41 protein-coding genes (1 of these 41 running past the window's edge) are annotated in these 57,671 nt (G+C 54.8%); 23 read left to right on the plus strand and 18 right to left on the minus strand.

Annotated features, from left to right (window positions below):
- The 11 genes from KUV22_RS16285 to KUV22_RS16335 all read left to right on the plus strand — a co-directional run.
- Nucleotides 1-739: hypothetical protein (locus tag KUV22_RS16285; RefSeq protein ID WP_222232844.1), on the plus strand; the 739-nt coding region annotated here is incomplete at its 5' end.
- Between the two features lie 82 nt (nt 740-821).
- Nucleotides 822-1,235: a hypothetical protein gene (locus KUV22_RS16290; protein WP_222232845.1), complete on the plus strand. Its 414-nt coding sequence runs from the start codon at nt 822-824 to the stop codon at nt 1,233-1,235.
- Nucleotides 1,236-1,273: 38 nt separating this feature from the next.
- Nucleotides 1,274-2,083: a DUF2971 domain-containing protein gene (locus tag KUV22_RS16295; RefSeq protein ID WP_222232846.1), complete on the plus strand. Its 810-nt coding sequence runs from the start codon at nt 1,274-1,276 to the stop codon at nt 2,081-2,083.
- Nucleotides 2,084-2,280: 197 nt separating this feature from the next.
- A complete protein-coding gene (locus KUV22_RS16300) occupies nt 2,281-3,402 on the plus strand; it encodes an SH3 domain-containing protein (RefSeq protein ID WP_222232847.1) in 1,122 nt (373 codons plus the stop codon).
- Nucleotides 3,335-4,024, plus strand: a complete 690-nt coding sequence (locus KUV22_RS16305; RefSeq protein ID WP_222232848.1) for a hypothetical protein — start codon at nt 3,335-3,337, stop codon at nt 4,022-4,024. The genes KUV22_RS16300 and KUV22_RS16305 overlap by 68 nt, the downstream gene beginning before the upstream one ends.
- Before the next feature lie 319 nt (nt 4,025-4,343).
- Nucleotides 4,344-4,661 carry a hypothetical protein gene (locus tag KUV22_RS16310; protein WP_222232849.1) on the plus strand — a complete coding sequence of 106 codons (318 nt, stop codon included), beginning with the start codon at nt 4,344-4,346 and terminating at the stop codon, nt 4,659-4,661.
- 117 nt (nt 4,662-4,778) lie between these two features.
- A complete protein-coding gene (locus KUV22_RS16315; RefSeq protein ID WP_222232850.1) occupies nt 4,779-5,054 on the plus strand; it encodes a YceK/YidQ family lipoprotein in 276 nt (91 codons plus the stop codon).
- 147 nt (nt 5,055-5,201) lie between these two features.
- Nucleotides 5,202-5,456 (plus strand): cupin domain-containing protein, encoded by a 255-nt coding sequence (locus KUV22_RS16320; protein ID WP_390625306.1) that lies wholly within the window; start codon nt 5,202-5,204, stop codon nt 5,454-5,456.
- A 66-nt stretch (nt 5,457-5,522) separates the two neighbouring features.
- On the plus strand, nt 5,523-5,981 hold the full coding sequence (locus KUV22_RS16325) for an FAD-binding oxidoreductase (RefSeq protein WP_261319647.1): 459 nt from the start codon (nt 5,523-5,525) through the stop codon (nt 5,979-5,981).
- A gap of 32 nt (nt 5,982-6,013) precedes the next feature.
- Entirely contained in the window at nt 6,014-6,463 is a 450-nt protein-coding gene (locus tag KUV22_RS16330; protein WP_222232852.1) for a hypothetical protein, read from the plus strand.
- A gap of 41 nt (nt 6,464-6,504) precedes the next feature.
- Entirely contained in the window at nt 6,505-6,903 is a 399-nt protein-coding gene (locus KUV22_RS16335) for a hypothetical protein (protein WP_222232853.1), read from the plus strand.
- 48 nt (nt 6,904-6,951) lie between these two features.
- Here the strand turns inward: KUV22_RS16335 and KUV22_RS16340 are convergent, their stop codons facing one another.
- Complete coding sequence (locus tag KUV22_RS16340; RefSeq protein WP_222232854.1) at nt 6,952-7,461, minus strand: MerR family transcriptional regulator; 510 nt, start codon at nt 7,459-7,461, stop codon at nt 6,952-6,954.
- Nucleotides 7,462-7,651: 190 nt separating this feature from the next.
- Here KUV22_RS16340 and KUV22_RS16345 point away from each other — a divergent pair, with 190 nt between their 5' ends.
- From KUV22_RS16345 to KUV22_RS16360, 4 genes are read left to right on the plus strand one after another with little or no spacing between them, the layout of a single operon-like run.
- Entirely contained in the window at nt 7,652-8,248 is a 597-nt protein-coding gene (locus tag KUV22_RS16345) for a glutathione S-transferase family protein (RefSeq protein ID WP_222232855.1), read from the plus strand.
- On the plus strand, nt 8,249-8,677 hold the full coding sequence (locus KUV22_RS16350) for a hypothetical protein (RefSeq protein ID WP_222232856.1): 429 nt from the start codon (nt 8,249-8,251) through the stop codon (nt 8,675-8,677).
- A gap of 29 nt (nt 8,678-8,706) precedes the next feature.
- Complete coding sequence (locus KUV22_RS16355; RefSeq protein ID WP_222232857.1) at nt 8,707-9,294, plus strand: DJ-1/PfpI family protein; 588 nt, start codon at nt 8,707-8,709, stop codon at nt 9,292-9,294.
- Nucleotides 9,295-9,344: 50 nt separating this feature from the next.
- On the plus strand, nt 9,345-9,995 hold the full coding sequence (locus tag KUV22_RS16360; RefSeq protein ID WP_222232858.1) for a hypothetical protein: 651 nt from the start codon (nt 9,345-9,347) through the stop codon (nt 9,993-9,995).
- Nucleotides 9,996-10,012: 17 nt separating this feature from the next.
- Here the strand turns inward: KUV22_RS16360 and KUV22_RS16365 are convergent, their stop codons facing one another.
- On the minus strand, nt 10,013-10,717 hold the full coding sequence (locus tag KUV22_RS16365; RefSeq protein WP_222232859.1) for a spermine/spermidine synthase domain-containing protein: 705 nt from the start codon (nt 10,715-10,717) through the stop codon (nt 10,013-10,015).
- Between the two features lie 192 nt (nt 10,718-10,909).
- Here KUV22_RS16365 and KUV22_RS16370 point away from each other — a divergent pair, with 192 nt between their 5' ends.
- A complete protein-coding gene (locus tag KUV22_RS16370; protein ID WP_222232860.1) occupies nt 10,910-11,065 on the plus strand; it encodes a DUF2986 domain-containing protein in 156 nt (51 codons plus the stop codon).
- Nucleotides 11,066-11,178: 113 nt separating this feature from the next.
- On the opposite strand, the gene KUV22_RS16375 is transcribed toward KUV22_RS16370, so the two are convergent.
- Nucleotides 11,179-14,121 carry an alpha-amylase family glycosyl hydrolase gene (locus tag KUV22_RS16375; protein WP_390625307.1) on the minus strand — a complete coding sequence of 981 codons (2,943 nt, stop codon included), beginning with the start codon at nt 14,119-14,121 and terminating at the stop codon, nt 11,179-11,181.
- Nucleotides 14,122-14,413: 292 nt separating this feature from the next.
- Here KUV22_RS16375 and KUV22_RS16385 point away from each other — a divergent pair, with 292 nt between their 5' ends.
- The 5 genes from KUV22_RS16385 to KUV22_RS16405 all read left to right on the plus strand — a co-directional run bounded on the left by KUV22_RS16385 (nt 14,414) and on the right by KUV22_RS16405 (nt 24,008).
- Complete coding sequence (locus tag KUV22_RS16385) at nt 14,414-16,354, plus strand: amidohydrolase (RefSeq protein ID WP_261319648.1); 1,941 nt, start codon at nt 14,414-14,416, stop codon at nt 16,352-16,354.
- A 220-nt stretch (nt 16,355-16,574) separates the two neighbouring features.
- Nucleotides 16,575-18,476 (plus strand): glycoside hydrolase family 13 protein, encoded by a 1,902-nt coding sequence (locus tag KUV22_RS16390; RefSeq protein WP_222232861.1) that lies wholly within the window; start codon nt 16,575-16,577, stop codon nt 18,474-18,476.
- A gap of 104 nt (nt 18,477-18,580) precedes the next feature.
- A complete protein-coding gene (locus KUV22_RS16395; protein ID WP_261319649.1) occupies nt 18,581-20,977 on the plus strand; it encodes a glycoside hydrolase family 31 protein in 2,397 nt (798 codons plus the stop codon).
- Between the two features lie 23 nt (nt 20,978-21,000).
- Nucleotides 21,001-22,917 carry an alpha-amylase family glycosyl hydrolase gene (locus KUV22_RS16400; RefSeq protein ID WP_222232863.1) on the plus strand — a complete coding sequence of 639 codons (1,917 nt, stop codon included), beginning with the start codon at nt 21,001-21,003 and terminating at the stop codon, nt 22,915-22,917.
- 254 nt (nt 22,918-23,171) lie between these two features.
- Nucleotides 23,172-24,008 (plus strand): DUF3014 domain-containing protein, encoded by an 837-nt coding sequence (locus tag KUV22_RS16405; RefSeq protein ID WP_222232864.1) that lies wholly within the window; start codon nt 23,172-23,174, stop codon nt 24,006-24,008.
- A gap of 79 nt (nt 24,009-24,087) precedes the next feature.
- On the opposite strand, the gene KUV22_RS16410 is transcribed toward KUV22_RS16405, so the two are convergent.
- The 3 genes from KUV22_RS16410 to KUV22_RS16420 form a co-directional block, all read right to left on the minus strand.
- Nucleotides 24,088-25,530, minus strand: coding sequence for a DUF1552 domain-containing protein (locus KUV22_RS16410; RefSeq protein ID WP_222232865.1), 1,443 nt, complete (start codon nt 25,528-25,530; stop codon nt 24,088-24,090).
- 18 nt (nt 25,531-25,548) lie between these two features.
- Complete coding sequence (locus KUV22_RS16415; RefSeq protein WP_222232866.1) at nt 25,549-31,206, minus strand: PQQ-dependent sugar dehydrogenase; 5,658 nt, start codon at nt 31,204-31,206, stop codon at nt 25,549-25,551.
- A gap of 344 nt (nt 31,207-31,550) precedes the next feature.
- Nucleotides 31,551-33,308 (minus strand): alpha-amylase family glycosyl hydrolase, encoded by a 1,758-nt coding sequence (locus KUV22_RS16420; protein WP_261319650.1) that lies wholly within the window; start codon nt 33,306-33,308, stop codon nt 31,551-31,553.
- Between the two features lie 257 nt (nt 33,309-33,565).
- On the opposite strand from KUV22_RS16420, the gene KUV22_RS16425 reads away from it, so the two are divergent.
- A complete protein-coding gene (locus KUV22_RS16425; protein ID WP_222232867.1) occupies nt 33,566-34,408 on the plus strand; it encodes a universal stress protein in 843 nt (280 codons plus the stop codon).
- Between the two features lie 49 nt (nt 34,409-34,457).
- Here the strand turns inward: KUV22_RS16425 and KUV22_RS16430 are convergent, their stop codons facing one another.
- From KUV22_RS16430 to glk, 3 genes are all read right to left on the minus strand, one after another.
- Nucleotides 34,458-35,966, minus strand: a complete 1,509-nt coding sequence (locus KUV22_RS16430) for a tryptophan halogenase family protein (protein WP_222232868.1) — start codon at nt 35,964-35,966, stop codon at nt 34,458-34,460.
- A 125-nt stretch (nt 35,967-36,091) separates the two neighbouring features.
- Nucleotides 36,092-38,947, minus strand: a complete 2,856-nt coding sequence (locus KUV22_RS16435) for a TonB-dependent receptor (protein ID WP_222232869.1) — start codon at nt 38,945-38,947, stop codon at nt 36,092-36,094.
- A gap of 217 nt (nt 38,948-39,164) precedes the next feature.
- Nucleotides 39,165-40,127, minus strand: a complete 963-nt coding sequence (gene glk, locus KUV22_RS16440; protein ID WP_222232870.1) for a glucokinase — start codon at nt 40,125-40,127, stop codon at nt 39,165-39,167.
- A gap of 891 nt (nt 40,128-41,018) precedes the next feature.
- On the opposite strand from glk, the gene KUV22_RS16445 reads away from it, so the two are divergent.
- Nucleotides 41,019-42,173 (plus strand): helix-turn-helix domain-containing protein, encoded by a 1,155-nt coding sequence (locus tag KUV22_RS16445; RefSeq protein WP_222232871.1) that lies wholly within the window; start codon nt 41,019-41,021, stop codon nt 42,171-42,173.
- An 80-nt stretch (nt 42,174-42,253) separates the two neighbouring features.
- Here the strand turns inward: KUV22_RS16445 and KUV22_RS16450 are convergent, their stop codons facing one another.
- The 9 genes from KUV22_RS16450 to KUV22_RS16490 all read right to left on the minus strand — a co-directional run.
- On the minus strand, nt 42,254-44,794 hold the full coding sequence (locus KUV22_RS16450; RefSeq protein ID WP_222232872.1) for a glycoside hydrolase family 3 protein: 2,541 nt from the start codon (nt 44,792-44,794) through the stop codon (nt 42,254-42,256).
- Between the two features lie 214 nt (nt 44,795-45,008).
- The gene (locus KUV22_RS16455) at nt 45,009-46,559 is read right to left on the minus strand and encodes a glycoside hydrolase family 16 protein (protein ID WP_222232873.1); all 1,551 of its coding nucleotides are present in this window, start codon (nt 46,557-46,559) and stop codon (nt 45,009-45,011) included.
- Between the two features lie 189 nt (nt 46,560-46,748).
- Nucleotides 46,749-48,227: a tryptophan halogenase family protein gene (locus KUV22_RS16460; RefSeq protein WP_261319651.1), complete on the minus strand. Its 1,479-nt coding sequence runs from the start codon at nt 48,225-48,227 to the stop codon at nt 46,749-46,751.
- Between the two features lie 57 nt (nt 48,228-48,284).
- On the minus strand, nt 48,285-49,322 hold the full coding sequence (locus KUV22_RS16465; protein WP_222232874.1) for a cupin-like domain-containing protein: 1,038 nt from the start codon (nt 49,320-49,322) through the stop codon (nt 48,285-48,287).
- Nucleotides 49,319-50,050: a SapC family protein gene (locus KUV22_RS16470; protein WP_222232875.1), complete on the minus strand. Its 732-nt coding sequence runs from the start codon at nt 50,048-50,050 to the stop codon at nt 49,319-49,321. The genes KUV22_RS16465 and KUV22_RS16470 overlap by 4 nt, the downstream gene beginning before the upstream one ends.
- Before the next feature lie 21 nt (nt 50,051-50,071).
- Nucleotides 50,072-51,652, minus strand: coding sequence for a tryptophan halogenase family protein (locus KUV22_RS16475; protein WP_222232876.1), 1,581 nt, complete (start codon nt 51,650-51,652; stop codon nt 50,072-50,074).
- 102 nt (nt 51,653-51,754) lie between these two features.
- Nucleotides 51,755-54,718: a TonB-dependent receptor gene (locus tag KUV22_RS16480; RefSeq protein ID WP_222232877.1), complete on the minus strand. Its 2,964-nt coding sequence runs from the start codon at nt 54,716-54,718 to the stop codon at nt 51,755-51,757.
- Between the two features lie 295 nt (nt 54,719-55,013).
- Nucleotides 55,014-55,934, minus strand: coding sequence for a sugar ABC transporter permease (locus KUV22_RS16485; protein ID WP_222232878.1), 921 nt, complete (start codon nt 55,932-55,934; stop codon nt 55,014-55,016).
- Nucleotides 55,931-57,671: the 3' portion of an extracellular solute-binding protein gene (locus tag KUV22_RS16490; protein ID WP_222232879.1), read on the minus strand. The gene runs 524 nt beyond the window's last position; 1,741 of the gene's 2,265 nt are visible here — the last part of the coding sequence; its start codon lies beyond the right edge, outside the window — the gene reads right to left on this strand; the stop codon is at nt 55,931-55,933. Before KUV22_RS16490 ends, KUV22_RS16485 begins: the two co-directional genes overlap by 4 nt.

Below are 57,671 nucleotides of genomic sequence, written 5' to 3' on the forward strand. Positions count from 1 at the left end.
CTTCGGGCCTGCGGCCCTTCGCGGGACAGCTTACCTTGTGCACCACTTGCGCAGGTCGCTTTGCTCCCAGTTTTGCGCAAGTGGTGCACAAGGTAAGCTGCCCCTGCTGGCGGCGTTAACTGTCTTTAAAAGGAATATTGAGGTTAATTTGAAATTCAAGAACGAATACGGGCTATCGGACATTGTCGCAATTTTTGCATTTCTAATGAGTGGGCTGGCTCTTTATCAAAGCTATAAAGCAAATGAAGGCTATATAGTGCAAGGCGGAGGACCGGTTGCAGTAGGTATCGTTGACAGAAATACTTGTGAAATGCTTGCGTCTATCCCAATAATCTTTCACAACTCTGGTAAGAGGGCGGTATCCCTAAGGCGGTACGTTCCAGCAGGTATTGACGAGGTTTTATTCGTTAAAGATGGAAAGATCATAAAGGACCGTAATCCGACATACGATTTCTACATCTCTGGAAAACAAGATGAATCAATGATCGAAACCTTGCAAAAAGCGAAAAAGTTTGGGGTTTATGATTTGGACTCGTATTCATTTATAGATACTTTAATAGAGCCCGGTGAAATTCATGAGGCGAGCATCATAATACTAATCCATTCAATGGATAATAAGCTACCTCTAATAGATAGAATGATGGTGGCTACTGATGTTGAATTTGGGAATGGTCAAACTTTAGAGATTCGCTCTGCATTCAATGCTCAAGTTAGCACCCCTGAACGATGCAGAAGCTAACAATTCAATCAACTGCGCGCCTAAGGCGCCGGATGTAGCAGATCAACGCCGGTTATTGAAGCGTTAGATTTTCGGTGAAACTATGAGCTTTGAAAAAATAATCGAATTTGCAAAAGATCCAGAAAATACGGTTCCAATGCTCGTGAATTTTTTCAAGACGGCAATTTTTGCAATCCGGGATGATAAGAAATCTCCAAAGAGATTCAAAATGGAGGCAGAGGAAGCTGTATCGGAAGCGTTTCATAAAACATGTAGATATTATACGGCACTAACAAATGGGCAGAATAAATGCGTGAATGAAGAGCATGATATTGCCGAAAGGTGGGATAGGGCTGCAATAAGGCTTAATGAAATCGATCCAGCTCTTTCTATGAAGCTGAGGCTAAAGTCTAAATTTTGGAGAGACGGCGCAGCCTGGACGGAAGAGGAGATCTCGCTGGCAAAAATTAGCTTTGATGATCTCCGAAATAACTGCGGTGTAGTCTTCCCGCTATAAATCTAGCAATGCGCTACAGCGGGACGTTAGAAATACATATGACTGAAGTTGAGCATATTTACCTTTATAAATACCTCCCATTCGATGAGGGTTCGCTATGTGTATTGACAGATGGAACACTAAAATACACATGCCCGTTGGATTTTAACGATCCTTTCGATTGTAGGCCGGCTTATGATGACCAATCTCTAAACGAAATTGATAAGAATAAGAAAGAGCTGATTCATGCAATAGGCAAAAAAAAGAAGCTTTCTCCAGCAAAACGAATTCAGTCAAAGAAAAAGATAGCTAACCAAATCAAAGCTTACTTAGATAGTGGTCAATCGCTTGACAACGTTTTATTGGAGGTCGGCGTGGTTTGTTTATCTACTGATCCTTCAAATATTTTGATGTGGTCTCACTACGCCGATTTCCATAAAGGATTTGTGGTTGAGCTCAAGATACCCCTATATGGCACATGTGAAGCCGTAACAGAGGGGGGTAAAAATCTAATACCACTAGAGGTTCATTATGGAAAGCAAAGACCAGAAGTAAAATATGGTGCCGAAGACCCACAGGCTACACTGCAAAAAATGATTTTTACTAAATCATCTGTATGGTCATATGAAAGCGAGCATAGGGTGTTAGATCACAAGCGTGGCCCAGGGATTCATGAGTACAATAGAAATAAGCTGTTGGTCTCAGTTATAGCTGGGATGAGAATGACCGATGGCAATTATGAACGGCTAAGTAAAATCTTATCTAGCTTGAGAGATATCGAAGAATTAAGGGATATAAAGCTATATCGTGCTGAGCCAACAAAAAAGGAATATAAGGTCGTTATACCTGGGCACCCTGAATGGGGCTAATTTTCTAACAAGGTGTTGTACTGGACTCCGAGAAATCGATAGCTTTTTTGCGAAAGCGCAAAAAGCCACCAATTTTACTTCGCCGGAAAACACGGCGTTAGGGCCAAGACTTACCCACGTTTAGTAGACACCCTGTATAGTTAGGTTTCGGCCTAACACGGAGGTGTATCATGGCGAAGCTTCATCAAGGGATATAAATGAGTAGATTCAAAGATCCATTAAAGGACATTCGTGCATCGCTAGCTCTAATGTCAGATCCCTTGAAAGAACATCACGAGATGATGGCTTCAATTTCTGATCCCATGAAGAATCTTCGAGCATCAATGGCCTTGATGTCAGATCCTCTGAAAGAACACCGCGAGATGATGGCTTCGATCGCTGATCCCATGAAGGATCTTCGAGCATCGATGGCCTTGATGTCAGATCCTCTGAAAGAAAACCGCGAGATGATGGCTTCGATCGCTGATCCCATGAAGGATCTTCGAGCATCGATCGCCTTGATGTCAGATCCTCTGAAAGAACATCGCGAGATGATGGCTTCGATCTCTGATCCTATGAAGGATCTTAGAGCGTCGATGGCCTTGATGTCCGATCCCATGAAAGAGCATCGTGACATGATGGCGTCTTTCACAAATCCAATGAAAGACCTACGAGCATCTCTAGCTCTAATATCTGATCCATTTACAGACATACGAAAGACTATCGCTGATAGCGTATCTCTTAAATCGATTAGGGATATTGCATATGAAGCCCAGCAAGAGATAGAAGTAGATAGTAAAGGTGTAGTTTCACTTGCTACTAAGCGTATTGCTGCAGCTGAACTTCAAGAATTATCAGATGAAATATTTCATAATTCATCACTAGAGGAATCAAGCTCTTTAGAAGAATCTATAAACAACTTAGTAAATGAAATAAGGTCACAGAAAGACCCATTAACTCAGAGAATATTGATCTGTTTCGTATATCCACTAATAATTTTAGTGATTGCATCATTTATTAATCCAATCGTAGATCACCATGTTAGATCATACTTAAACTCTGACAAGAGAGCGCTAGCAAAAGAGTTAAAAGCGAATGTAAACTCGGTAATAGAAAATAAAGATGTATTAAGCTCATTAAGGTACATATCAGCTGACACCTTGAATGTAAGAGCCTCTGGTTCGGTCAAATCGGAAACAATAGGATATTTACGATTCTCTTCTACTGTTTTGGTTATCGAAAAACAAAAAAATTGGACGTTGATTGAGTGGAATGATCCTGAAACTGACGCTCAAATCACTGGCTGGGTTTTTTCAAGATATCTTGCAAAATTCAGGTAAAGCCCTAACAAGGCGATGCTGTCGGACAAATTTTCCGCTGCGCCCCAAATTTGCCGCAGAGCGCGGCGTTAATCTGCAAAAAACCTTACACAAGGACGAGAAGATTAGAAATCCAGTGAATTTTAACCAAGACATTTGCACCTACTTCGTTTGGGTATCAAATCTTGGCGTAAATTACATGAAAAATTTTCATACACCCGAAGAAGCTTTTGAATTTATATCGAAGAATGAGAAACGATGTGTAGATATAACTCGGACGATTACTGAAAGTGAGATACTAGAATGGGTTTCTGAGCTTAAGGCTGAATTTGGAGGGACTGCTGTAAGTTATGAAATTGCAAAGCCTTTTACTATAGCGTTGATGGCACCAGTAGTAGTATATGTGATTGGTCTTCTAGTTTATTTATTCGCAGACTTTCTGAGCTTGCTCAGACTCGCAGACCTACAGCTAACAGCATCATTTGTAAAAGGACTTTTGTGGCTAGGACAGATGAGAAATTATTTTTCTGCATTCGCAGCTGCTGGATCAGCCTTCTATATCACCATTAAATTATGTGAAATAGCAATCTATAGAAAATATATCTTTAGATCATCTGAAACCAATGACACGAAGACAACCTGAAAAATGCGAGTTTTTTGCAGCGACCCTGTGTACCCCAGCGGGCCTCACAACAATATACGTGTTTTGCAGTCATCATAAGTAAGCTTTCATTTTCATGACGAGGATAGGATGTGGATCTATGTGGCGGGCCAAAGCTCACTATTCCCAAATCTGAACATCAGAGAGTACTTCGTAAGAACGAAATAGCTCATAACCAGGCAATGCTGCCGGCGGCTTACGCAACGCGCTTCGCCCACAGATTCTAGAGCCGCCACAGATGGCAACGTGATCACCACATGAGTAAAGAATATCTTTTTACAATTACATTTAGAGAAATTTAATGCACGAATATGAAGTAAAGCGACTTAGAACAAGATCTATATTTAAGATTATTTTTGTTGGCATGACCCTATCGATAGTGCCACTATTTGCAATATCAGGTGTACTCGCATCAATTGGTTTAGTAAAGCTCTATTGGGGTAGCGAGCCGTTAACTGGTGGTAGCGCGATAATTGGAGGCCCTCTCGTGGGTATATTTATAGCTGTAACGTTCAGCTTCTTTGCCTCAATTCTTACATCACTGGGCCTCATCCTTTACGGCAAGAAACGTACACTAACAATGTACTACTACCCTATCGAAAAGAATGAAGCCAGCTAACACAGCGCAAACATACATTCTTACTCCTCAAATCATTAACTTAGCCATTTAAGGAACGGCATGATTAACAAAATATCACTTCTTTCGATTTCTTTTCTCTTGGCAGCCTGCGGCTCCATGAAGACTGTCACGAAGTCGAACTTTGAAATTGGCTACGACCTGTACAAGAATGACACCAAGTGCACAAGTACTACCAGAATTTATAGCGGTGTAACCTACGACTTCTGTCGCTTTCACGCGGAAAACACTGGATCATCCAACAATGTACTCGTTTCAGCGTTTTACGTATTTGATATCGCGTTCTTCTCACCTATCGCAGACACAGCCCTACTTCCGCTGACTATTTATCAACAAGTTAGCTACGGAAATCCGGATGTCCATGTTCCTCGTTAGTAAGAAACGCTACATAACTCTTAACTAGCACATGTAAAGTTCGCACAGGCTGACAATCAAAAAATGATCTCATCAGAGACTGCTGAACACTATACATGGGGTAATGCCTGCGATGGCTGGCATCTGGTGAGATCGCCCAGCCTAAGTGTGATTCAAGAGCGCGTACCTCCCGGCTGTGGCGAGGTACGCCACTTCCATAACCACGCAGAGCAGTTCTTTTTTGTGCTGTCCGGTATTGCCACGATTGAGGTAGACGGTACGACGCTCTTATTGCATCCCCAGCAAGGTATCCATGTACCCGCGGGCACGCCGCACCAACTTCGCAATGCACATGGCGAGAACCTAATATTTACCGTTACCTCTACCCCTCCGAGCCACGGGGATCGTGTACTGGTTGATTAACGGTAAACTGTAGCAATGCCTATGTATTTCCTTTCCCCCACAAGACTCGCGTATTTGGTGCTGCTGATGTTAGCTGGCACTCAGTCTCTTGCCGTGGAGATCAAACCCTTCACCTCCGACGGCTGCAGTGCCTTCCCCGACGGCACCATCGAGCAGGAAGAGCTGTGGCTAGAGTGCTGTACCGCGCACGATTACGCCTATTGGAAGGGCGGCACCTTTGAGGAGCGCGAGGCAGCGGACGAGGCATTGCGAGCCTGTGTCGAGAAAACCGGTGAAGAAGAGATTGCTCTGCTAATGCTCGGCGGTGTGCGCATTGGTGGCACCCCCTACCTGCCTACGGACTTCCGCTGGGGGTATGGCTGGCCCATGTGGCGCGGGTACAAAGCACTTACTGAAGAGGAGCTGGCGGCGTTTGAACGCAGTGAAGCGGCCAGAAAAACGGATAGCGATAAAACAAATAACGACAATACCGATAGCGGCAATACCAACAACAAGACCGACAACCAACAAGACGAAAACCAATAACAAATAACAATCTCACAGGGATACTTACAACAATGACCGAAGCAGTAGGGTTGGGGAAACACACGGGTACCAAGCTGGACGATGACCTCTGGCTGGATGATCACCTTTTTGAAATCCGCGAGAAGATCGTGGTGCGCGCCAAGGAGTTGCTGGCGGATGCGAATAACGAGCTGACCAAGGCGGCAGCGCTATCGGAAGCGGCCAAGGAGTATGCGCCGGGTATGCGCTTCCCCGAGGCCCAGCAGTCCTTCTGGCGTGAGAACATTTTGAACCAGCTCTCTGCTGTGACGCTGATCTCTGCCCTGCTGGCGATCGTGTTCGGCGGTATTGCCTTTGGTATCTCGCTGGCGGCGGAGGAAGGTGAGCCGGTGCCGGATGTTGCCGGTTATATCGACCTGGTGAAGATCTTTGCCGGTGCGGTGGTGGGTTCTACCGGGGCAGCGGTGGTGGCCAACCATACCAAGCACCGCGGCCATCGTTGATGGGTTACTCGCATATTGTTAATCGTTTAAAGGGAAGTACGATGAAGAAGTTTGCTATCGCTATTGCGCTGTCACTAGTGAGTTCACTATCTGCGGCGAAAGAGCTGGTGGGGGTTTGGGAACTGGTATCTGGCAACTATGTGGACGGTAGCGGCACGCTGGTGGACTACAAGGATCTGGACATGCAGGCACTGAAGGTCATTTCCGATTCCCACTTCAGCTTTACCTCCATGAAGGGCGGTGACTTCTGGGCGTCTGGTACCGGCACTTATGAGCTGGCCGACGGTAAATATACCGAGACGTTGCGTTACAACTCGTTCGGGCAGGCGACCGGTGCGCAGTTTGCGTTTACCACCAGAATCGAAGATTCGCTGTGGTACAACGAGCGCTGGGAAGACGGCAAGCGCGTGGAGTATGAGGTATGGCAGCGGGTTGAGTGATGGCCGGCGGCAGATACCGCCAGCCATTCTGGTCGGGAAGATTACGCGTTAGAACTTGCGGATCTTCTCGATTTCTTCCTGATCAATCCCCAGAGACTCCAGGAATTTCTGGTGCTCTTCCGGTTCCATCTCTTCGAACTTCTGGTGCCATTTAATCATCGCATCGTCGTCAAAACCGGCGGCGCGCATAATTTCCACCCAGCGTTCTTTGGTTACCATGTTTTCCTCCATCATATTGGGTTCTTGCAGCAGGGCCACGACGGCTTTCTGCTGCGCTCGAAGTAGTTGAATCTCCTGCTCCAGCTCTTTGAAGTGGGCCTTCAGAATCTGGGCCTGGGATTCGCCTTTGCGATCTATCAGCGCGGCAATACTTGCTACGGGTATCCCATAGGAACGATAAGAGACGATCATTCGCAGGCGCTCGACCTCTTTGTCTCCGTACCACCTATATCCGTTCTCCGAGCGGTTGGCGGGCAACAGCAGGCCCTCCCGCTCGTAATACAGGATGGTGGCTCTGGAGATCCCGAAGGTTCGCGCCAGTTGGGTTACTGTAAGCATGTGGTTACCAAGTCACGGCTGAGGCTTTATACTCAACCCTGATCCCATAGACGGGTCAACACCCATTGTAGCCACCGGCTTTGCGCCAGCTACATCCCCTCACGGCCGGGCACCCGTGGCACCTTTGCCGCCACCGCGCCGTATCACTTCGCTCAACGCCGAGCGCACATCCAGAGTTCAGGAGAACACCATGAAAATCTACGGAGATATTCGGTCTGGGAACTGCTACAAGATCAAGCTGCTGGCTTCCATCCTCGACATCGACCACGAGTGGATCGAGGTAGACATTCTGGCCGGGGAAACCCAGACCAGTGATTTTCTGCAGAAGAACCCCAATGGCAAGATCCCCCTGCTGGAACTGGATGATGGCCGCTGTATTTCAGAATCCAATGCGATCCTGAATTATCTTGTGAGCGGCAGTGCGCTTGCCACGGAAGACGCCTTTGCCAACGCGAAGATTTTGCAATGGCAGTTCTTCGAGCAATACAGCCACGAGCCCTATATCGCGGTTGCGCGGTTTATTGCCAAGTACCTGGGTATGCCGGAGGAACGCAAGGCGGAATTCGAATCCAAACAGGCCGGTGGCCACAAGGCGCTGAAGGTGATGGAAGAGCAGTTGGCGGCTACGGATTATCTGGCCGGCGACGCGCTTTCCATCGCAGATATTTCCCTGTACGGCTATACCCATGTGGCGGACGAAGGCGGCTTCGACCTGAGTGGTTACCCGGCGATTTTGCGCTGGATCGACCGAATTCAAAGCCACCCGAATTATGTGGCGATGGTGTAAATGACAATAAAACGAATTCACTTAGTGAGCGGCATGGTGTTTCTGGCGATATTTGCCATTACCGGCCAGTACATGTTGCGCGGGCTTGCTCTGCCCGACCAGGCGATGGATGCGCAGCGCATGATGTACCGTGCATCGCACATGTACATTCTGTTTGCCGCCGCGCTCAATGCAGTGGTTGGCTGTTACTGGAGCGCACGGGCAGACAAGCTGAACTATTTACTGCAAGTGGCCGGTTCCTGGATGCTGATTTTGAGCCAGCCGGTTTTGCTCTACGCCTTTGCCACGGAGCCGCAGGTGCTTTCCCCGGGGCGGGAATTCACATTGCTTGGCTGTGTTCTGGTATTGGCGGGGGTGCTGCTGTCCGTTGGCGCCAGCGTGCGGATACGCCGTGCCAGTGTGGATACCGTATCTGAGAGCGCAGGATAAAAACGCGGCGATTCCGCAGGGAGTAGAGAATGAACGTAGGGATATTTATTTACGACAACGCCGAGGTGCTGGATTTCTCCGGGCCGTTTGAGGTGTTTTCCACCGCCAGCCGCTTATCCAACCCGCAAAATGCATTTAACGTATTTTTGGTGGCGGAACACAAACGGCCGGTGATGGCCCGTGGCGGTTATGGCATTAACCCGCACTTCACCTTCGACAACCACCCACCGATGGACCTGTTGATCGTGGTGGGCGGAGTGCATACGGAGGCGGTGAAAAACCCGAAGGTGATTGAGTGGGTGACTGAGGTTGCCCCTAAGACGCCCCATGTAGCTTCGGTGTGCACCGGCGCGTTTATCCTTGCCGAGGCCGGGCAGATCAATGGCCTGCGCGTGACCACCCACTGGGAAGACCTGGCGGACCTGCAGGAAAGCTATCCCGATCTCACGGTGTTGGCGGAACAGCGCTGGGTGGAGGACGGGAAATTTGTAACGTCCGCCGGGATTTCTGCTGGAATTGATATGAGCCTGTATCTGGTTTCCAAACTCGTCGATCTGGCACTGGCGGAAGCAACCGCCAAGCAGATGGAGTACGACTGGCAGAAGCGCGCGTTGTAGGCGATTTTCTGCCGGGCCGATGCAGGGGAAATTGGCCTACGGAGATCCGCATGCAACCCTCGCGCATCCTGCTGCTCAACATTCTCGCTGCCGGCGCTTTTTATGTCGCGGGCTTTGCCGTGCTGGGCAGTGGTTACCCCACCATCGAATCCAGTGGGCGCGAGGTTATCGAGTGGTTTTCTCACAACGGGGCTGACGCCCGTATTTACGCCTGGACAGCGGCCTTCTTCTCCCTTGGGTTGGCAATCTTTGCCGCGCAGGTTGCTGCGGTGATGCCGAAGCCCCAGCGCTATATCTTCTTTGCCGGCGTGCTCGGCTTTGCGATTACCGCGCAGGTGCAGGGCTGGTTTTGGGCCGGCCTGTCCTTCCACCCCCAGGGGCTGGATGCGGCGACCGCGCGCACCCTGTTCCAAATTCCCACCTACTGGGGGCCGCTGATAAACGGCTCCACCATGACCATGGCTGTGGCGTTTATCGCACTGGGCTTTGGGCGCAAGCCCATTATCCCGCGCTGGCTTACCGGCTTGAGCGTGTTGTTCTTTGTGGAGCAGGCCATCGAGACGGTGACCGTGTTTGGCCGCTCCGGGTTTATTGCGCCGGGCGGCCCGATGAATGTGTACCTGGGTGGGATCATCGGATTTCTTTGGGTGGCGGGTGTGGTGCGCTGGGCTATGCCGCGGGTGGATCAGCAGGCCCACTAATCGGCTAAATCCTTTTGTCAGCCGCGCTTGCGTCCGCGCTGGCCCGGCGGCTTCTTGGCCAGAAAGATCGCGTGGCGGGCGCCCTTGCCCGGGCGTTCGCGCACGGTTTTAACCTCGACCTGATAACCCGCTTTTTTCAGCCGGTTGGCGTACACCGCATCCGGCGAGGCCGACCACACCGCCAGCACGCCGCCGGGTACCAGGCTTTTGTAGATACTGCTGGTGCCCTCGATGGAATACAGCCAGTTGTTATCGGAATGGGTCAGACCCTCGGGGCCGTTGTCCACATCCAGCAGTACGGCGTCGTATTCGCCACTGCGGTTCACCAGCAACTCGCCGACATCGCCGATATGCTCGACGACGCGACTGTCATCCAGCGGGCGCCCGGCACATTCCCCCAGTGGCCCGCGGTTCCACTCAACCACTTCCGGGATCAGGTCGGCGACGATCACCTCCGAGGAATCGGTCACCGCGTCCAGCGCTGCCGCCAGGGTGTAACCCATACCCATGCCGCCCACCAGCACCCGGGCATTCTTTTTGTTGTTGAGGTGTGCACACCCCAGCACCGACAGCTGCTGCTCGCTGTTGAACCGGCGGCTGTTCATCAACTCGCCACGGGGGCCAGACAGGGAGATGGAGAACTCCTGGTCCCGCTGGCGCAGGGTAAGCACGCCACCGTTATTGGGGATCTGGGCGGTGCCGAGTTCAATCCAGGGTTTCATACTACGTGCTCGCTAAATGGGGTTGTGCGCTTAGGGTTGTGCGCTTAGTAGTGCCGTTGGACGGGGCGCGCACTGTAGCATACGTTGGTTCGCTGGGCTGGTGACGTTATGATGACCCATTGCGCCTTCTGTCCTGAGTGACGGGGCCACCCCCAGTCTAGCCCCGCTTAGCAGTACGAGCACCAGCGAACCATGAACCGAAGAAAGAAGGTAAACCAGATCCTGAAGAAGAAGGCCAAGAAGGCTAACGACAAGCTGAACCCGAAAAAGAAGCCGCGTTATATCTCCAAGGCGGAGCGGGCGAAGCTGGAGCAGGAAGGCGGGACTGATATCGACACCGAGAGTTAACCGCTTTTTCCGTAAAGATTTACTTTGGAATAGATACGTCGATCTTTTACTAAATAAAAAAAGCCCCGGGGTAAAACCCGGGGCTTTTTGCTTTTGTGGTGTCTTGCAGAAACTTAGTGCAGGACAATCACTTCGTTTGCGTCGAGGTTCAGTACTGCAGAACCGCCGCTCACGTTGACCACATCACTACTGGTGTGGCTGTTGTACTGGCCGTCGGCCAGGCTCAGGCTGCTCACGTTGATGGAGGTGCTGCCACCGCGGTTTACCGCAACCATCACGCTGTCGGAGCCAGAAACACGCTCGAATACGAGAATGTCGCCGTTCACCCAGCGCTCGTTGTAGCTACCGGAGGCCAGCGCCGGGCTCTGTGCACGCAGTTCTGCCAGTGCCTTGATCATCAGGAACGCATCACTGGTTTCGCTGAAGGACGGCATGGCTTCACGGTTGTACGGGTCGTGACCGATCTGGCCATCGCCATTGGCGTCGAACCAGGTGGAGTTCTGCTCACTTCCGTAGTAGATGGTGGGGATGCCCGGCAGGGTCATCACCAGCGCCATACCCAGGTTCTGACGGGCGTCCGCCAGTGCCTCGCCGAAGCCTTTACCGGTACGACCGTTATCCACAGGGCCGGAGGTCTGCAGGAATACGCTGGTACGGGTCGCATCGTGGTTGTCGAGGAAGATCGGCTGCCAGGTTTCACGGCCATTGCTACCCATCGCGCCAGGACGGGACTCAATGTGGGTATTGAGTTCGGTCATGGTGCTGTCACCGGCGATCGCCGCTTCGATTGCATCGCGCAGATTGAAGTCCAACAACTCGGATTTGCCATTGTCGGAATTCAGGAACTCCATGGAAACTACGTCGTTAGCGCCTGCGCCATACCACTCACCGAAGATATACACATCCTGATCCACTGCTTTCACAGCATCATGGAAGCGTTTGATAAAGCTCGGCTCAATGTGCTTGATGGCATCGATGCGGAAGGCATCTACACCGTGCTGCATCCATTTAACTGCGGCATCGATCAGGTACTGGTCGGCAACGCTGTTGCTGCTTACACCGTGGTTAAAGTCGGTGAGGTTGAACAGGGTTTTATTTTGGTACGACCAGGGGTCATTCCACTCATTGCCACAAGTAGTGGATGGGTCACTATCACCACAGTCGGCGATGGCGCCATTGCGGTGGTACCAGGTACCGTCATCCTGCAGGAAGTCGGTGATGAAGGTGCCTTCTTTGTACAATGCACCGAACTCGTATTGGTCGTCCTGGTTGGAGTGGTTCAGGGCGATATCCAGTACCAGCTTCATGCCACGGGCTTCCATCTCGGCGTCCAGCTGATCTACCAGCGCCCAGTCACCCATGTGCTCGTCCACTTCGTAGAAGTCGCGGCCCCAGTAACCGTGGTAAGCGCCATCGCTGCCGGTGTTGTCGATGTTGTCATTCAGCGGGGTTACCCAGATGGCGGTAATGCCGAGGTTCTGCAGGTAATCCAGCTTGTCGATCAGACCCTGGATGTCGCCACCCCAGTACTTTTTCCACTCGGACAGGCCACCGGCCTGTTTGCTGGCGGAAGTGCCGGCGGGGTTGTTACCACCGTCATTGCTGGTGTCGCCATTGTGGAAGCGGTCCACAAAAACGAAGTACATGCTGCGGTTACGGAAATCGCTCAGCGGCGGAGTTACCACTTCACAACCGTCGGCATCTACGGTGGCACCGGGCGGCGTGTTCGGGCACTGGTCAATGCTATCGGGCACACCGTCGCCGTCGCTATCGGGCTCGACTTCGCCACAGTTGGCACCGAGGTCGGTAGTGACGCTGACTACTGCGCTGCTGTTACCGTTTACGACAATTTGCGTCCAGCCACTGGCAGATACGTCTTCCGCGGGGAATTCGTCACCACCCCAGCCGCCGTCGGGATCGATCTTGAAGCGCGGGCCGCCGTTGCCGTCACCGGCAGCGAAGTTACGACAGGCTTCGTAGTTGTCGGTACCGGCAACGCGAGTCAGCAGGTCGCCCGCTACCCAGCCGTTGTGGGTGCCGCGCAGGTGCAGTTCGAGGCCTGGTACAACTTCACAGCCGTTGGCGTCTACGGTCGCGCCTGCAGGCGTGTTGGGGCACTGGTCGACGTCGTCGAGTACGCCGTCACCGTCGGAGTCCACTACGATTTCACAACCGTTGGCGTCCACTTCTGCACCGGCGGGAGTGTTGGGGCACTGGTCCGCGGAATCGGGTACGCCGTCGTTATCGGTGTCTGGAATAATTTCACAGCCGTTGGCATCCACTTCGGCGCCAGCCGGGGTGTTGGGGCACTGGTCCGTGGCGTCGGGCACACCGTCGCCGTCGGTATCAAGAACACCGGTGCCACAGTTGGCAGCCATGTCGGTCGTGATACTTGTGATGCTCAGGCTGTTGCCGTTAACCACAACTTCGGTCCAGCCGCTGGCGGATACGTCCGCTGCGGGGAACTCGTCACCGCCCCAGCCGCCGTTCGGATCAATCTTGAAACGCGGGCCGCCACCACCGTCGCCGGCAGTGAAGTTGCGACAGGCGCTGTACAGGCCACCGCCGATATCGCTCAGCAGGTCTCCGGGCACCCAGCCGTTGTGCGTACCGCGAATATGCAGCTGCAGGGTTACCACAACTTCACAACCATTGGCATCTACCTGGGCACCAGCAGGAGTGTTCGGGCACTGGTCCTGGCTGTCGGGTACGCCGTCGTTATCGGCATCGGGGGCTTCGGCAGGCTGAATGCTGTAATCCTTGGTATCGGTGTAGAACTCGATATCCCAGGTGCCGGCGGCAATAGTGATGTCAGGACCGTTTTGCTGCTGGTTGGCACCGTAGTTTTCACTCCAGTCGCCCCAGCGGTCGAATTTGAATTGACCGGCAGAGGTAAATACGACGTCTTCTGCCAGCATGGTGTTGCTGCCGACATCGGTCATCTGGTCTGCTTGCCAGTTGTTATGGGTACCACGCAAGAACCACTCGGCGTGGGCGGCGCTGCTGGCAAATAGCAGCAACCCGGCCACCGCCAGGGTTTTTCTGTTCATCTTCATCATCTCACCTGAGTTATTTTTATGCGGTTTTACGAGCCATAGAAGGACCCTGTCTGCATGGTGCGAATTCATCGCGGGGCTGACCTCCCCCCTGTTTGGGGCGTGGATGAAATGCGCGCCAGGCCATCAAGCACGAAGCATTTTTAAGGCGGGTAAACAGGCAGAAAAATGTGAAAGCACTCACACAAACCCCAAGTGTGGAACGCGTTCTAAACTTGAGCAGATATTTAACCGTGATTGAAAAAAATCGCGCTGCTACGCACTTTCTCAATAGGCGCCACAGGAAAATCGGATGAAAAGGATGCTAATGAACCTATTTCGGTTGGCCGCTACAGGCAGTTTTTTACTGCTGACAAAGTTCGCATTGGCTCAGAGCGTGAGTTTGCAGTCCATTGCGGAGGCCGCATCGCCCCCCGAGCCCGCCACGATTTTTGTGGCGAAAGAAATTGTCACGCTTTCGCCGAATAAACCGAATGTCACGGCAGTGGCAGTGATCGGGGATCGCGTTGTGGCGACCGGTTCACTGGCGGAGTTAAGGGCCGCTGCGGGCGATCAAAAATTTACCGTGGATCGTACTTTTGCCGACAAAGTATTGGTACCGGGATTAATTGCGCAGCACGATCATCCGATGCTGACGGCACTTACCATGTCGTCGGAAATTATTGCCATCGAAACCTGGCAGATGCCCTACGGCACTATTCCCGCGGCGAATACCGAACAGGAGTATCGCGCGCGCCTGAAGGAAGCCAACGCAAAGCTGAAAGACCCGAATGAGGTGTTATTTTCCTGGGGCTTTCACCAACTGTTTCACGGTGAATTATCCAAAGAGCTGCTGGATAAAGTGAGCACCACGCGGCCGATTGTGGTGATCCATCGCTCTTGGCACGAAACGTTTATGAATACCAAGGCGCTGGAAAAACTGGGTATCGACCAGGCATTTATTGATGCATTACCAGAGGCCGCACAGAAACAAACCGACCTGGCCAAGGGACACTTCTGGGAAAGCGGCATGTTTGCCTGGGCACCCCAATTGCTGTCTGCCATTACCACCCCGCAGAAATTCCACAAGGGATTGCAGCTGACCCAGCAATATATGCACACCAACGGTGTCACTCTCGCCTCGGAGCCCGGCGGCCTTTATTCGAAGGAACTGCAGGCGGCGGAAAATGCGGTGCTGTCGCCGCCGGATTCCCCGTTCCGCTATTACTTTATTCCCGATGGCCGCTCCATTTTCGAAGCCTCCCCGGACAACGCCGTCGCGGAGGTCAAAAAGACCCTGAGCTGGGGCGAAGGCATGACCAGTATCACCCCCAACCAGATCAAGCTGTTTGCCGACGGCGCGGTCTATTCCCAGTTGATGCAACTGCGCGAACCCTACCTGGATGGGCACCACGGCGAGTGGATCATGCAACCGGAGAACTTTTCCAAGGCATTCCGGACCTACTGGGACGCCGATTATCAGATCCACATCCACGTGAACGGCGACGCCGGTCTTGATCTGGTGCTGGATAACCTGGAAGAGAATATGCGGCGCAAGCCCCGGCATGACCACCGCACGGTGCTGGTCCACATTGCCGTGTCGGACAAGGACCAGGTCGACAGGGCGAAAAAGGTCGGTGCCATTTTCAGCGGCAACCCCTACTACCTGGTCATGCTCGGGGATAGGTATTCGAAGGTCGGCCTGGGGCCGCAGCGGGCGGATAACATGGTACGCATTGGCGATATCGAACGCGCCGGTATCTCCTACTCGTTCCACTCGGACATGCCCATGGCCCCGGCCCAACCCCTGTTCTTGATGCACAGTGCGGTGAACCGCAAGACCGTTTCCGGCCGGGTGGCAGGCCCGGACCAACGCGCCAGCCGCATGGGCGCACTCAAGGCGGTCACGCTGGACGCGGCCTACTCCCTGCGCCTCGAAGAGAGAGTTGGCAGCATCGTGCCGGGAAAACTCGCGAACTTCACCGTTCTTGCGGACAACCCGATGACAATCGCTCCGGAGAAGATCAAGGATATTGCCATCTGGGGCACCGTACACGAGGGGCGTAAACTGCCAATTCAGCACAACAACAGCGCGGCAAACGGGCTCGGGCCGGTACCCAATGAGGCCACCGCACGTCTGTTGGCCGAGGCAATTCACGCGGGGCATAGCCACTCAAGCCAGCAACCCGCGGGGCACGGGGATATCTGCATGGCCAACCGTGTCTTTGGCGAGGCGCTCGGGCAGATGAAATGACCATCTGAGGGGTGATTATCCGCCACAAATATGGGTTCTACAGGGGTTCTGTATCGGTTCTTTTAGGAGCACGAATTAATGTCTTTCTCCCCCTCACCAGAGGGGGATAACAAGGGTGCAGCCCTTGGGCACAATGGAGAAAATAACCGGAAAGTCTCAGCGAACTCTTTAACGGGAGGCGCCTTGAGACGGCCCGACTGGATTTCTACAGGTGCCCGCCATGTCCAAGCCCACTCGCCGCCTGGCCGCCAGCCTGATGTTTGCGCTGACATCCACTCTCGTATCGGTTCCGTCCACAGTCATTGCCGCCGCGAGCGACCTCTCATCAACACCGCAGCTGGAGCGTGCCGAACCGCCGTTCTGGTGGGCGAATATGGCCGAGCCGAGCCTGCAGCTGATGCTGCACGGCAGCGACATCGCCGGTGCCGAAGTCAGCCTCGACTACCCCGGCGTGACCGTGATCGGTACCGAGCGCGAACAGAATCCGAATTACCTGTTTATCAACCTGTCGGTAGCCGCCGATGCCAAGCCGGGCACCCTGCAGATTCAACTGCGCAAGGACGGCTGGCAGCAGGCACTGAGCTATGAGCTGAAGCAGCGCCGCGCCGGCTCCGCCGATCGCCAGGGCTTCGACTCCAGCGATACCATCTACCTGATTACCCCGGACCGCTTCGCCAACGGCGACCCCAGTAACGACAACACCGCGGATACCAAAGAAGAAGCCAACCGCGCCGACCCGAACGGCCGCCACGGTGGTGACATCGCCGGTATGCAGGCGCACCTCGACTACATCGCCGATATGGGCTTCACCCAGATCTGGCCGAACCCACTGATCGAGAATGACCAGCCGCAATACTCTTACCACGGATATTCGGCGACAGACCTCTATCGCATCGACTCCCGCTATGGCAGCAACGCCAGCTTCCGCGCGTTTGTGGCGGCAGCCAAGGACAAGGGTATTGGCGTTATCCAGGACATGGTGCCCAACCATATTGGCGACGGACACTGGTGGCTCGATGACCTGCCGGCGGACGATTGGCTGAACGGCAAGGGCGTCGCCAAAGGCGAATACGAATACACCAACCACGCCCGCACCGTGCACATGGACCCCTATGCCAGCCACAAGGACCACCAGCTGTTCACCGATGGCTGGTTTGTGGACACCATGCCGGACCCCAACCAGCGCAACCCGCGCATGGCCAACTACCTGATCCAGAACGCGATCTGGTGGGTGGAATATGCGGACCTGTCTGGCATTCGTGTAGACACCTATGCGTATTCCGACGCGGACTTTCTTGCCGACTGGTCCGCACGCCTGATGCGTGAGTACCCCAACCTCAACATCGTTGGTGAAGAGTGGACCCGACAGGCGGCCTTGGTAGCCTACTGGCAGGCGGGCAACAAAAACCGCAACGGTTATGTATCCCACGTGCCGAGCATGATGGATTTCCCCTTGCTCTATGGCCTGCGCGATGGGCTGGAAAAACCGGAAACCTGGAGCACCGGCCTCGTCACCCTGTACGAATCTCTGGCGAATGACGTGCTCTACCCCGACCCCAATAATCTGGTCATCCTTGCCGGCAACCACGACATGAGCCGCATGTATAGCCAGCTGGACGAAGACATGGGCAAGTTCCGCATGGCGGTGGCCTATATCGCCACCATGCGCGGCATCCCGCAGTTCTATTACGGCGATGAAATCCTCGCAAAAAGCCCCAAGCACCGCGACGACGGCGTGGTACGCAGTGACTTCCCCGGTGGCTGGGCGGGCGACAAGGTCAACGCGTTTACCGGTAAAAAGCTGAGCCGCAAACAGCGCGAAGCGCAGCAGTATGTGCGCACCCTGTTTAACTGGCGCAAGCAAAAAGACGTAATCCACAGCGGCAAGCTCAAGCACTTTGCCCCCATCGACGGGCTCTACGTGTACTTCCGCTACGACGAAAATGAGACGGTGATGGTAGCCATCAACAAGAGCGACCGCGCGCGCGAATTACCCGTTGCGCACATGGCGGAAGTTCTTGGCGATAAAGCCACTGCCACCGACATCACCAGCGGCGAATCACAATCGCTGCAGGAACTGGTACTCGCTCCGAGCGATGTACTGGTTGCCGAAATATTCTAAAAAACGACAGTACTGAATCAAAAATACAAGTGAACGCGACGATGAAAGTAGTGAAAAGTAAAAAGCCCACAAGGCTGTTCCAAAAACTCGGCCTGAAAACTGTTTTGACAACAGCACTGGCCGCCGCCCTGCAACCAGCATTTGCGGATACCGCGCGCAGCTATCAGGAACACAAGCTGTTCGATGACAAGCTGGTGATCGAAACCAGCGACAGCCAGGTAACCCTGACCCCGCTCAACTCTGGCGCACTGGAAGTGCACTACCAGCGTGAGGGTATGAAGCAGCTGCCCTCCTTCGCACGCGCACACCAGCAACTGCAGCAAGACGTGCAGGCGGAACTGAATGTTTCCACCGAAGCGCTGCGCTATTCCCTTGGCGACATCACCGCGGTGATTCACAAGTCGCCGTTTGCGATCGAATACCTGCACGACGGCAAGCCGCTGCTGAGTGAAGAGCACGGCTTCTTCGCCAACCAGACCATGCGCGGCTTCCGCTTTAACCTGACCGATGATGAGAAACTGATTGGTGGCGGCCAGCGCGTACTGGGCATGGACCGCCGCGGCCATCGCCTGCCGCTGTACAACAAGGCGCATTACGGCTACTCCACCGAATCCGAGCAGATGTACTTCTCCATGCCGGCGGTGATGAGCAGCAACAAATACGTACTGCTGTTCGACAACAGCGCCACCGGCACCATGGACCTCGGCGCCAGCGAAGAAAGCGTCATGCAGTTTGAAGCCGTGGGTGGGCGCAGCGCCTACATCGTAGTGGCGGGTGAAAACTATCCCAAGCTGATCGAAAACTACGTGGACGTTACCGGCCGCCAGCCAATGCCGCCACGCTGGGCGCTGGGTAACTTCGCCTCGCGCTTCGGTTACCGCTCAGAGCAGGAAGTGCGTGAAACGATTCAAGCCTTCCGCGACGAAGATTTTCCGGTAGACGCGCTGGTACTCGACCTGTACTGGTTTGGCCCGGACATCAAAGGCCACATGGGCAACCTGGCGTGGGACAAAGAAAACTTCCCGCAGCCGGTCGAGATGATGGCAGAGCTGAAAGAACAGGGCATTAAAACCATTCTGGTTACCGAGCCGTTTGTTCTCTCCACTTCTGAGCGCTGGGACGAAGCAGTAGCCAGCAACGCACTGGCGAAGAACCTCGCCGGCAAGCCCAAGCAGTTTGATTTTTACTTCGGTAACACCGGCCTGATCGACGTCTTCTCCGAAGACGGCCGCGACTGGTTCTGGAATATCTACCAAGACCTGAAAGCACAGGGCGTTTCTGGCTGGTGGGGCGATCTGGGCGAACCGGAAGTGCACCCGTCCGACACCGTGCACGCGATCGGCATGGCGGATGAAATCCACAACGCCTTCGGCCACCGCTGGGCGCAGATGCTGTTCGAAAACGAAAAAGCCAACAACCCGGACGAGCGCCCCTTCATTATGATGCGCGCCGGTTTCCCGGGCTCCCAGCGCTACGGCATGATCCCGTGGACCGGTGACGTGTCCCGCGGTTGGGGTGGCCTGCAGCCGCAGGTTGAGCTGTCCCTGCAAATGGGCCTGCTCGGTTTTGCCTACACCCATTCCGACCTGGGCGGCTTTGCCGATGGCGAGCGCTTTGAGCGCACCCCGTACATTCGCTGGCTGCAGTACGGCACCTTCCAGCCGGTTTACCGCCCACACGCGCAGGAAAAAATTGCGCCGGAGCCGGTATTCCACGACCGCAAAACCCGCCGGATTACCCGCGACTTTATCAAGCTGCGCTACCGCCTGTTGCCGTACAACTACACCCTGGCGTTTGAGAACAGCCAGACCGGTATGCCACTGATGCGTCCACTGTTCTTCGAGAACGAAAACAATCTCGAACTGATGGATAACAAAAGTGCCTACCTGTGGGGTAACGACTTCCTGGTAGCGCCGGTGATGGAAGATACGCGCAGCGTATCTGTAGAACTGCCGGGCGGAATCTGGTTCGACTACTGGAACGACAATCAGTACGGCGGCGACAAGGCTGAGATCAAGGTGAGCCTGGAAACTATCCCAGTACTGGTGCGCGCCGGTGCCTTCATCCCCACCGTGGCGGATATGAAAAATACCCAGGAATACACCAGCGAATACCTGCGCCTAGATTACTACGCACACGAGTCAGTACAACAGTCCTCCGGCACCGTGTACGAAGACGATGGTGAGACCGCCGACGCCTTCGCCAAGGGCCAGTACGAAAAGTTACTGTTCAGCGGCGAGCGCAATGAAGCCGGTATCGACTTCACCTTTACCCGTGAAGGTGATGGCTACACCGGCGCCCCGGAAAGCCGCAATGTAGAACTGGTACTGCACAACGTAACCCTGCCCGCTGCCATCCAACAGGGCAACCAGACCATTGCCCTGGTGAAGCGCGAAAAAGATTTGACCGAGAACACCGCCTGGTACAACAAGCGTGAAAAAACCCTGCACGTGAAGTTCCCGTGGAGTGGCGCAAGCCAGTCCCTGTCGGTTGCCCAGTAAACAAAAAAGCGAATAGAGAGAAGATGAAAAAATTTATTCAGCTCGTACTCGCCTCTTCCGTCGCTGCCGCCACCCTGAGTGGCTGCGGTGCCAAAATGGAAGCAACGGAAAGTGCACAAACCCAGCCGAATACTGAGGTTGCAGTTGCGGCACCAGTAGAAAGTTTGTCTGGCAAGCCAGTTATCTACCAGGTAATGACTCGCCTGTTTGGTAACACCAACGCCACCAACAAACCCTGGGGCACCATTGAAGAAAATGGCGTGGGCAAGTTCAGTGACTTCACTCCCAAGGCGCTGGAAGAGATTCGCGATCTGGGTGCAGACTACATCTGGTACACCGGTGCCCTGCACCACGCGGTAGTACGCGACTACACCGAATTCGGCATCGCTAATGACGACCCGGATGTGGTGAAAGGCCGTGCCGGCTCTCCCTACGCGATCAAGGATTACTACTCGGTAAACCCGGACCTCGCCAACGACCCGAGCAAGCGTCTGGAAGAATTCAAAGCGCTGCTGGAGCGCTCCCACGCCGCTGGCCTCAAGGTCATCATTGATATCGTACCCAACCACGTTGCGCGCAATTACCAGTCCCTGGACAAACCGGAAGGTGTTGTCGACTTCGGTGCGGACGACGACAGCAGCGTAGCCTACGCGCGCGACAACAACTTCTACTACGTTCCCGGCGAGCCTTTCCAGGTGCCGGTGGCCACTGACGGTTATCAGCCGCTAAACGGTGAAGCCCACGATCTGGTAGACGGCAAGTTTGAAGAAGTACCGGCCAAATGGACCGGCAACGGCAGCCGCGCCCCGCAACCGCAGCAGGGCGACTGGTACGAAACCGTGAAGATCAACTTCGGTGTGCGCCCCGACGGTAGCTACGATTTTGCACAGCTGCCAGCCGACTACGCCGAGAAAGACTTCCGTGCACACGCGGCCTTCTGGGCGGAGCAAGAAATTCCGGATAGCTGGAAGAAGTTCCGCCAGATCACCGATTACTGGCTCGCCTTCGGTGTCGACGGTTTCCGCTACGACATGTCCGGCATGGTGCCGGTGGAATTCTGGAGCTACCTGAACTCCAGCATCAAAATGCAGAAAGCCGACGCACTGCTGCTGGCGGAAATCTACCAGCCCAAGCTGTACCGGGATTACATCCACCTGGGCAAGATGGACTACCTGTATGACAAGGTAGGCACCTACGATGCCATCCGCGCGGTGATGGAAGGCAAAGCCGGCACCGATCCGCTGGTGGAGATTCAGGAAAGCCTGAGCGGTATTGAAGCCAATATGCTGCGCTTTATGGAAAACCACGACGAGCAGCGCATTGCTTCTCCGGAATTTGCCGGTAACCCGCAGGCAGGTATCCCGGCCATGGTAGTTTCCGCTACCGTGAGCGGTGCGCCGACGCTGATTTACTTCGGCCAGGAACTGGGCGAGCCGGGCGATGGCGATGCGGGCTTCGGCAAAACCAGCCGCACCACCATCTTCGACTACTGGTCTGTACCTAGCATCCGTCGCTGGCACAACGAGGGTCAGTTCAACAGCGAGCAGCTGTCCGCGGGCGAGCAGTCCCTGCGCGACTTCTATCGCAACCTGCTGACTTTCAGCAACCAGAGCGCCGCACTCTCCGGTGAGTACCAAGACCTGCACCGCTACAACCGCGAGCAAGGTGAAAACTACTCCGACAAGCTGTACAGCTTTGCCCGTTGGGCTGGTGATGATCGCCTGCTGGTGGTTGCTAACTTCGCCGGTAGCGACAGCGCGGTGAACCTGGCATTGCCGTCTGACCTGGTCACGCAGTGGCAGCTGACTCCAGGTAAGTACACCCTTACCAACCAGTTGCAAGAAGGTACGGCGGAACTGGTGGTCGCCGATGACCTCAGCGCTTCCGTCGCCCTGACTGCGCCTCAGCTTTCCGGTCAGATCCTCAAGCTCGAGCACTGACCTCTAGCTCTGATACTCGCTCTGATACTGGGCGGGGCGCCTCTGCGCGCCCCGCACTTTCTTCCCATCCCACGCCCACACGCCTCCACGCCCCCGACCATAGCTCCGCAGACTGCACTCGTCCCCGCCTGCCACACGCCCCCGTATCCGAAACCTTTCCAACCTGCTACTGTCTCAGACTTCACAGTCAGTGGTTTAAACTGATTTTTGGGGCGCCAGATTGGGGGCGCAGCGTTTCAAGGGAGGATGGTGATATGGGTGGAACCAAAGAGTGGCTGGTTGCCGTACTGGTGGCCGTGGCAGTCGTTGCCGGTATTTACTGGTTTGTAATTAAAGAAGCCCACCGCCCCGAGACACCGGTGGCCGTGCCCGAGGCGGTACCCGAAGTTCAACCCAAAGTTGAACTGGAAGAGCCGGAACCCGTAATCCCCCCCGCGCCGGAACCCACTCCGCCCGTGGAAGAGCCGCGCAAGCTGCCCGCGCTGAACGATAGCGACAAAGAGGCCGCCAACGATCTCGTCAGCCTCTCCGCCGATGGCACACTCGCCCGCTGGATTGTGCCCGATGAAGTGGTGCGCAAATGGGTAGCCGCCGTCAACACGGCAACCAAGGGCGACCTGATGCACAAGAACCGTCCGTTTAAAAACGTAGACGGGAAAATTGCAGTAAAAGAATTGGAGATCCGCCCGGACGGACAAAAGGTCTATGTACTGTCGCAGGAGAACTACCAGCGCTACGACGCCCCCGTGCGTCTGTTCGCCATGGTGGATACTGACACAGCGGTAAATCTGTATCAGTTCTGGTACCCACGTCTGAAGCAGGCGTATGGTGAACTCGGGCTCAAGAACAAGAACTTCCACGCGGCACTACTCGCCGCCATCGACCAGGCACTGGCCGCACCGGAAGTCGACGGCCCGGTTAAGCTGGTCCGCCCCACGGTGTATTACAAATTTGAAGACGAAAAAATGGAGAAAATGCCCGGCCTGCACAAGCTGATGATCCGCATTGGCCCGGACAACGCGGCACGCGTTAAAGAAAAGCTAACCGAGCTAAAAGGCAAGCTTGAAAACATGCCTTCCGAACAGGAGTAGTTCGCCACAGCCTTTCTGTGAGTCAAACAAAAAAGCCCCGAAGATTCGGGGCTTTTTTGTTTTGAACTGATCGAAGCGGTTACACAACCCCGCCAGACCAGTGGCTCTCCGGCAAATTGGTTACACCCATATAGCGAGCCACATCACCAAACAGCTGATGCGTGCCATAAATACGCTGGCCATTATTGACCCCGTCACCACAATTGATGATACGGCCCATTTGCAGGGCGCCACCGGCACCACCGGCGAGGGTTACCGCACCCGCTGCACCACCGTGCTTCGAGCCATCGCCAACTTCGGAGAACATCACCACCAGGGTGTCATCCAGCAAGCCGCTGTTTTCGAGCTGCTGCAGGGTGTAGGCGAGCAGACTGTGATACCAGCGCACCTGTGCGGTGTGTGGCACATCGCCCGGGCGATGCGAGGCACTGTGGCTGGCAAATTCGTTGTACCAGCGGGTAATGGAACCAACGGTGCCACTGCCATTACTGTGTTGAATACCCTGGCTAATGGCGTCCTGCGACATTTGCCAGCACTCGTCGAACGAATAGTTCACCAGGTTGCCGTTCTCATCCCCTTTGGAGAGCTGCAGGGTGGCGACCCGGTTTAGGCCACAGGAGAAAGCACCCACAATGTTATCGATTTGCGCGCGCGCCAAATGCGGGAACATTTGCCATTCGTTGGGCGTTAGCTGGCTGGAGGAGCTGGCATAAGGGTCACTCATCACATTGGTGTTGAAGCTGCACTCGCCTACCTGATTGCCGGCGAGATCCCGCAAACGCTTCAGCGCATTTTCATGCAGTGTGAGTTTGTCGCGGCGGGCGCTGTCGAGAGTGACTTCCGCAAGGCCATCGAAGTCGTTGAGAATCGCTTCGTAATAGGCCTGCTTATCGCCACTGCTGCCGCCGGAGCTACTGCCACCAGAACTACTGCCGCCACCGCTAATACCAACGGCAAGTTTCTGCGCGGCATCCGCCGGGTCGTTATTCGGAATCGGGCGGGCGCCGCTATCGTAACCGCGCGGTTTGGAGATCATGATGTCGGAGCGGCCGCCGGTACGCACGCCGAGGCTCAATACACCCTCGCTGCCCAGCTGCTCCGCAATCAAGTGATCGATACTGGCACTTTCGCGGCTGATTTCATTGTTACCGGTGAGAATGCCGCGCATATCGTTGTAGTGGGCTCCGGCACCGCTACCGATATCCAGCGTCATGTTCTGCAGAACGATCATGCGATCGTGCCAGGAAGACAGCGGCCCCAAGCCAAAGCTCAGTTCCTGACTGCCACTGATGGTGCCCGGCCCCTGCTGTGGTACCCAGTTGTAGGGCACCACACCGTTGGGATAATAGAGGAACAGCACTCGCTGGGCGGCACCGCCCTGTGCAAATACCCGTTGCCCGAGCATGCTACTGGCCACCGGCAACAGCATGCCGGCTTGTGCCAGGTTGCGCAGGAACTTGCGGCGCGACTGGCTGGTGGATTCCTTTACGGAAGCAAAACCAAGTTTATTCAGCAGTTTCATTGTTTTTATCTCCCGAATTTAGCGACGCAGAGTAAAGGCGTCAGACAGAACCAGCGTACGCAACATGTCGCGCATGCCACCGCCATTGCGCAGGTCTTCACTGACCGCGTGGATGATCAGGTCATCACTTGTGCCTTCTTCGCGCCCAACCACGTAGCGGTAGAACTGACGTGCAAAGCAGGCTTCGCCCTGATCACTGCTGGCAATTAGCGATGCCAGCTCCGGTACTGAGTAGAAGTCGTAGCTTTCGCTCGCCGGGTCTAGCACCGTAGCCGCGCTGTACAGGCTCTTGATACTGCCGCTATCGTCAATTTCGCGCTGCTCACCTGTACCGATGGTTTCGATGGTGCGATACAGGGCATCACTACCGAAACGCTCGAAGCCGAAGCCAACACCGTCAATAAACTGGTGACAGGCAGCACAGGCCGGATCCGAGGTATGCCGCGCGGTGGCTTCCCGGTTGCTGTCGCTATCTTCAAACACTACGTTGAAGTCGGCTGCCGCAGGTGGCGGGAACTCCTGACACATCAGCACTTCGCGCACATAAACACCACGCTTGATCGGCGCCGGGTTTACCGTGCTGGTACGGGAAGCGAGGAAGCTGCCGTGACCCAGCAGGCCGGTACCACTGCGCGCGTCACCGTTGGGGAAGTTGCGAATAGACCAGTCACCATTGGTATTTTCCAACCCGTAGTGCGCGGCCAGTTCACCGTTCGCCCAGGTGTAATTCGCAGAGAGCAACTCACTGAATGCGTTGTTGCCGCGAATATTTTCCAGCACGAAACCGACGGTCTCTTCTTTGAATGCCGAAATCAGATCCGCACTGCTAATCGCCGGGAATGGATACTGATTGTTGATCAGCCAACCGGAGATAAAGCGGCGCAGTCCGCGTTCCGCACGCGGGTCCGCCAGCAGACGGTCTACCTGCGCGGCCACATCAAAGTTTGCATCGCTCGCAGCCAGCAACAGGGTGTCGTCTGGCGTGGTTACCCAGAAGGTGTAGGAAAGCAGAGTCGCGATTTCATAGTTGTTCAGGCGGTACAACCCGGTCGCACTATCCAGTTCACCCAACTCGGAACGGTACATAAAGTGCGGCGACATCAGCATGGCCTGGACAACCAGACGGCCATCGTCCTCACTGGTGTACAAGCCGGTGTAACGATCGATTTCCTGCGTCGTCAGCGGACGGCGGAATAGGCGGAAGCCAAGTGTGTCGACCACACAGCGGTTATCGCCACAGCCATCAATCAAGCTGTTAAAGCCGAACTGGGAAACCGCCATGTCGGCAACCTGCTCCGAAACCTGCTCGTACCCCAGGGTGCGGTCGTTGCCGGCCCTGAGGAAGGAAGCGGTGTCGAAGTTGCGGAACAAGCCATCTGCGGGCACCGGCCCCATTACAGACTCATCGAAGGCAATACCGAAGACATCGCTGACGCTGTTGAGGTATTCCTCACGGGTCAGCAGACGCATGTTACGCGCATCGAGGTTGCTGCCATCGCAGTCGCTGCCGGAACAATTACTCGTGCTCCAGGCTTCGTCCACAATCAGGCGAGCCGTTTCATAGGCACAGGCACCCGGCTGGTCGCCCGCACAACTGGCGGTAGCGTCCATCGGCATAAAGTCTTCGATGTACTGCGTGAGTACATTGAGATCCCAATTACTGCCGGTACCTGCCAGAGCCGGTGCCACATCGCCCTGCCCCTGATCGCCGTGACAGTTTGCACACTGGGCTGCGTAGAAGTTCTGCCCGGCCTGGTAGTCGTTATTACTGCTCGGGAAGAGTGCAACCAGCGACAGGTCGTGCTGCGGAATCAACAGTTGCACCTGAGGCTGCGATGGATCACCGACGATGTAAGGCGCCGCATCGCCAGTCCAGCCACCGAATTCGGTGCCCAAAGGAGCCGCATCTGCATTCACGGTAATCACACTGCCGATTGCATAATCCCGCCCGCCATCAGAGGTTGTTCCGCCAATCACTGACACACGTGAGGTGTCGCCACCCACCGGTGCTTCAGGAACCCACGGTTCCCAGGCACCGCCGACAAAGCTGGAGGACTCATTGATGTTGCGCTGGTCACCGGTCTGCTGACCGTTGCCACTGTTGAACACCAGATTGACTTCACCATTTTCCAGATCAGCTTCGTCTACTGAATGGCTCCACCAACCTTCCGTATCGGGGCCGGACATCAACAGCCCAGGCCACTGAGTGAGCGCCTGGTCCTGGCCATTTACAGTTACCCACAGATGGACGAATACCTGATCCCAATCTTCCGGGTTGTCGTAACGGACAGCAATACCGTTGAAGCCCTCTTCCAGAGTGGCCGCCGCGGTTAACTCACCCAACACGGCTTGCACCGTAACCGCGCCTTGCGCATTGCGGGTTACCAGACCACTTTGATCAATCGTCGCCGGGCCGCTGGTCACAGACCAAACAACCTGCCCGTATACATTTGCGCGCGTACCGTCGGCACGCACACCGTAGGCAACCAGTTGGCGGCTGCTATCCAGGGCGACATTGCCCGGGGCGATTTCCAACTTGGTAATGCTGACTTCAATACCCGTGACTTCGACATCCAGAGTTTCGGTAAATCCACCCTGTTGCACGGTGATCGTTGCGGTGCCATTTTTGGTGGTACCCGCACGCAACACGATAGCGCTTTGGCTTACCGACTCGACATCAACGAGCGAAGGATCACTCGTGGTAACGCTCGGAGCAACATCCACCGGTACGGTAAAGCCGTTGTCGTACAGCGCCAAAACATTAACGTTCAATGCATCGCCCTCATTGAGGCGATTGTCATCGGCGCGTACCACGATACCAACCTGCTGAGCGTTGACGCTGTCGATCCAGTTGCGGAACAGAGCCTCGGCCACCGGGTTGGTATACAGGGTGCCCTTCGGCATGCGGTTGTTATCGGTGGTCTGATAGATATAGACCAGGCTGCTGGCGTGATCGAACGGACGCAGGCGTGCGGCACCACCGGTGGTTTCCACGTTCACCAGGCGCATCTCGTCCAACGGCGTGTCGTACTGCAGGTCCATAAAGCCGCTGGCGTGACAGTGGGAACAGTTGGTGTCCAGATAAGCGCGTGCACGTTCGTCCAGATCGGCACTGGTATCTTCCGCATCAACAAAGCTGCCATGGGTATCGGCACCACCAATGTTCTGCGTAAACAGTGCGATGTTGTTGAACACGTCCAGCTGGTTAGCGATGGTTTGTGCACCTTCGCCGTACTGGAAGTTTTTGTTCAGCTGACGGGTATGTACCGCCAGGGGCTCGCGACTGCCACTTCCGATGTGGCAGGATCCGCAGTCGGCGGCAGACTGCACGGCCCTCTGACGGTTCTCGATACCGCCGTCCATCACTGTGAGTGATTCTGTAACCAGGTCAGCGTCGCTGCCGTCGCTGTTCCAGTAATAGTTTGCCGCCTGCCAATTACCGGTGTCCTGCCGGAACAGCACAGACGTGGTAAATGGCTTGGCTGGGCTATCTGCGGTAGCAATACTCTGGTGTTTTACCAGTACCGAGCCGATCGGCAGGTCCCAGTTATTGGTACCGTCGAACGTGATCTGGCTGTCGTTCGGCAAGGCAATAAAGTGACGGGTATCGGAGCCGTCAAACCAGCCATCGGTGTTCAGGTCGTATTCCAGTACGCCGGTAACCGGCACCAGGTTTTGCACGTCGGCGAACAAACCGGTTGCAGAAAGTGTTGCCGGGATCACCGCGCTTTGCGCATCGTCATCGACAACTTTGTAGATCGTCGATTGGCCACCGTACTCCACACCGTAAGTGGAGACCAACAATGTCTCACCACTCAGGTCGGTGCCGAACGAGGCGATGTTTTCCGGGAAAGCTTCGCTAATTAACTCCTTGGCTTCGCCGTCGACAATCGACCAGATGCGCTTGGTAACGTAGTCACCGAAGACAAACCGGCCGCTCAGGCCTGGCAGCGAATTTCCGCGATATACCACGCCGCCGATAATGGAGTAACCGGTGGGGTGAGCGTAACCATCGCGCGGCGGTTCGAAATCGGTACTACAGTTTTTCGCGGGGTCGCCGCCAAGGTCACCACGGTTGTTGGTGCCTTCACACACCGGCCAGCCGTAGTTCTTCCCTTTTTCGATGAGGTTAACTTCTTCGAAGCCCGCCTGGCCGACTTCAGTTTCCCACAGGGTGTACGGCGCCTCGGTATCGAAGCTCCAGCGCCACGGGTTACGGTGGCCGTAAGACCAGATTTCTTCGCGGAATCCGGGTACGCCGATAAACGGGTTGTCTGCGGGAATCTCGTAGTACTTGCCGTCCACCGGCTGTGCCAGCGGCTTGATACGAATGAAGGCACCGAGAAGGTTATCGGTTTCCTGTGCACCGTTATTGGTACGCGGGTCTTCCGGGTAACTCATGGTGGCACTGTGGCCGTAGGCACCGTCACCAACACCGAGGTACAGGTTATTGTCCTCGGGGTGGAACTGCATCATGCCACCCTTATGGTCCGGACCACGCTGCGGGATACGCAGGATTTCCACATTGGAGTTGGCAACCACCTGAGTTGGGTTGCTGGGATTATCTACTGTCCAGCGCGCGAGGATCGCGTCGCCGTAACTACCATCCGGGGCGCGTTCGTTATCGTCGGTTCCGTGGATGTAGTAAATATAAATATACCCGTTGCTGGCGTAGTTGGGGTCAAACGCCATGCTGAGCAGGCCCTGCTCGTGGTAGTTGCGCACCTCGTTGTCGATGTTCAACAGGGTATTCACTTCGCCGGGCGCCACATCTTCCCGGTTCGGGAAAATAAATATGGAACCGGATTTATCCACCACATACATGGAATCGTTAATGCCATCGGAAATCACCATCACCGGGGACATAAACTGGCCCTGAAGATTCGGGTAGGCGATTTCGAAACGGTAACTACCGCCGGAGACATTACCGGAAATCGGGAAATTCAGCGGCTGCTCGAGCAATGGGCGCGTGGTAGGCGGCAGGTCGACTACCGGCTCCGAGTCCAGCCCGCAGGCATCCGCAGTCATCCACTGGTTCTGGATGTAGCAGGGGTTACCGTCGTAGGTAAGGTCCGCAGTTTGCGGCGCACCATTGTTGTTGAAAATAACGCTCAGCGAATCCGGCATCACGCCGCCATTCAGATGCGACTCAAAGTCGTAGCAGAAATATTCACCCGATGCCGTCATCGCATTACCGGGCCAGCCCGGCAGATTATTCACGCTACCGCCCGGCTGCGGGTTCCAGAAATAAATATGCGGCTGGGCATAATTGTCCGGATTATCGAAGCAGATACTCGTGGGGGAATTCCCGGGTGGAGGCTCGACCACTTCGGTTACGCTGATGACTTTGCTGGCATCATTAAACGTGATGCGGTAGCGGCCATTAGCAACCTGATAGTCGTTCGCTGGGTAGGCTTCGTCCCAGTTCTGATAGTGGCTGATCTTGAAGCGCGGGTTGGCGTCATCGAAGGTCTGTTCGGTAACCCAAACACCTTCACCGGCATCGTATTCCATCGCCGTGGTGCCCCAATTATTCGGGGTGCCGCGGAACCAGGCTTCAGACCAGGTTTGCGCGCTCGCGCTCAACGGGAAGAGTAATGCCAGCGCAAAAAAAACGCGCAGGCAAACGTCAGCAACGGAGTGTGACACTCCGGCTTTTTTCGGGGTAGAAATCATCGCTGTGCTCCGGGAGTTATTTTTATCCGGACGACCATCATGTTTTTACATGCGGCTTTTATTATTTTGCTGACGACCTCTCAGCATGTTTTTTACGCCCCTTTTTGGGGCGAGTGTTTACGTTACTCCCTTTTTATAGAACCTTTCCTCCTCCCCCCCGGGGCGTAGTCGTCCCCCCCGCCAATTTGTGTTAAAGCGCGAACAATTTGCGGAAATTACAGGCAAAAAAAAGCCGATATCAGAATACTGATACCGGCAAACCTTTCGACGAGAAAGAGAGGGTTGGGTCACACAAGGATAAATGTGGACTCGAAAAACATCTTCGAAATTTCGTTACTCAAAAATTAGCGCGCACTCATCTGGCTGGATTTGCTTTCGCCAAGCAGCAGAATGTCGAATGCGGTATCGAACTTAAGCTCACCATTTTCGACAACGGCTTCACTGCCAGAGTAGTAGTCTTTTACCACTGCGCCTTCGGCAAATACGTCACCAGCTGCAACGCTCTTCGCACCTGCGGGCATATCGATGGCAACCAGGACACGGTCGCTCTCCGCACCATCACGCTCCAGATTACGGGAGAAAATATAAGGGGCTTCGTTCAGCTGCTTGTGCACACCAGCACCTACCGCCATATGCGACTGACGGAACTGACCGAGCTTTTTCCAGTGGCTCAAAATCTCGCTGGTTTCGCTCTGCTGAATGCTGTCCCAGTCCATCGGCACACGCATGGATGCATCGCCGTAGGCCTGCTCATCAATCATCGGGCGGGCAATTTCATCACCGTAGTAAATCTGTGCACCACCCGGTGCCAACATCAGTTTCAGCGCCGCGCTTTTCACCTGCTTGCGCTCGCGGTCGAACGAGTGGTGATCATCGTGGGAACCCAGGTAGTTCAACACGGCAACACCATCCAGCTCACCACCGTGAAGAATGCTGGAGTAGTCGCTGAAGATGTTTTCCATATCCTGAGAAGCGTGGGCGGCGAAGCCCATGTTGATCAGGCTATCGAAACCGTGGTTGAAGAAGTCGACCTTGCGATCACCGAAGTTGTAGTAACGGCCTTCGCTGCTGGCGAAGTTGTTTACGCCGTAATGGAAAACTTCACCGACCATGAAGAACTCGCGATCATCCAGTTTGCTTTCTGGGTTATTCGCTTTCCACTCGGCCAGCGCCAGGCTCGCTTCTTTTTTCAGTACGCCCCAGATCTCTGGCTCAACGTGTTTTACGGTATCTACACGGAAGCCTGCTACGCCATATTCGCGCACCCAGTCGGTCAGCCACTTCACGATGTAGTACTTCGGTGCACGCGGGTAACCAGTACGCTCAAAGAAGGCATCCAGCTCGGCAACTTCCTGCTCCAGACGGCCTTCACGCTGCCACTTTTCGGTGAGCTGCGGCGGCAGGTCGACTGGCTCTTCGCTTTCGGTCAGGATGTCTGGCAGGTTGTCGGTCAGCGCACAGGTGACGTTCTGGGCAAAGCTGCTCCAATCACACTGCGGGTTGGTACGCACCCAGTCGGACGGCCACAGCGGATCTTCGCTGGTAACCGGGCCGGTGTGGTTGATGATCACATCCATAAAGATGCGCACACCTTTGCTGCGCGCTTTGGCGATCAGCTCGGCCAGTTCTTCTTCGGTACCAAAGTTGGCATCTACGGTAGTCCAGTCCTTCGGCCAGTAACCGTGGAACGCGTAGGTGCGTTTGTCACCCTCGTCGTAGCCATGCACGTTCTCGATGATCGGAGACATCCAGATGGCATCGACACCCAGGTCGGTGAAGTAGCCCTCTTCCAGCTTCTGGATCACGCCGCGCAGGTCACCACCGTGGAAACCGCGCATATGGGCGGCATCGCCCTTACGGCCGTAGGACAGGTCATTGTCCGGGTTACCGTTGTGGAAACGGTCCGGGAGCATGAAATAGATGGTAGCGTTGTTCCAGAACGGATCAGTGGCCGCGCTCTTGTAGTTGGCCGGCTCCGCCTTGGCTACATTCTGGGGGGCCTCTGGGGCGCTCTGTACGGATTCGACGTCGCTGTCGGTGCATCCGCTCATAGTCAGGGCCGCCGCTGAAATAAAGGCCGCCAAACTGGTCATTTTTCTCATTATCTTCCCTCCGTCGTTATAGAACGGTCATCACATCAGCCTAATGTACTCCGCTGCCCCCCAGATTCATCCTCCCGAGGCGGGGCGTAGATGAAAAAATCGACGGTCGGTGATAGTCTTGACTCCCCGTTCTAGGGGCCGCCTACAAGCACAAAAAGCTCACAAAAACAGAGGGCGGTGAATCTGCGCTGGAGAAGAACAAACACTGCGCAGGGAGAGAACTTAGGGACCAGATTTCCAAATTTGTAGGAGTGAACATGCAGGACAAACCCGTAGTATTCGTGGTCGTAGACCCCAACGACGAGCGCCACGTAGCCCTCGACCGCGCCCTGGCAACCGCCCGCGAGCGCAACCCGCAGCCCAAATTGGCCGTGTTCGTAGCCGTTGACGGCGAAGCCGTAGACACCCGCGCGGTGAATGATCACCTGTTCCGCGACGAGTTCTGGTTCCGCGACCAGATTCGCAAGCCGATTGAAGAGGCCGGCGTGGAGTTCGACATCACCGTATGCTGGTCCAGCGACTGGCAAGCGGCCATCATCCAGGAATCCAAGCGCTGCAACGCGGAAATGATCTACCTGCCGGTACACGCGCGCAGCAGCAGCCGCTTCACCTTCGCCGAGTCCAAGTGGCAGGTACTGAAGCAGGCCAAATGCCCTGTAGTACTGATCCGTCCGGGCGCACAGGACCGCCGTAAAGTGGTACTGGCTACCGTCAACTACCAGGCGCAGACCACCCAGCAGCGCCAGCTGAACCGCCAGATCACCGAGCGCGCCAGCTACATTGCCGAGGTATACGGTGCGGAACTGCACCTGGTGAACGCGTTCCTGGATTCCATGCTGTACCCGGACCGCGGCGCCCTGGCCAAGCTGGCCACCAAAACCGGCGTACCAACTGACCGCATTCACGTGAAGCAGGGCTACACCAACGAAGTAGTTGCGGAGATCGCCAAAGAGATCAACGCTGAATTGGTGGTTATGGGTACCCTGAACCAGTACGGCGAAACCGGCTCACTTCTGCGTGGCAATACCGCCGAGCGTGTCATCGGCTCGCTGGATATCGATGTGATGGTGTGTAACGCGTTTACCAATACCGCGCACTAATTTCACAACCTTCATCTTGTGTAAAAAACGCCGGCATTGCCGGCGTTTTTTATTTAGATTTTTTTCTCAACATCGCGGAAAGGAACTCTTCGTGCCGTGGAAGCTGCTTGACGGTCCCTTGAACCAATGTCTTCAGGCTCTGCATAAGGTCATTTAATTGACCGTCGTTCAAACCATCAGCAATGATGTGATGGTCCTCAGGAACTAATCCTTGACCAATCATTACTTGATACCAAGCAATCTCAGTGAATAAATCGTCGTAGTCACGAAACACCTTACCAGTGGCACGAAATAGCTCCATTTTTTCATGTAATGAATCGGGGATAGCCATGTCTTCACAGTGTCGCCAGAAGTCAGTGTCACGACGCTGATTTGCCTTGTAATGAAGGATTATAAAATCGCGGATTCGCTCCATCTCCACGCGAGACTGACGATTAAACTCAGAAACATCTTCTTTTCTAATACCGCGATGTGGAAAACACTTAATCAAGCGCGTTGCGGCCGACTGGACGAGATGGATAGATGTACTCTCCAGAGGCTCCAAAAAGCCGCTCGCCAAGCCAAGACTGACGACATTTTTGCACCACTGCTCACGACGATGCCCCGTTCGAAATGGAATAACTCTCGGCTCAGCCAAAGGCTCGCCGGGAAGATTATCGAACAATACACTCCTTGCCTGTTCATCACTCCAGTGACTGCTTGAATATACCAATCCATTACCAGTACGATGCTGCAAAGGAATTTGCCACTGCCATCCAGCGCCATGGGCGACAGATCGTGTAAACGGCGGTATATATTCAGGCGACCCACTCGGCAGCGCAATTGCGCGGTCGCATGGCAACCATTGCTTCCAGCTTTCATATTCACTACCCACTGCCTTATCGATCAGTAGGCCAACAAATCCTGAGCAATCGACAAACAGGTCACCATCCACTACCTGTCCATTTTCCAATGCTAACTGCTCGACAAAGCCAGTTTCCGCACATTTCTGAACATTCGTAACCTTCCCTTCGACACGCTTAACACCTCGCCCCTCAGCCTGTCGACGCAAAAATTTTGCGTACAGGCCAGCGTCAAAATGGTAGGCATAGGTAATACCAGGAAGATTGGTATTCGGAATCTTCCCCAATTGAGCAAACTTATTTTGTACGGCAGCCTGATAGTTTAGGGAGTAGTCCCAGTAACTGTCGGTCCCACCCTGCTCGCGATAGCGGATCCAAAAGTTGTGGAAATCGCAAAGCGGGAAGTCTTTTCCGATTGACCCAAAGGCGTGCATATAGCTTTCGCCTTCCTTGGACCAGTTTTCAAACTGAATACCCAGCTTGATACTACCCTTCGTCTCACGCAGAAACTCTTTCTCATCCAGACCCAACGCCTGGTTGAAAGTGAGGATCGGCGGGATAGTAGCCTCGCCCACGCCGACAGTTCCAATCTGGTCGGATTCTACAAGGGTAATATCCACTACCTTCCCAAGCATCCGGATCATCAGCGCCGCTGCCATCCAGCCGGCTGTGCCGCCACCGAGAATTACCAGCTTTTTTATTGCTTTACTTTCCAATGGAGTTCCCCCTACGTATACCGCGCACAGAAGCGCTGTTGGCTATCTGAAAATCTGAAGGAATAAAAAAAGCCCTTGTAATCATAGATTACAAGGGCTTTGGACTGTGAGACTAGCTACAAAAATTACAGCTCGTAGCTGAAGCCCAGCAGGTAGGTCTTACCATAGCTCTGGTAATCGCGAACCTGAAGCGCGCTGTCACCCTGCAGAGTGGTGAACGGCTCGTCGGTCAGGTTTACGCCCTGCAGGAATACGGACAGACCTTCCAGTCCACCGATACCAGATTCAGCAAAGTCGTAACCGATCTGCGCATCAACTAAGGTTTCACCCAGTACGTCGACCTGGGCGGTATCAAAGCCAACACCGTACACTTCACCTTTAAAGTCAGAACGCTTGCGCAGGCTGGTACGTGCAGAGAAACCGTAGTTTTCGTAGTACGCGGTCAGTGTCTGGATACTATCAGACAGGCCAGCCAGCTCGTAGTCGTTGTCATTCTGATCTTTAACATCAGAGCTAACACCGGTGTGGCTAGCAATCATACCGAACCCGTCAAGGCTCTCGCTGAACATATTGAACGGCAGAGACAGCGCCAATTCGTAGCCCCGCAGAGTACCGCCACCACCATTGGTCTTGCTGTAGCGGGTAGCAGTGGTATCCGCACCATCCGGAATCAGAGCAGGATCGATATCCAGAACGTCCAAGGCGTCGACTTCATAGTTGTCATCAAAGTGCCATTGGCTCAGGTCTTTCCAGAACACGGCCACAGAGAAGTAACCTTCATCACTGAAGTAGTTCTCATAAGACAGATCAACACCGATCGCTTCTTTCGGCTCCAAGTACGGGTTACCACCACTGAACTTGAAGAAGTTGCCGTTGCCATCAGGCTGGGATTCGATACCGAACTCAACAGAAGAGTTCATCTCGTCCATGCGCGCACGGGAGATAGTTTTGGCGGCACCAAAACGCAGAGTCTGCTCGTCGGTCAGTGCCAGAGCCATGTTCAGGCTTGGCAATACATGGCTGTAATCATGCGAAACATCGCTTGCTACAGGAACGACCAGGCCATCAACAACGCGACCAACACTGCCCTTGGTGTCTACTTGAGTGTGGACATAGCGCAGGCCGGCTGTACCGGTCAGAGGCAGACCAGCCACCTCCGTCTCGAAGCCAGCTTGAGCAAATGCAGCAGTAATCGCTTCGCTGACGTCATAGGACTTGGTCAGATGCTGAATACCAGTCAGCGCTTCGTCGGTCAGGTCGTAGTAGCCGTCACGCAGCAAGCCAGCAGCGTTATAGGCAACCATATCGCCCATGCCGATGAAGTCGAGAGATACGCTACCCAAGCGGTACTCTTCCGGCACGACCAGGGTGCTATTTTCCGGAGTCCCGTCAAAGCTCGCCAGAGTCATGTAGTAACCCTGAGACTTCTTCACTTTTTGACGGTCTCGGTGAGAAACACCGTAGGTAACTTCATTAACGATGCCCGCTTCAACGATCTGAGTTGCGGCCAGCTTCAAGGAAGTCAGCTCGTCATCGATCTCGGGAGCATTCAGGAAGCCATCCTGTGCGGCATTTTCGTATTGAGTACCACCCAGGTTGAACTTATTGTTCAGCGCAGCGCTGTAACCCCAAGTCAGCGGGCCGCCCAGCTGAATCAGATCAAAATCGCTGTAATCCAGATTATGGCCGAATTGAGCGCCAGTATTGCCACCATTAAAGGTGTAAGTCAGATCGTCCGCAACACCTTCGTTATCACCACGGCCGGTGCCGGAATAGCTTTCGAAGCTCCAAATGTCACGCTCTACTGAAGAGTGGCTGGCATCGAACTCCAACTGCAGCGTGTCGCTGAAGTCATACTTGGTGTTCACACCAAAAGAGGTCATCTCGGCAGCGCGAGTTTCGAGGTCGTTACGTACAACAACACGCTGACCTTCACTAACACCAGAAGTGAAGAAGCCATCTTGAGCTTCACCAACCGGAGAGTAGGAGCCCTGCCCCCAAGCAAAAGGAACTTCGATACCACGCAGAATTTTCTCGTCAGAGAAATCTACATAGAGAGCATCAAGAGTTGCGTTCAGTTTTTCATTCGGCTGCAACTCGACAACCAACATGGCACTGTCACGTTTCAGCTCAGAAGAACGCACGAACGGTTTGGCACCGCCCAACATGCTGGCACCAGTGGATTCCCAAGGAGTACCGTCTGCATTACGGTTCTCATCATTACCTGGCCAGTTGTGATAATTACCCTGATCATCCACGAAAATCTCGGGGTAACCCCAAGCATTCCAACGCTCTTCCTGATTAGGGGAGCTCATGGTGTTATAGGCAAAAGCAACACCGATGGTGTCATCAGCGAACTGATCAATATAGGAAATAGTCGCGCGCTGACCCTGATCTTCACCGTCTGGGTTCAGCTTATCGAAGCTGGTTTGCTCCATCTGAGCATTGAACTTCACAACACGCTCACCGCGCTCCAGCGGGCTAACGGTCTGCATGTCGATTACACCAGCAATACCTTCCGCTTCCAGATCGGCAGTCGGGGTCTTGTATACGGTTACACCGCTCATGATCTCGGACGGGTAAAGATCAAACTCAACGCCGCGGTTATCGCCAATGGACACCTGCTCACGGCCGTTGAATGTAGTAGCGCTCTCGTTCTCGCCGAAGCCGCGGATGCTTACGCGACTGGCACGACCGTCGAGGCGCTGGGTGGCCAGACCCGGCAGGCGGGCAAGAGATTCTGCGATGGAGGAATCGGGCAGCTTGCCAATATCTTCTGCAGAAATGGCTTCAACAACGCCCTTGGCATCGCGTTTGGTGCTGATGGAGTCCATCACACTCTTGCGGAAGCCGGTAACGGTAATCTCTTCGAGGCTAGTGTTTCCGTCTTCTTCCTGAGCGAATACGCCAACGGAAGTTACGGACGCGGCGATAGCTGCGGACAGCAGCGCCGGTCGAAATCGTTTGTTTGTCAGACTCATCATCATCTCCCTTGGACTTATCGTTATGGTGAGTAATGCCATCCTAGGCTTACCCGAAGTCCATATCCTCCACCCCCCAGGGGGGAGGAGGGGGAGAAGCTAGGGTCGGCAGAGGAGGAGGGAGCCGACCCAGATCACCATCGAGGCGGGGATTATACGGGGCGTACAAAAAATGTTCAGCCCCAGATGAGCAAATATAAAGGCAAAAACGCCCAGATTAGCGCTCGAGCCAGGCGGCAGCGCCAATCAGCGCCGGATAACCGGCCTTCAGCACCTCTACCCGAACACCCTGCAGCCAGTCCCCGAGCTGCCCTTTGGTCACAAAGCGCTGCTCGAATTCACTTTCTGGCAACAGGGATTCGATGCGCGGCAGTACGCCACCACCGAGGAACACGCCACCGCGGGCGACATAGTAAAGGGCAGCATCACCTGCGGCACTACCGAGGAAGTTAAGGAAGTCGATCAGGGTTTCACGGCACATTGGGTCGGAACCATCCAGGCCGCGGCCGCTTACGTCTGGCGGAGTCAGGTCTTCTGCCGGGCGGCCGTGCAGTGCGCACACGGCACGGTACAGGTTCACCAGGCCACCGCCGCTCAATACATACTCGTTGTATACCGGCATCTGCTCGCGGGCGAGGATGCGCAGCAGCTCCAGTTCGCGCTCGCTGCCAGCAGAGAGGTTGGCATGGCCGCCCTCCCCCGGCACCACGCGGTAGCTGCCACCTTCACTCACCAGGCCTGCAACGCCAAGACCGGTACCCGGGCCCAGTACCACCATGGGGCCGCCCTGTTGCGCGGGCACATCGCGCAGGGCCCACTTGTCGGTTTCCGGCAGGCGCGGCAATGACAAAGCCAAAGCAGCAAAATCATTGACGACCAGAGCGCGTTCGAGCGAGAAGCGCGCACACAGCTCTTCAGCACGGATGTCCCAGCCCAGGTTGGTCATGGTCACGCGGCCACCCTGCGGGGTCTTTTCCACAGGGCCAGCGACGGCTACACACGCCTCTTTGGGCACATCGCACGACAACTCTTCGAGCCACTGACTCATTGCAGAGTAAAAGTCACCAAACTTAGCGCAGTTCACCACCTGAATAGCATCCAGCCGATAACCAGCCCCTTCCGGGATGGCCACCGCAAAGCGAGCGTTGGTACCGCCGATATCTGCGACGATTCTGGTCATGAATGCGTTCCTTGGGTCAACACGAGGGGACGAACCCTGTAGTAATTTTACAAAAGCACTGTGAAGGCGCGCTAAGGTAATGATTTCAGGCGATAAATTCCAGACCTGACCAGCAAAAAATACCCTAATAGTGAAGAAAAATGCACTATTTGGAAGAAGACCACGTCATAACCATCCCGTAATAAAACTACGAAACAACCTTCGACAGCACACTATCCAACCGTTAATGCACCAGTGAAGGGCTCGAAAGCCACAAACTTCAGCAACAAATAACAACAATAGTTGGACTGAAACACCAGAACTGAAACACCAGAATAGGCGCGCCCGTTATCCGAGGCGATTTTATCGATGATTCTTTTTCCGGTGTGTCGGAACCCGACCAGGCAAACCACCGGCTGTCAGCCCGAACCACTATGCGCGGCAGGACACTCGCCGAACGTGGGGCTGGCAAGCATGGATGAACGGGCGGATGCGATGCCTATAGCAACGAACAGTGACCCAGAAGTCAATCTACAGAAAGAAAAGCCCGGCAGGAAACACCTGCCGGTCCCAATGGGGCGACGAGAAGAGACCCGTTATAGGGAGAGGAAAGATGATGTCGAAAGCTTTTACAAAGTGCCCGGCCAAAGCATGCCAGCCAGGCGTCCTCCGCCGCCATGCAACCAATGGCGTACCCGACGCCTTCTAGAGTCGCGCTTCCCGCCCCGGAAATCGCCCCACTTTGCCCGAGCGGACAAACTGGGTGGTTTCACTTTACAGTTATTCGTAAACGGGAAGCCTGTAGGGGGCGTACAACCTGACCTCCCCTCCTCCCTGCTGGGGAATTTTCATATACTGGCGATACGAGAGAATAATAAGAACATAACAACAAACCCCATCGGCGATGCGCACATGAAACAATACATTTTCAATATCCACGACGTGGTGCTATTGATGACCGCCGCGGAATGTCTGCTGCTGGCAGTATTCCAGGCGATCCTCCCGACCCGCTCCCGGCATGACGGCCGGCTGTTGATCGCGTTTCTGCTCATTATTGCCGTCGCCTCGGCCTGCACTCTGGCCCTGTGGAATGACCAGTTCTCACTGGCACCCTGGCTGGAACAAACGCTGCTCCCCTACCTACTGTTTACTGCGCTGCTGCTCAAGGGGCCGGCCATCTATCTCTACGTGTGCTCGCTGACCCGCCAGAACTTCACGTTTACCCGGCGCATGGCGCTGCACCTGCTGCCGGCGGCTCTCGTCATTCTGTGCCTGGCGATTTTCAATATATCGAGCAATGACCTGCGCCACGCGGCCGCCGGACAGGGGTTTTCCGCGACCATCGTCTCGCTGATCTGGGATCTTGCCTCTCTGGCCCCCTTCGCCTACTCCGTTGCGGCATTACGACAGATCCGCCGCTATCGCCACGCCCTGAAGGATGAGTACTCCCATTACTCGGAGGTAGAACTCAACTGGTTAACTGCGCTGGTATGGGGTGTATGTGTGGCCTGGGCCTGGACCACCGTGGTGCACGTGGTGGCCAAGTTCTCCAGCCAGAGCGTGGCCGACTATATGGGTATTGCCGACAACTATCTGTCGTTCATCCTGATCAATGCCTTCTTCGCCTACAGCCTCACCTATGCGCACCAGTTACTCGCCACGCAACCGGAAGCGGCAAGCGATGAACGTATTCCGGAGGAAGACGAGCCTTCGGAGCCAGCAATCGAGAAGGTGCGAAACGCCATGGAAAGCGACAAGATTTACCTTAAAAAGAATCTTAATTTGGAGCAGTTTTCCGACCGAATCGAATTACCAGCAAAAGAAGTTTCCGCCGTAATCAACAAACACTTCGGCACCAACTTCTTTGAGTACGTGAACAGCTACCGCGTCGAAGCGGCCAAGTCGCTGCTATCCGACCCAAGCAAGACGGACATGACCGTACTCGATGTATTGCTGGAATCTGGCTTCAACAGCAAGTCAGCTTTCCACCGTTTCTTCAGCCGACTCGTCGGTATGTCGCCCACAGAGTTCCGCAAGCAAGCGCTGGCAGATACCAAGACTTCTTAACCGCTATGTGAAGGGGATACAAAAAAGCCGCTGGCGACCTGGTCGCCAGCGGCTTTGCTTCGTCTGATCAGGCTGTGGGGTTAGCCGCAGCTCACTTTCGCCGCATCGGTCTGGGCGATGCGCACATTGTGCACCGTCATATCCAGCTCACCCGCAGTGCGCACGTAGAAGGGTGATAACACCAGATCCATCTTACCGCCAGCTTCAGCCAGACACTTCAGGTCGACGGCGAGTGTCTGCCACTCCCCTTGTGCCGCGCCTTTCAGCAAATCGGTAATCGGCTGCTCGGCACCACAATCCATACCGCAATTCATGCCGAGGATTACCGCGTCGCTGGGGGCCGCATCAACTTTTACATCAAAGATCAGTGCACCCTGGTTGCTGACAAAGCCGGAAAGATCGGTGCGCTGATTCGCGAAGAACCCGGCAATCGCATTGCCCTGTCCGCTCCACTGCAGACGACGGCTGTCTTCCTGCACATTGCGGTCTACAGATTGCACACGGATACCATTCAGCTCAGACACACTGCTGGCAATGGTTGAGCGGGTGTTTGTGGCATCGATCACCTCGAAGCTCCATGGGTCCAGCGCACGGCCGTTGAATACTGCCAGTGTGCCGTTGCCTGAAACAGGCTGCAGACCACTTTCCTCTGACAGGAGCGCGAGCTCCATGCCTTCCGCATAGCTCAGGCCATAACCGTAAGCAAACTGTGCCGCCGCATCGCTTTCACCACGATTGTGCAACGCCGGGGTCGCATCGCCTGGCCAGGAGAAGGTCAGCTTACCGGTGAAATCGAAGTTTACCTTGCCAGCTTCATCCTGGAACAGGACGTCCGCCACACCACCAGCTTCGGTACCCGGCAGCCAGATGACCGCAAAAGCATCGGAGGCATTGATATGCGGGTTAACCCACAATGGGCGACCGGTGATAAACAGGCTGACAACCGGGATACCCTGGTCACGCAATTTCTTCAGCAGGGCCAGGTCTGATGCACCAGCGTAATTTACATTGGCGATGTCACCCTGCATCTCTGCATATGGATCCTCACCAAAGACCACCACAGCAACGTCCGGTTTTTCCTCGAAGCTGCCGTCTACCGACAGCTCTACCTGGCCTCCGGCTGCAGTAACAACTTCATTAATGCCACCGTACACAGAAGTCGCGCCCGGGAAATCAGCATTCTCGTTCCCGGTTCCCTGCCAGGTAATACTCCAGCCGCCAGATTGCTTACCGATGTTATCGGCACCATCGCCTGCAACCAGTACGCGCTGATTGCGCGCAAGCGGCAGTAATTGGTCGTTGTTCTTCAGCAACACCAAAGACTCGCGCACCGCCTGACGGGCAATGGCGCGGTGCTCGGCGGCACCAATCAGGCTCTCATCACCGGCAAACGGACGGGTCGAAGGCAGGCCAGCCTCAAACAGGCCCGCACGCAGTTTCACGCGCAGAATACGGCGCACCGCGTCGTCCAGCCGCGCGGGAGAAATTTCGCCGCTTTTCGCTTCAGCCAGGGTGTTTTTGTACAGCTCCCGCCAGTTCGGATCCGGCGCCATAAACATATCCAGGCCAGCGTTAATCGCCTGCGGGCAACTCACATTGCTGCAGCCGTTGACGAACTGGTGGCCAGCCCAGTCACCGACCACAAAGCCATCGAAACCAAGACGCTCTTTCAGCACGTCGGTCATCAGATACTTGTGACCGTGCATCTTCTCGCCGTTCCAGCTGCTGAATGAAGCCATTACGGTCTGTACGCCGGCTTCAATCGCGGAGAAGTAACCCTGCGCGTGATACTTGATCAGGTCCGCTTCGCTCATGATCGCATCGCCACGATCAATGCCGTTCTCGGTGCCGCCATCGGCAATATAGTGCTTGGCTGTACCGACAACGCGTTTACCGTTCAAGAGTTCCTGGTCGCCGGGTGCACCCTGCATGCCCTGCACCAGCTCGCCCGCGTAGGCGCGCACCAGCTCGGGATCTTCAGAATAGGATTCGTAGGTACGCCCCCAGCGGTCATCGCGAACCACCGCCAGCGTGGGAGCAAATACCCACTCAATGCCGGTCGCGGAAACTTCCGCTGCGGTTGCCTCGCCAATCTTGCGCATCAACGCGGGGTTTTGCGCTGCGCCGAGAGCGATATTGTGGGGGAACAGGGTCGCGCCGATCACATTGTTGTGGCCGTGAACGGCATCGGTACCCCAGATCATTGGGATTGCCACACCGCCGTCGCTGGTATCCACCGACGCGCGGTAGTACTCATCCGCCAGTGCTACCCAGTCGGCGACACTCGCGTGCTTGTTGTTATTGGGGAAGGCGCCACCACCGTTGAGAATGGAACCGATGTGATATTCGCGCACTTCATCCGGGGTGGCGAAGCGGATCTCGACCTGAATCATCTGGCCGACCTTTTCTTGCAGCGACATCTTGGCCAGCAGCGCATCGATACGTGACTCAATTTCGGGATCTTTCGCAATCCCCGAGGTCAGTGCCGGCCAGTGAGGATGCACCGACTCGGACTGCTGGTCGGCAACCTGATCTTCCACTTGGTCCGCACAGCCCAGAAGCCCACCACCGGCAACCAGAGCCGAGATGACCCCCAGTAAAATTCGCTTCTTAAACACCATACACCCCCATCCCGCAGATAACTTTTATTAATGCTATGACTTATTTTAGCCGGACGGTCACACTGCATTTGTGGCCACGCCCGGCTTTCTCAGTGTTTGTTGTACGGAATCTACCGGCAGGGTGCGTCCCACTTTCCGCTCCCCAGGCAAAATGACCCGGGCCACCTTACACAGGTGCGACGAAGTGAAATGGGACAAGAAACCGGCCCCCGTATCACTTCACCCAGCGGATGTTATCCAGCTGTAATACCGCACCCAGCTGATTGTCCCACCCAGGGGAAATAACGAACGGCGTGTTCACACTGGCCGCATTTAAACCGGCATTGGTGAGATCCATGACCGGAATTTGAAAGTGCGTCCACTCGTTCAGTGCGGGCATATCCAGGGGATAATCACCGGAACTGCAGGGATAGACGCAGTCAGCGCGGAAGGTCAGTGAGGCTGTACCGGGATCGGCAGGTTCAGCGGTCACCCGCAGGTCAAACTCGACGTAGGTAAAGGCGCTCAGGTCATAGGTCGCGTCAGACTGAAAGAAGCCGATGCCCTGGTTGGTGTTGTAGGTCACCTCGGCGACATCACCGTAGTCACCGCCAGCATCCACTGTCGCGTAACCGACGTCGCCACTCGCGGTCCAGGTGAACCAGGAGTATGGGGCTTTCGCCTCGCCGTCAAAAATAACCAGCTCATCGCCGTCACTGTCCGGTGCTGCCGGCGGCTGGATTCCCGGGTTGAGAACGAAGTCGCCATCTGTCGAGCCACAGCCTTTACCGGTATCAAAGTCTTCGCTGCACTGGTAGACGCGCACGTAGTCGATCACGAACTCCTGGGGAAATGCGCTTTCATCGATACCAGTATCGTTCACATTTGCCGGCCAGTTGCCGCCCACCGCGAGATTCAGGATCAGGTGGAAACTCTGGTCAAATGGAGCCAGCGGGTTTTCCAGATCGGCGGTGGTGTACCAACCGTCGCTGGTCTGCGTTGCGTAGTGGTCGCCATCCACATACCAGCGGACTTCGCCCTCTTCCCATTCCACTGCATAGGTGTGGAAGTCGTCTGCAGGGTTCAAACCGCCGGGAATCTGATAGGACTCACCGGAATACTTATTGCCGGGCCAGCTGCCGCCGTAATGCAGGGTACCGTGTACCTTGTCTTCACCGCCGACTTTGAGGTTCACCGCTTCGACAATGTCGATTTCACCGGACAGGGGCCAACCGCCGTACACACCCTCGGTCGGCAGCATCCAGAACGCCGGCCAGGTGCCCTGCCCCTGCGGGAACTTCGCCCGCATCTCGAAGCGGCCATATTTCCAGTCACCAAGGCCTTTGGTGCGCAGGCGCGCGGAGGTGTAAGTACCGCTGCCACTGGTATCGTTGGGGTCGTACGCGGGGTCATCATCCACGCGGCTTGGGCCAACCGCGTCCTGGCGGATCGCCTTGATATGCAACATGTCGTCGGCGACCCAGGAGTTCTCGGCATCGTCTACGTAGCATTGCGCCTCATTGTTGCCGCCACCCCAGCAATTGATTTCGTGTGACCAGTTGGCGGAGTCGATAGCGTCACCGGAAAACTCATCGGCCCACACCAGGCAGTAGCCCGAGTTCATCGGATCTTCCAGGCATTGCTCCGGCCGGTCACTTACCGGCGGATCAACCGGTCCGCCCAGGTCCGCATCAGTGTCATTACCGCTCTCGGAACTGCCACCACCACAGGCCACCAGTGCGATCGAAAGGGAAAGAAGGGAAGCGTGAAATAATTTGCTGCTCATTATTATCTCCTCATCATCGTTTATCGTTATGTATTCCTTGGTAATGGAATAACGAGCAGGCGTTTTTTAACGTCGTGTAGGAAGCTTGGTCGCCCCACTTTGCAGGAAAAGGCAAGGTGGGGCGACCCGATTAAAAAAGGAACCCTTCGACTATCGGGCACAAGAAGAGACTATCTGAGCCGAGCCACCTCAGGACATACCGGTCTTGCAGTAATGCGCGACAAAATCGGCATGCTTCGGCAACTTCGCGACTTGGTGTCGGGTCTGGTTACGAATCGTATCAAGAAAGTCTTTGAGCTCACCGTCGCTCATCATATCGACGATTGGATGATACTCCTTTGGAATCACCCCCTGGCCGACAATCACCTGAATCCAAGAGCTCTCCCCGAAGAGTTCACCGGCTTGCTTGAAAACGTGCCCTCGCTGCTCGAACAGATCAAGCCTATGCTGCAGGCTATCGGGTATCGGCATGCTGCGACAGTAACGCCAGAAACTACTGTCCTGCCGATCAGTCACGTGATAGTGCAACACAATAAAATCTCGGATCGTTTCAATTTCTGCGGCGGTCTGGCGGTTGAACTCTTCAATATCCGCAGCTTTACAACCATTTGTTGGGAACAGTTGAAGCAGTCGAATAATACTGCGCTGAATCATATGAATACTGGTTGACTCCAGTGGCTCAATAAAGCCACTCGAAAGTCCAATCGCAACACAGTTTTTATTCCAATGCTTGCGCCTTGTACCGGTGCGAAACTTGATTGCACGAGGTTCTGTCAGAGTCTCGCCGGAAATATTATTCAGAAGCAATTGCTTCGCGGCGTCATCATCGAGGTACCGACTACAATAGACCAACCCGTTGCCAACGCGATTTTGAAGGGGAATTTGCCATTGCCACCCTGATTCATGAGCAATTGACCGAGTGTACGGCACAGGTTCGCCCTTGGAGGTAGTCTGCACTGCAAGCGCCCGATCACAGGGTAACCAGTGCGTCCAATCCAGATAACCAGTGTGCAAAGCACCTTCGATCAGCAACGCACGAAATCCAGTGCAATCTATAAATAGATCCCCTTCTATACGCTCGCCACTATCAAGCGCGAGGGCCGATATATCGCCGGACTGCGGATCAAGCTGCACACTCTCAATCTTCCCTTCGATACGCGTTACGCCATGACGTTCAGCGAGTTCTCTTAGATACTTAGCGTATAGTGTGGCATCCAAATGATAAGCGTAATTCCTATCGCGATTGGTTTGCACCGCGAAGCGTTCCTCACGGGCGGCCAAGTGCTCGAAACAGTAATCACCAATTTCGTGATCAATGCCTAAATCCAATCCGCGGCGCCAAAAATGTTGAAAACCTGCAGCCCAGCAATCCTTACCCGGGTATCCAAAGGAGTGCAGATAATCTTTACCGACATCGTGCCAGCTTTCAAAATTAATCCCCAACTTGAAGGTGGCATTTGTTGCCGCCATTACTTCAGATTCTTTCAGCCCCAGTAATTGGTGGAACACGTGAAGAGTAGGGATTGTTGCTTCACCAACCCCAACCGTGCCAATCGCATCTGACTCTACCAAGCGGACATCCAGATGCTTGCCAATCAACTTGGAAATCGCTGCGGCAGCCATCCAGCCTGCAGTACCGCCACCGGCGATAACAACTCGCTTCACCATCTTGGACTCCCTCATTAATACATTCATTTATTCGTCGAAATCACAAATAGGACATTTTCACTGAAGCCGCTTAAGGAGTTCAGCCCTTAGCGTGGCTGCCGCTTTTTCACCAAGCGGCTCCTGTGTGTAGCCACGCGCACTCGCCGGAATATGCTCCGGTCGCTGAGGTTTCGCATCAAAAACATAGTAGTCAAACACAGCCTTCCAAGCAGATCGAAGACCTGGAGACAAATCATTCATGCTGAGCAAAGCATGCATCAATGCAGAAGAAGGAGACCCGTTATATGCTGGCGAATCACTCCACCAATGACTGTAAAGAACATTCAGATCATCTAGCCCCTCTACGTGGTGCCACCACATTCCTGGAATAATCAGCGAATCACCAGGATTCAATGTCACGACCAGCGCTTCAGCAAGCGCCTTTCGAAAGTTCGGAAATTTTTCAAAATCCGGATTGCGAAAATCAACCATGCTAATTTCTTGGCCACCTGGCGCAAACCCTAGTGGTCCAGGATACAGATTCTCTATTTGTTCCGGCGGGAACAGGATAAATCGGCGACGCCCGGCAATGTTACAGGCTAAATTTTTCGGGAAATCGTAGTGTGCCGCTATACGCGTGCGATTACCTAACCAAAGAAAACCAATCGGAGAAAAATCCTCCAGTCCAGATGGATTTTGATCCGCAAACCCGGGGAACCAGCGCCGTACATCGGTAGATGCCATGTACAGTGTCGGCGGCAACGGCTCACTGGCACTCTCAAGAATTTCCTGTAGCAGCTGCCGCAAGTCACGATTTTGCCCGCGGAAATTAAACCCATCGACAGCATCGTTGTAGAACACACGACCTTCTATTTCCGCTCCACCATAGGCAGCGTTAATAGGTGCCCCGCTATAGAATTCGCATAAATATGCGGCCGCATGCCGAGCAGATTGTCGACAAGCCTCTACTGCAGGCCAATGCTCACAAGCGCCCCGCAGTACGAGCGGTCGATCCGCGTTGAGAACCGCCTTAGGGATTTCGCCTACTCTGTAATCTGACACTTCCTCTACTGGCTGCAGGGCAATATCAGAAAGACAGGGATCCTGCCTACTCACGCGGCAGATACCTGCTTGTTCTTCGCCGCAAGCATCTTCATTACATTTGAATGAGAAGCCAGCACCATGTATATGGATGCCAGATACCCTTTAGCATGCAGTTCAGCCAAGGCTTCTCCGTCGAGCTGGCCAAGCTTATCTTCATTGATCGTATGTAACCCAACCAGCTGATGCTTATCGTTATTTTCGAGTTGCACTTCTAAAGTAAAACTTTCAAGTAATTCATGCCGTTCCAGGGCGCCCATAAAATCATCTGCCTGGCCCAACCCGTGATGTATAGCATCAAGCATATCGGCAACCTTATCCAAATAAGGTGAATTACCGCCGAACTCCATAAACAAGCGCTCGCCACTGTCCGAGTTGACTCGAGGGTTGTCCATATCGATATGAATCACACGCTCAACTCGCTCTTGACCATCAACAGTAACTTTTTGGTGACCAATCAAAAATGGTTCCCGCTTGATTGATAATGGAATATAAGGAACGGTCCAGCGATCACCTTCCAGGAACAAGTTTTCACCTTCCCGCAGGCCGAGCAGGGCTATTGCAAGAAAGCGACCGGTCTCTGCATGCTTTTGAAAAAAGATCGGGTAGTAGGCCTGAAGCGTTCGAAACTCCAGAGGGAACGTTAATGCGAACCACGTGTTATCACCGTAGGCTTCAGATCTATCTGTAATTACCCGCAGATCTTTGTGCTCATCGATATTCAACATTACCGGGCGTGTCATGGCCTTTCTCCTCTCATGCGCTTACAGCGCCGCATTCACTGCGACGTCTCGAATCTTATTAATTAACTGTCGATTACTGGGCAATGTGCGCAGCAGTCGCTCTCGATTATTTTGATTTTCAAAAAATGTTTTCTTTGCATCCGGCTCCGTAGGTCGTCGCAGTCCCCAGGGCAGGCTGCAGCTTTCGAAGCCCATGCCATAAAGTATGTATTGGTAGCTAGCTGCTGGGAAAAGCTCATCCGCGTAACCGACACAATCTCGCCATGGGGATCGGCATTTCCAAGTAGCCAGTGTCTGTTGCAGGGTTTCGGGAACACTCGAACTTGCACGATGGTCGCACCAATAAGTTGTCTCATTGCGCTCCGATAGCACGTAATGCAGCTTCAGAAAATCGATAATACGCAACCAGTGATGATGCATCTTATTGTTAAATTGGTTTTCCACGACCTTCATTACAGAACGAGTGGGAGGAAGTTGCTCTGCGAGAAATTTCGCACTCTGCTCGACCAACACAAGCGCTGAAGCCTCAAGTGGCTCAATAAAACCCGCGGCCATACCGACCGCGACACAGTTTTTATGCCAAAACTTTCGGCGAAAGCCTGGGTTGAAGCGAATTTTGCGTATTTCCAGAGACGCGACAGACTGACCATTCAGGGCCGGTGCGATATATTGCCGAAGGGCGTGCTCCGCCTGTGCCTCATCCGCATGGGCACTGGAATAGGTGTAACCAACGCCACGGCGTGTTGGCAAACCAATGTCCCAAATCCACCCGGCACCCTGCGCGGTAGAATGCGTGCAGGACGCAATGGGGCTTTCGGGATCCAAATACGGAACCTGTACCGCGAGCGCGGAATCATTGAAAAGTATCGAACGCTGCTCCATCAATTCAATGCCATAGTATTTGCCAAGCAAAAGGCTGGCAGAGCCACTACAGTCGATGAACAGGTCACCATGAATTCGCGCTCCGGACTCAAGCTTTAACGCCGAAACGTAATCGTTGGAGTCACTTTCGACCGCTACTATTCGGTCTTGCCTGTGCGTCACCCCCAATTTTTCCGTGCAATGGCGACGGAGAAACTCGGCGAATTTCCCTGCATCCAGGTGATAGCCGTAATTGAGTGCAAACGAATATTCAGGGGTGGAACTTAGTTTCGGAGCCAAATCGTGTCGGCTGATCTCTGCCTGCGGACAAAAAGCGTCAGCGAATGAGATCTTATCCCTAATTTTTTGCCACTGTTGAGATGGATCAAACCGGTCAAAACCTGCTGGTGCAGTAAACGGGTGAAAATATTCGTCCTTTCGACCAGACGCACTATCGTGCCGCCAACCGATGAAACGCGAGCCCTGCTTGAAGCTAGCATCGCACTCTCGGATAAAGTCGTATTCCGAAATGCCCATTCGCTTCAGCGTAGCCCTCATGGTTGGCCAGGTACCCTCGCCGACACCCACTGTGGGCACATCTGGTGACTCGACCAAAGTAATGTTGAGTTCATGATTGCCAACAAGGTACTCGGCAGCCAACACACCGGCGGTCAACCAGCCGGCGCTACCGCCCCCAACTATGACAACTTCTTTCACCAAGTCTTTCGTCTGCTCGATCATTTCACTTACCGCACGACTATTCACATTGGCCGTAAACAGAAAAGCCGCTGAAATTCAGCGGCTTCCCTGCTACTTCTTGCAAATCAAATCAGATTGCTGTTTTTAGAAGGCATAGCGAGCGCCGAACTGCCAGCGCGCGCCACCCTCGTAAACACCCAACACCTGACTTGAGGAGCGACCGTAAACCCGGCCATACTCTTCAGTCACGTTCAGACCTTCGAGGAATACTTCGAGACCTTCAACCTGCTGTACCTCATAGCTCACATTCAGATCAACCTGACTGTAAGCTTCGGTGAATTGCGGGTTCGCGCCAGTGTTTTGGCCGCGAGAAGACAAGAAGTCATCACGCCAGTTATAAGCAACACGGGCCTGCAAACCATTCTTGTCATAGAAGGCTACCAGGTTAGCTGTGTCACTGAGACCAATCATTGCTTCTTGGTCAACCAGCTGGAACGGGTCGTATTCATACTTGGAGTCGACGATGGTGTAGTTCGCTACCACACCGAAACCGGTGTCGCCGAACATGTGCTGCACAGAGAGTTCAAGCCCATCCAAGGTATCTTTGTGATCACCGTTACCTGGCACACTCAGATCAAACAGGATCGTCGGGTCTTCCGCAGGATTACCGTAGATGATGCCACCATCTACATCCACGTAGGGGTCGCTGGCAAAGTTAGCGAAGATGTAGTCACGAATCTCCACATTACCTTGAGCACCCGCATCCACGGCAGCCTGATAACGCGCACCATTGATCGGGGTTGCGATACCAAATACATCAACACCTTCTGAGGTCGCAGATGAGATGAAGTTGCTAATACGCTTGTTGAAGTAACCGATAGAAGCGTAGCTACCTTCGTCGTAGTACCACTCCAACGACAGATCAAAGTTGGTAGATTCGGTCGGGAGCAGCGCCGGGTTACCAGAAGAGCCACTACCACCATCTTCGCGCGCCAGCTGACCCACCACGGTGCCACCTTTGATGGAATCGTAATCCGGACGCCCAATGGTTTCGCTCGCCGCCAAACGCAGGACCAGATCGTCCTTCAGGTTGAGGCGGAAGTTAGCGCTCGGCAGCACGTAATCGTAATCAGCGGTTTGACTCAGGAAGCCGGTACCAGCCGGGTTCAAAGAAAGTTCATTCGCTGCAACCCAAAGCACTTCGTCATAGACCGGGGAGGCGGCCTTGGAGTCCACTTCGGTAGTCTCATAGCGCAGACCAACGTTCAGGTCATAAGGCATACCAAACATTTCGGACTGGAAGTTGTACTGAGCAAACGCTGCCGCGCTGGTTTCCACGGTAGTGCGGTCAGTCGCATTGGTGTAATCGGTAGAAGCACAGAACTGAGTGCCACAATCACCGATCAGGCTCGGCCACAGGTCGCCACCATACAGGTCCTCTGCGATCGCGCGAACGGTCACGAAGTCCCAATCGAAATAGGTGTTGAGCGGCTCGGCGCCACCGATTTCGGAGAAATCACCGCCGGCACTGTCAAACTTGTCCTGAATGCTTTTCGCAGTGAACAGTGCATCGTCAAGATCGCTCGGATCGCCAGCACCAGCCCATGCGTCACGCTGCACAACCGCCATCTGCGAGTGATTGCTCACTTCCTGCAAACTGATACCGAAGTCGATGTCGCTGCTCTCGTTCAGCTCGAAGTTACCACTGAAGCGATAAGCCTCGATATCGGAACGATCGCGAGAGTTGGTGAATACGCTGCCGGTTACTTCCATATCGGAGGCCTGGACCTCGTTGCCACCACCGACAGAAAGCATCGGGCGCTCACCGGTAAAGTCGGTAATTGCGCTGGTACGCACAAATGCAGTGGTAGACAGCAGTGCGGAAGAGCCCCAAGGGCTGTCTGGACGACGCTCGGCATCGGAGAAGCTCGCATCAAACGCCAGAGACAGGCGGTCATTTACTTGCCACTCGGCATTCAGGCCCAACGCCTGACCGCGATGCGCTTCGGCGCTTACACCAGCACCCATGGACAGATCAGCCGGCGCAGCTGGGTCATAGTATTCGGCGTAAATGATCGGTGTAGCGATCGGACCATCGGTCCACACATTTTCGGACGCGCCGAAGTTGTACCAGGCTGAGATATCATTGAACTCTTTGGTGATATCGTTGGCGTAGTACATGTAGTCTACGGTCGCAGTGAAATCGTCAGTCGGTGCCCACTGCAACACCAAGGAGCCATTGGTACGCTTGCGCTGCTGCTCTTCAAACTTGTAGCCAACGGCCTGCGGTACAGAATAGATATCACCTTCGCCAGGACGGTTTACCTGATTCTCCTGGGGCACACCGCCCCAATCAGCGGTACCACCCGCCCAGTCCTGGTCTACCCAGCCAGGGAAGCTACGCCAACCTTCGTTTACGGTAGCAATAGCTGCGCCACTCTCACGCTCAGCAACGCTTGCAGAGATAGCCACGCCTACCTTGCCATCAGCAAAGGTATCCGAGTAGAAACCCGACATCTCAGGAGTAATACCTGAATCGTCGGAAGACTGATCCGCCACGCCTTTTGCAGCAAACTGCAGGCGCTGCTCACCAATTTCCAGAGGACGAGCAGTCAGCAAATCGATAGTGGAGCCAATACCGCCGCTCGGCGCCAGCGCATTGCTGCTTTTGGCAACCAGCACACCGTGCACCATCTCGGAGGCGATATTTTGGAAGTCAAAGGAGCGGCCACCAGTGGTACGCGCCAGCTGACGACCATTCAGGGTCACTAGGTTGAAATCAGGGTTGATACCGCGAACGGTTACCTTGCTACCTTCACCATTTACACGGTCAATAGATACACCGCTAATCCGCTGCATGGATTCCGCGAGGTTGGTATCGGGAAACTTACCAATGTCTTCTGCGGAGATGGCGTCAACAACGCCCTGGGCATCGCGCTTGATATCAGCGGACTTTTCCAGGCTGCCGCGGATACCGACTACGACTACCTCTTCCAGAGCAGAGTCTGGAGTTTGTTCAGCCTGCGCCAGCAGCTGGCCGCTGAAACCGGCCATGGTAGCTACCGCTGCTGCGATGGATTTCTTCTTGAATCCGGTCATTTTATTCATGGAGTTGTCTCCCCCATCGTCACGTCATTTTCGTTATTGATTTCGCCAGGGTGGGCACCTCGAGACCTCGATAGGTTAACCCGATCTGGCGCAAGGCTATACTCTCGCCGGCCACTTAATCGGGTCGTCCCACCTTGGGGAATTGGGGAAAAATGGACTATCCCACCTTAAAAAATGCAAAGCGGGAACAAAAATAACTTTATAAATCAATAAGTTATAAGGGAGTGGCGATTATATCGAAAACAGATCAAAAAACAACCAGGCGCGTGTATCTACGGACTTGAGAACGCGACGGTCACCCTTTAACCGCACCCGCGGACAAGCCCGCCACCAAATACCGCTGTAGAGACAGGAACAGCAAAATAACCGGCAGGGAGACCAGGATGGAGCCCGCCGCAAAGTAGCCCCACTCGGAAGCGTAATCGCTGACGAAGAAGCGCAGCCCAACGGGGACCGTGTAGAGGGATTCGTCGTCCATAAAAATGGAGGCGAGGATGAATTCGTTCCAGGCGGTCATAAAGGCGAAGAGACCGGTGACCGCAATGGCCGGGCGTGCCAGCGGCAGGATGATGCGGATAAATATGGTCCAGCGACTCGCCCCTTCCAGCAAAGCGGACTCTTCGATCTCGTAGGGCAAGGTGTCGAAGTAACCCTTCAGCATCCACACGCAAAACGGCAGCGCGGTGATCGCGTACACCAGAATCAGGCCCAGCCAGGAATTCCCCAATCCCAGCCATTGCACCACGATGACATACAGCGGAATCAGCATGAGCACCGCGGGGAACATCTGCGAGATCAGAAACAGAGTCAGTCCGCGCTGGCGCCCGGTGAAGCGAAAACGGGAAAAGGCATAGGCGGCACTACAACTCAGGGTCAGGCCCACCAGTGTGGTCGCCAGGGCGACCACCAGGCTGTTGCCAATCCAGCGCAGGAATGGCTGCTCGGTCAGCACTGCGCGAAAGTTGTCGAGGGTCCACTGCTCCGGCAATGGGATCAGGGCCAGCAACTGCTGCCCGAGACTGGCATCTTGGGGTAACTGCACCAGGGTCAGCGACTGCTGCCCGGAGAAGGCGAGGCTCACCACCCACAGCAATGGGTAAACAACGATAAGCGCGGAGAAGATCAGCAACGCGAACCGCCAGCTGAAGATATCCCGCAGCGCCCGCTTCACCGGGGCCGCTCTGCCTTCGCGCAGCCGCTCAATCATGGTGTTCATCGCACCACCTCCATGGTCCGACTCATCCGCATCTGCCATACCGCGTAACAGAACAGCAGCGCGAGGATCACGATCGAATAGGCGGCGGCGTAGGCGTACTGGTACTTTTCAAAACCGATGCGGAACGCCTTGGTGATCAGGATATCGTTGGCCCCGGCGGGAGCACCGTCGCTCACCAGGTAGATCACGTTGAACATATTGAAGGTCCACACCACCGACAGGATCACCGCCGGAATCAGTACCGGCTTCAGCAGCGGCAGGGTGATGGAGCGAAACTGGAACCAACGCCCGGCGCCCTCCACCCGGGCCACCTCATACAGCTCCCGCGGGATCGACTGCAGGCCACCGAGAATCACCACCATCATAAACGGGATGCTCAACCACACATTGGTGACCACACCAGTGAAAAAGCTCGCGCCGATGGAATCAAACCAGGCCACCGGGGCCACCCCCAGCACTTGCAGCCCCTGGTTGATCACCCCAAATTGCGGGTGAAACATGCCCTTCCACACCAGCGCGGTAATGTAGTTGGGGATGGCCCAAGGCAGTATCAGCAGCAGGCGGAAGGCATTGCGGCCAAAGATCGGTTTATCCAGGGCCAGCGCCATGACCAATGCCAGCCCCACGGCGAGGATAACGTTGCTCGCGGTCCACAGAATGGTGATTAACAGCGTCCAGTAAAAATTGTCGAAATCCAGACTGCGCTCACCGTCCTGCCCACGCCACAGGTCAAAGTCCCCGAGGATCGCAGCGTAATTGTCCAAGCCGACAAAGCGTGACCACAGCGGGGTGTGCTCGTTGAACACCGTGGTATCGGTAAACGACAAAATCAACCCGTATAACAGTGGGAAGAACACCAGAACGAGCATGCCGAGCATGGCGGGCAGGATGTACAGATAGGCCGTGCGATTGGCGTGCCAGGTGGCCATCAGTCGCCGCCGGTACCGCGCCCAGGCCCACAGCGCAGCCAGCACCAGCGCCACGGGGATCAGCCACAGCCAAGCGGGCATCTGCTGTGGGATCTCACTACGCTGCCGGGAGCGCTCCAGTCGCGCAAGGTCGCCCTGCAACTGGCGCTGCAGCAAATGCATTTCGGCTTCCGGTTGCGCCGCGCCCTTGACCACTTTTTTCAGCAGGTTTTTCAGCGGCACCCACACCAGGGTCATGGCCGGAAGATTGGGAATCGGCACCGCCTCTTCCAACTGGCGCCGGAATGCCATGGCCGTGTCATAGTTGGCGATGCGGGGGTGTGCGAAGGCGCGGGTATTTGCCGGTAACTGCCCACCTTGAATGGCCATTTTTTCCGCGGACTGGCGGCTGGTAAGGAATTCCATGACCGCAACCGCCGCCGCAGGGTTCTTCGAGCGAGAAGAGAGGAATAATCCCTCCACCGCCACCCAGGGTGCCAGCGGCCGGCCGCTTTCGCTGTTCACCGGCAGCGGCACCACGCGATAATTTACCCCGGGGTCAATCTCACCCAGCATCCATGGGCCGCTGATCACCATCGCCGCACGCCCCTGGTTGAACAGGCTGGTGACCAGGGTGCTGCTGGGTTCTTCCGGCAGAATGCGTTCTTCGCGCGCCCAGCGCACAAGCATTTCAACAGACGCAATATTGCCCGGGCTATCCAAAGCCAGGCTTCCACCGCGGCTGAACGGCCCCGGGCCGAAGCTGTTCATCAGCATGCCGTGGAAAAACGGCTCGGTATACATATACGCGAGGCCGAAACGCCCCGCG

This window comes from Microbulbifer agarilyticus (genome assembly GCF_019800665.1).
Classification (GTDB): Bacteria; Pseudomonadota; Gammaproteobacteria; order Pseudomonadales; family Cellvibrionaceae; genus Microbulbifer; species Microbulbifer agarilyticus_C.

Bases quoted from the DNA above. Each gene is read 5' to 3' on its own strand.
- KUV22_RS16290 (WP_222232845.1), top strand. From the start codon at position 822: ATGAGCTTTGAAAAAATAATCGAATTTGCAAAAGATCCAGAAAATACG.
- KUV22_RS16295 (WP_222232846.1), top strand. From the start codon at position 1,274: ATGACTGAAGTTGAGCATATTTACCTTTATAAATACCTCCCATTCGAT.
- KUV22_RS16300 (WP_222232847.1), top strand. From the start codon at position 2,281: ATGAGTAGATTCAAAGATCCATTAAAGGACATTCGTGCATCGCTAGCT.
- KUV22_RS16305 (WP_222232848.1), top strand. From the start codon at position 3,335: ATGATCCTGAAACTGACGCTCAAATCACTGGCTGGGTTTTTTCAAGAT.
- KUV22_RS16310 (WP_222232849.1), top strand. From the start codon at position 4,344: ATGCACGAATATGAAGTAAAGCGACTTAGAACAAGATCTATATTTAAG.
- KUV22_RS16315 (WP_222232850.1), top strand. From the start codon at position 4,779: ATGAAGACTGTCACGAAGTCGAACTTTGAAATTGGCTACGACCTGTAC.
- KUV22_RS16325 (WP_261319647.1), top strand. From the start codon at position 5,523: ATGTTAGCTGGCACTCAGTCTCTTGCCGTGGAGATCAAACCCTTCACC.
- KUV22_RS16330 (WP_222232852.1), top strand. From the start codon at position 6,014: ATGACCGAAGCAGTAGGGTTGGGGAAACACACGGGTACCAAGCTGGAC.
- KUV22_RS16335 (WP_222232853.1), top strand. From the start codon at position 6,505: ATGAAGAAGTTTGCTATCGCTATTGCGCTGTCACTAGTGAGTTCACTA.
- KUV22_RS16340 (WP_222232854.1), bottom strand. From the start codon at position 7,461: ATGCTTACAGTAACCCAACTGGCGCGAACCTTCGGGATCTCCAGAGCC.
- KUV22_RS16345 (WP_222232855.1), top strand. From the start codon at position 7,652: ATGAAAATCTACGGAGATATTCGGTCTGGGAACTGCTACAAGATCAAG.
- KUV22_RS16350 (WP_222232856.1), top strand. From the start codon at position 8,249: ATGACAATAAAACGAATTCACTTAGTGAGCGGCATGGTGTTTCTGGCG.
- KUV22_RS16355 (WP_222232857.1), top strand. From the start codon at position 8,707: ATGAACGTAGGGATATTTATTTACGACAACGCCGAGGTGCTGGATTTC.
- KUV22_RS16360 (WP_222232858.1), top strand. From the start codon at position 9,345: ATGCAACCCTCGCGCATCCTGCTGCTCAACATTCTCGCTGCCGGCGCT.
- KUV22_RS16365 (WP_222232859.1), bottom strand. From the start codon at position 10,717: ATGAAACCCTGGATTGAACTCGGCACCGCCCAGATCCCCAATAACGGT.
- KUV22_RS16370 (WP_222232860.1), top strand. From the start codon at position 10,910: ATGAACCGAAGAAAGAAGGTAAACCAGATCCTGAAGAAGAAGGCCAAG.
- KUV22_RS16375 (WP_390625307.1), bottom strand. From the start codon at position 14,121: ATGAAGATGAACAGAAAAACCCTGGCGGTGGCCGGGTTGCTGCTATTT.
- KUV22_RS16385 (WP_261319648.1), top strand. From the start codon at position 14,414: ATGAAAAGGATGCTAATGAACCTATTTCGGTTGGCCGCTACAGGCAGT.
- KUV22_RS16390 (WP_222232861.1), top strand. From the start codon at position 16,575: ATGTCCAAGCCCACTCGCCGCCTGGCCGCCAGCCTGATGTTTGCGCTG.
- KUV22_RS16400 (WP_222232863.1), top strand. From the start codon at position 21,001: ATGAAAAAATTTATTCAGCTCGTACTCGCCTCTTCCGTCGCTGCCGCC.
- KUV22_RS16405 (WP_222232864.1), top strand. From the start codon at position 23,172: ATGGGTGGAACCAAAGAGTGGCTGGTTGCCGTACTGGTGGCCGTGGCA.
- KUV22_RS16410 (WP_222232865.1), bottom strand. From the start codon at position 25,530: ATGAAACTGCTGAATAAACTTGGTTTTGCTTCCGTAAAGGAATCCACC.
- KUV22_RS16415 (WP_222232866.1), bottom strand. From the start codon at position 31,206: ATGATTTCTACCCCGAAAAAAGCCGGAGTGTCACACTCCGTTGCTGAC.
- KUV22_RS16420 (WP_261319650.1), bottom strand. From the start codon at position 33,308: ATGAGAAAAATGACCAGTTTGGCGGCCTTTATTTCAGCGGCGGCCCTG.
- KUV22_RS16425 (WP_222232867.1), top strand. From the start codon at position 33,566: ATGCAGGACAAACCCGTAGTATTCGTGGTCGTAGACCCCAACGACGAG.
- KUV22_RS16435 (WP_222232869.1), bottom strand. From the start codon at position 38,947: ATGAGTCTGACAAACAAACGATTTCGACCGGCGCTGCTGTCCGCAGCT.
- glk (WP_222232870.1), bottom strand. From the start codon at position 40,127: ATGACCAGAATCGTCGCAGATATCGGCGGTACCAACGCTCGCTTTGCG.
- KUV22_RS16445 (WP_222232871.1), top strand. From the start codon at position 41,019: ATGAAACAATACATTTTCAATATCCACGACGTGGTGCTATTGATGACC.
- KUV22_RS16450 (WP_222232872.1), bottom strand. From the start codon at position 44,794: ATGGTGTTTAAGAAGCGAATTTTACTGGGGGTCATCTCGGCTCTGGTT.
- KUV22_RS16455 (WP_222232873.1), bottom strand. From the start codon at position 46,559: ATGAGCAGCAAATTATTTCACGCTTCCCTTCTTTCCCTTTCGATCGCA.
- KUV22_RS16460 (WP_261319651.1), bottom strand. From the start codon at position 48,227: ATGGTGAAGCGAGTTGTTATCGCCGGTGGCGGTACTGCAGGCTGGATG.
- KUV22_RS16470 (WP_222232875.1), bottom strand. From the start codon at position 50,050: ATGACACGCCCGGTAATGTTGAATATCGATGAGCACAAAGATCTGCGG.
- KUV22_RS16475 (WP_222232876.1), bottom strand. From the start codon at position 51,652: ATGATCGAGCAGACGAAAGACTTGGTGAAAGAAGTTGTCATAGTTGGG.
- KUV22_RS16480 (WP_222232877.1), bottom strand. From the start codon at position 54,718: ATGAATAAAATGACCGGATTCAAGAAGAAATCCATCGCAGCAGCGGTA.
- KUV22_RS16485 (WP_222232878.1), bottom strand. From the start codon at position 55,934: ATGAACACCATGATTGAGCGGCTGCGCGAAGGCAGAGCGGCCCCGGTG.